This window comes from Lelliottia sp., assembly GCF_045627565.1.
Lineage (GTDB): Bacteria > Pseudomonadota > Gammaproteobacteria > Enterobacterales > Enterobacteriaceae > Enterobacter.
In genome coordinates this window covers 1-57,671 of the sequence record NZ_JAZQNX010000020.1, presented here as the reverse complement: position 1 = coordinate 57,671, position 57,671 = coordinate 1, and the positions used below count along the sequence as shown (strand labels likewise).

Below are 57,671 nucleotides of genomic sequence, written 5' to 3'. Positions count from 1 at the left end.
CGAAGCTCTTCTTCACCCACCGAGAACGCCACCACCGGCACGTCGGTCGCTTTTACGCCCTGGTTTGCCAGTTCTTTGTAGAAGGGAACGTTGGAGTCGCCGTTGATGGTCGAAACCACCGCCGTTTTTCCTCCCGCTGAGAATTTCTTGATATTGGCGACGATGGTCTGGTAATCGCTGTGACCAAACGGGGTGTAAACCTCTTCGATGTCTTTATCCTGCACGCCTTTCGAATGCAGGAACGCGCGCAGAATTTTGTTGGTGGTACGCGGATAAACGTAGTCAGTGCCCAAGAGGAAGAAGCGTTTAGCACTGCCGCCGTCTTCACCCATCAGATATTCCACCGCCGGGATGGCCTGCTGATTTGGCGCGGCGCCAGTGTAGAAGACGTTTGGTGACATCTCTTCGCCCTCATACTGCACCGGGTAGAACAGCAGCCCGTTCACCTCTTCAAAGACTGGCAACACCGATTTTCGGGAAACCGACGTCCAGCAGCCAAAGACCGCCGCCACTTTGTCCTGGCTGAGTAACTGACGGGCTTTTTCAGCAAACAGCGGCCAGTTTGATGCGGGGTCAACCACCACCGGCTCCAGCTTTTTACCCAACACGCCGCCTTTGGCGTTGATTTCATCGATCGTCATTAGCGCGACGTCTTTAAGGGGCGTTTCAGAGATCGCCATCGTGCCCGAGAGCGAATGCATGATCCCAATTTTGATGGTGTCAGCAGCTTGCACACCAAAACTCATTCCCATAGCCGCCACGGAAGCCGACAGCGCAAAAGCTTTTAACAAGGTACGACGATGCATATTTTCACTCCTGAAAAGAAAGCTGTGCGAATACGTCCGTTACGGCGTGGACGCAGAAAAAGCAAAACGTCTTTGACAGGTTTAGGCAGAGCAAAAAGAGTGCCAGAACAGAAAACAATCGCTTTTTTAGCGTGTTATCGGGTCACAGTGAGAAGCTGACAGGAATGTAAGGCGGGAATAACAGGAGCGGAACGACTCAGAATGGCACAGCGTTGCATTATAAAAGTGCAACGCTGTGCGGGAAGGATTACCAGACGTCGGCGGCGATTTGCGTCACCAGACGGACTTTATCCCACTGTTGGGTTTCGCTCAGGCTGTTGCCCTCTTCCGTGGAGGCAAAGCCGCACTGAGGACTCAGGCAAATCTGGTCTTTTGCCACATATTGCGCGGCCTCTTCCAGACGCGCTTTGACGCCCTGCGGATTTTCCAGCTCGCCATTTTTGGTGGTGATCAGCCCCAAAACGACCTGTTGTTTCCCCGGACGGACAAACCGTAATGGCGCAAAATCACCGCTGCGATCGTTGTCGTATTCAAGGAAAAAGGCATCGACATTCACCGTCCCGAAGAGAATTTCTGCCACGGGCTCGTATCCGCCTTCAGAAATCCAGGTCGAGCGGAAATTGCCGCGACAGACATGCAAACCAATGGTCAGATCATCTGGTTTGCCTTCCAGGGCTTTGTTTAATACGCGGGCATAGGTCAGCGCCAGTTGGTCTGCATCATCACCGCGCTCGCGAATCTGGCGACGCTGATCGTCGGAACACAGATACGCCCAGACGGTGTCATCCAGCTGCAAATAGCGGCAACCGGCCTCGTAGAACGCATGAATCGCGTCGCGCCAGGTGGTTGCCAGGTCATCAAAATAGACGTCCAGATCCGGATAAACGGTCGCATCGATATCTTTACGACCACCGCGGAAATGCAGCACGCTCGGGCTGGGAATGGTCATTTTCGGCTGGGCGTTACCGCTGATACTTTTTAGATAGCGGAAATCCTCAAGCATTGGATGGTCGCCAAAGCCTAATTTACCGGTCACGCGCACGCCGTGCGCTTTGGTCTGTACGCCGTTAAATTGAATACCCTGACTGGAATCGTAGCGCTCAACGCCCTGCAAACCATCGAAGAAGTCGAAATGCCACCACGCACGGCGAAATTCGCCGTCAGTCACCACATGCAGGCCGCAGGCGCACTGTTGCTCAACCACGTGACGAATCGCGTCATTCTCGATATTACGCAGCGTTCCGGCGTCGATTTCGCCGCTGGCGAATTTGAGTCGCGCCTGCTTGATCGCATCAGGACGTAAAAAGCTACCTACTACATCGGCGCGGTACGGGGCGTGTTGTCGTTGCATGGTTTTCTCCTTAGCTGCCCGCAATTGATTGCAGACAGTGATAATTCATCAATTGAATATTTAGACTTCTGGATGGCTATATGTCCAAAAGATGTCATATCACTGCCGTGACGGCAAACGAGAAAAATTCATGTTAGATGAATTTTATTCATCTTGAGAGCGTTCGTCAGAGGCAAACGCAAAATGTTCATCTTCCCAGCCCGTGATACCGCCAATCATGATTTTGACCGGCAGACCGAGTCGGGACAGTTTTAGCGCAGCTCTGTCCGCTCCGTTGCAATGTGGCCCTGCGCAGTAGACCACGAACAGTGTGCCCTCTGGCCATTGCGCCATGGTTTCGGCATTGATGGCGGACCACGGCAGATGAATTGCCCCGGGCAAATGGCGACGCGCAAACTGCTCCGGCTGCCCCACCACGTGCAGTAACACAAAGTCCTGATCCTGCTGCGTTAAGGCGTGGTGTACATCGGCACAGTCGGTTTCGACGCTCAGGCGGCGCAGAAAATGGGCGACAGACTCCTGCGGGTCTGCGGCGGGAAATTCAGTGACGTAACTCATGGCGCTTTCTCCTGTTGGGCGTTTGTGTTAACAGTACTTTATCCAGAAATTCAGCCAGTGAATGCCAGCGGTCATGCCAGAAAACAACAAGAAGATGACAAAGTTACGACAGCCCCCGTCACCGCGCGTGGTGGTATTGGCCTATGACGGGCTCTGCACTTTCGAATTTGGGGTGGCGGTGGAAATCTTCGGCCTGCCGCGCCCTGAAATGGGCGATGACTGGTATCGTTTTGCGGTCGCGGCGGTAGATAAAGGCGAACTTCGGGCAACCGGCGGGATTCGGGTGCTCGCGGATGGCGATCTGTCGTTGCTCAACACTGCCGACCTGGTGGTGATCCCCGGCTGGCGTGGCGTTGACAAAATCGTTCCCGCTGAATTATGCAATGCTCTGCGTGACGCCCACGCGCGAGGCTGTCAGCTCTTGTCGATTTGCTCGGGCGTTTTTGTCCTTGCTGCATCAGGATTGCTGAACGGACGCAATGCCACCACGCACTGGCGGTATACCGAGACGCTAAAGACCCGGTTCCCTGACATTACCGTGGTGGAAGATGTGCTGTATCAGGATGAGGGCGACATTCTGACTTCTGCGGGCAGTGCCGCAGGGATTGACCTGTGTTTGCATGTAGTCCGTCGCGATTATGGAATGGAAACCGCCAATCATGTGGCACGCCGCCTGGTTATTCCTCCGCATCGCGATGGCGCACAAACACAGCGGATGCGTCGTCCGGTCGCCCAATTAAGGGAAAGTGAACGGCTCGGACAGCTTTTTGATTTCCTGCACCAGCACCTGACCGTCAGTCATAGCGTCAGTTCATTGGCCGCGCGCGTCGGGATGAGTCAGCGCACTTTTTTACGTCGTTTCGCCGATGCCACAGGGACGACGCCAGCACGCTGGATGCTCAACGAACGCCTGCTGCGGGCAAAGGATTATCTTGAAACGAGTCGGCTAAGTATCGACAGTATCGCGGCGCAGACAGGGTTCGGCCACGCCGCTACTCTGCGACACCATTTTCGGCAACATTTTGCCCTCTCGCCCGCGCAATACCGCAAGCAATTTCTCGTCGTCAGCGAATAGCGAAAAAGGAATTTCAGGCAAAAAAAACCGCCATTATCTGGCGGTAAATGCTTGCATGGATAGATTTGTATTTTGGTATCTACGTTCCCGGTATTCCATACCAGGTTGCGGATCGTAATAAACCTAACACCTATACCTTCAACAAAAGCTAAACAACAGCGTCTGAGAAAAGAAAGGGGTATTCGTTGCTCTTTCAGGGCCATAGGTCTCCCGCGCATATATTGGCAGGGATCGCAATCCTTATTTTGTAATTAATAAAATGAAATAACTTAATTTTAAACTGAACACTCTATTCATTGAAAAATATCACGCGCCGTGTATTACCCGCCCTAATATCGGATCGTAAGGCTATACTGACAAACCCTTTGCGATACATTTCACTTCTGAATAATAACTCAAAGTAACTATTGGCATAGTAGCCGCAAATGTAATGCGGTGATGAGAGAATGGTTAAAAAAATATTATCAATCATACTGCTAACCTGTGCGCTTTTTTCAGGTCAGTTGATGGCAGGACATAATGGGCATGAATTTTTGTGGGTAAAGAACGTTGATCATCAGCTCCGTCACGAGGCTGATAGCGATGAACTCAGGTGTGTCGCAGAGGAGTCAGCGGATGGCTTGCGCGAACATCACCACTGGCAGAAGTCGCGCAAACCCGATACCCATTTTCTGTGATTAAACGCCCTTGCGCTTCGGCAGGGTTTTCATCAGATCTTCGGGGCTAACAGAGGCCACAACGCTTCCCGGTTGTGGCATTTTGAAGATGTGATTTTTCATTTTGCCAATCACGTGCATTTCGCAGGGACGGCAGTCAAATTTCAGCGTTAACACTTCATCACCATTCACCAGTTGCATAGGTGTGGCCTTCCAGCTTTTGATATTACCCTTCGCCTGTTTCGGGCACAGGTTAAAGGCGAAGCGCAGACAGTGCTTGGTGATCATCACCGGCACATCGCCCTTCTCTTCGTGCGCCTCATACGCCGCATCAATCAGTTGCACGCCATAACGATGATAAAACTCGCGCGCTTTGTGGTTGTACACGTTTGCCAGGAATGACAAATGGGAATCCGGATAGACCGGCGCAGGGACAGACACCGCTTTGCGGCTCCCGCGCGGGTAATTGGCCAGGCGCGCCTCATCAAGCATTTCTGCGGTTTCGCGGCGGAACTGGTTAAGCTGGCTGTTCGGCACGAACAGTGCGTCCGGCAGCGTTACCGTAATGTCGCGGGCGTAATAGATCGTTTGTCCCAGCTTCGCCACGCCGTCTTTCAGGCTGTTCATCGCCTTTTCTGTGTTATTCGCCACCTCAAACTGACCGTCCAGGGTATGGGTCACGCTCACCCCATCTTCACTGGTCATGGTCAGGATCAGCTGTTCTTCCCAACCACCCAGCTCAATATCCACCGCAATACGACGTTCACTGGATGTTTTTAACAGCGCCTGCTGCCAGTTATGGTCGAGGTTACGGTTAAGCGCAGCATTCGGGCGGGCTTTGTACAGATCTGCAGGCATTTCGTTCGGCCAGACGCGATACTGATTCTCACCCGTTTTCTCGACGGTATTGGCGCGGAAACCGACGATTTCGCGTTTGATCATCACGTTCAGCCCGTCACCGTTAGCCAGCGTTTCGGTCACTTTTACGTCCAGATAATCTTTGGAGACTTTTAAAACTTCGCCCACCGGCAGGCCGATAAATTTCGGCGAATCAAACGCACCGATATCGTCTTTACGCGCATTCACAAAGTAATCCGTGCTGCCGCGGTGGAACGTTTTATCCGTGGACGGAATGAAAAAATGCTCGGTGCGGCCAGCAGAGGAGCGCGCCAGGTCGCCGCGATCTTCAATAATGGCGTCAAGCATCTGGCGATAATGCGCGGTGATATTCTTCACGTAGCTCATGTCTTTGTAGCGCCCTTCAATTTTGAAGGAGCGCACGCCAGCGTCGATGAGCGCCGCCAGGTTTGCCGTCTGATCGTTGTCTTTCATCGAAAGGAGATGTTTTTCGAACGCCACGACACGGCCCTGATCGTCTTTCAGCGTGTAAGGCAAACGACACGCTTGCGAGCAATCGCCACGGTTGGCGCTGCGCCCGGTCTGTGCATGGGAAATATTGCATTGGCCGGAATACGCCACACACAGCGCGCCGTGAATGAAGAATTCAATGTTGGCGTCAGTGGCCTGGTGAATGTCGCGGATTTGATTCAGATTCAGCTCGCGCGCCAGAACGATCTGGGTAAAGCCTACGTCAGACAGAAACTTCGCTTTTTCAACAGTACGAATATCGCACTGGGTACTGGCGTGCAGTTCAATCGGCGGAATATCCAGTTCGAGCACGCCCATGTCCTGAACGATCAGCGCGTCGACACCGGTCTGATACAGATCGGTAATCAGGCGTTGGGCGGGTTCAAGCTCATCATCATGAAGAATGGTGTTCAGGGTCACGAACACTTTTGCACCAAAACGATGGGCAAACGGCACCAGCTCCGCAATATCCTGCAGGCTATTACTGGCGTTATGGCGAGCGCCAAAGCCAGGGCCGCCGATATAAACCGCGTCCGCACCGTGAAGAATCGCTTCACGGGCGATGGAGGCGTCGCGAGCCGGACTTAAAAGTTCAAGATGATGGGATTGCAGGCGCATACTTCGTCGTTATCCGTTATGGTCAAAATGGCGGCTATTGTAGTCAGAAGTATGCGACAGCGAAACAGTTTTGCGTAGGGTTAGCGGGGATAGTGGATCAAAGAGTGAAAATGCACCGTCTGGCTACTGCTGTTGCGGTACGCGTGGGGTTTATCACCCGCAAAACGCACGCCAGAATCCGCTAAAATTGTGCGCCAGTGACCCTCGATACACATCTCCAGCTCGCCGCTTATCACCACCACATGTTCAACAACGCCTGCTTCATGCGGCGTTGACTCACTGAGGGCACCCGGCGCAAGCGTGATCGAAAAATGGTCAAACTTAAGCGTGTCGTCCCACGGGAATAACGGCTTTACCACCATCGCCTGCTGCTGCGGATCAAACACCGGCTGCGGCTGCTCTTCTGGGGTGATAAACGCGGAAAAAGGCACGTTCAGGCCCGTGGCGATTTTCCACAGCGTCGACACCGTCGGGCTGGACTCATTACGTTCGATTTGCCCGAGCATCGCTTTGGATACGCCCGTCTCATCGGCGAGTTTTGATAAGCTCCAGCCCCGCGCCTGACGCTCTGTCTTTAAGGTTGTCGCAAGATGTTGAGTGATAGTCATAATGCCTCCCGTTGCGAGCAAGTGTACCACTTGTACGCTATAGCGCACAGTGCTACATTACCACGGACGTTATAACGCACAACGGAGTCACAATGCGTAATCCCTCCTCACTTTTCCCAGCCATGTTAGCCGGATTTGTCGCCGTGCTGGTGGGCTATGCCAGTTCCGCAGCCATCGTCTGGCAAGCTGCTGCAACGGCAGGCGCGAGCTCACACCAAATCGCAGGCTGGATGACCGCACTGGGTTTGGGGATGGGCGTCAGCACGCTTGCGCTTTCACTTTGGTATCGCGCCCCGGTTTTAACAGCGTGGTCTACGCCCGGCGCAGCGCTCCTCGCCACCAGCCTGCAGGGCGTGACGCTGAGTGAAACCATCGGCGTGTTTATTTTCGCTAATGCGCTGATTTTGCTCTGCGGACTGACAGGCTTGTTCGCCCGTCTGATGAAGATTATTCCCCACACTCTCGCGGCGGCGATGCTCGCGGGTGTATTGCTGCGATTCGGATTGCAGGCGTTCACTAATCTGCAAGACCACTTTCTGCTGTGCGGCAGCATGCTGCTGGCATGGCTCATCGCGAAAGCCATCATACCGCGCTATGCGATCGTCGCCACGCTGGTGGTGGGCGGATTTGTAGCCTGGCTGGGAGGTGACATTGTCACAGATAAACTCATGTTTTCGGTAGTGATGCCGGAGTTTATTGCGCCCACCTTCACGTTCACCACCCTGATGAGTGTTGGGCTGCCCTTCTTTCTGGTGACGATGGCCTCTCAAAATGCGCCCGGATTCGCCACGATGAAAGCCTCCGGCTATCCGGTTGCGGTTTCCCCATTGATCATTTTTACGGGCGGATTGGCCCTGCTGTTCTCGCCGTTCGGGGTGTATTCGATCTGCATCGCCGCCATTACGGCAGCAATTTGCCAAAGCCCTGACGCTCATCCGGAGGCCAATAAGCGCTGGTTAGCCGCCGCCGCGGCCGGAGTATTTTATCTGCTCGCAGGCATTTTTGGTGGCTCGATCACCGCGCTGATGGCCGCACTACCGCTGATCTGGATCCAAACCCTGGCCGGGCTGGCGCTGATGGGCACGATGGGGGGAAGTTTGTTTCAGGCACTCCAGCACGAAACCGAGCGCGATGCTGCGCTGGTGACGTTTCTGGTGACGGCCAGCGGCGTGACGCTGTTAGGGATTGGTTCGGCGTTCTGGGGGTTAATCGCGGGCGGCATCTGTTATGCCGTGTTTTCACATTTTCGCCGCGCGTAGCTGCGAAGGCGTGCGCCCCGTCGTCGCTTTAAACCGGTTGCTGAAATGACTCGCCGAACTGAAGCCGCAGGCAATGGCGATATCCGTTAACGGCTGATGGGTGAACTGGACCAGCGCTTTTGCTTTTTCCATTCGCTGATGCATAACGTATTGATGCGGCGCCATCTTCATCGACTGGCGGAACATGCGCGCGAAATGGTATTCACTTAATGACGCCACCGCCGCCAGTTCCGCTAACGTCAACGGCTGTGAGAGATGACTATCAATATACTCAACCACCGTTTTTAGCACGAAGGGCGACAGCCCACCCGTCACTATCGGCAACTTCCACTGCACGCTGGAATAGTGCTGGATCAGATGGGTCAGGAGTAACGTGCTGGCGGTGCTTAACGTCAGCTGATTGGCAGCCTGCTGCCAGTCGCAGCCCAGCAAAAACTGACGGTACAGCATCGCGATTTTAGGGTCGCTGGCGAAGGTCTTTTCATCCAGCGCAATCGACGCCGGGCTTTTGTCCCAAATCTGCTCGCCAATGCCCCGTAAATGTTCATCCGTACAATAAAGATGCACAAACGATAAATCATCGCGGATATCCCAGCTTGATTCACTCTGCTCCGGCATCAGGCAAAAACGGTCCGGCCCACCGCCGTTTTTCCAGCCGCTGGCGGTTTTATGGTAGCTCTCGTAGCCATCCGCGACATACAGGCTCAAGGTGTGATGGTTGCTTTTGACCGTGACGGTGTCGTGCTTGTTAAACCACGCCGCCAGCTGAATGCCAGAGTTAAGCGCGACCGTTTCCCGCAGCACGGCATTTTGTTGGCGAAGCGTTTCGAAAGTGTCGTAGGCGCGGGACATAACCGTCATAAGCTGGCAATTGAACAGATCGTTAGTCTATGAAGTGTTGCCCGTTGATGCCAGCGGTGACGCAATAAAAAAGCGCAAGATTTTGCAAGTCAGCCGCAAGATGCTGACAGCGCGCTAGCCCAGCTCAGGTGACAATCTGCCTTTGCCGTTTGATAAGAGATAAAAATGAACGCATTGTTATATGGCCTGGTCGTGCTTATCTGGGGAACCACCTGGATTGCCATTTTCCTGCAACAAGGGCCGGTGGCCGCACCGGTTTCCATTTTCTGGCGCTTTGCCGTGGCCAGCGCCACCATCATGATAGTTCTGCTGGCGCTGGGTCGCCTGCGCAAAATGGTGTTGCGCGATCACCTGTTCTGTATGGTTCAGGGATGCTGCGTGTTCTGCTTCAACTTTTGGTGTTTTTACACAGCGGCGGCGTATATCAACACCGGACTGGAATCCGTTATTTTCTCCATGGCCGTGCTGTATAACGCGATCAACAGCTTTATTTTCTTCGGGCAGCGCCCACCTGCACGCTTCGGGTTCGCCGCTGTTCTGGGCATGCTCGGCATCATCACCCTGTTCTGGGACGATCTGCTGGCGAGCGGCTGGAGCCAGGAACTGTTGCTCGGTATCGGCCTTTCCGCGTTGGGAACGTACGGGTTTTCATTGGGAAACATGATCAGCCTGCGCCATCAGCGCAACGGTCTGGAAACGATGACCACCAACGCATGGGCCATGACCTACGGGACGCTTGTTATGGGAGCCATTGCGCTGATTCGTGGCGATAACTTCGCACCTGAATGGACGGTGAGCTATATGGGGGCCCTGCTGTATCTGGCCATTTTTGGTTCGGTTATCGCGTTCGGGGCTTATTTTACGCTGGTCGGGCGGATTGGTGCCGGGAAAGCAGCGTACAGCACGTTGTTATTCCCGCTGGTCGCCTTGTCCATCTCGACAGTTTACGAAGGTTACGTCTGGCATATGAACGGTATTGCCGGAATCGTGCTGATCCTGACCGGAAATATGGTGATGTTTACGAAACCGGAAACCTGGTTCAAACGGTTACGGATGGCGTGAAGCGTAAAGACATCCGGCCTGCAGAACAGGCCGGATGAGGATTTATTTTTTATTTTTGACGTCAAACATGGTGGCATCCGTCGCCATGTCATCCACAACTTTCTTCAGCGTTGCCACAGTCATTGGTGAGTTTTCGTTATTCAACTCACTGCCTTCGCCTTTACGAACCACTTTGATGACCGGTTTACCGGTGGCAGCGTCAATCAGCTCACCTTCAAAATAGAGGTGAGTGTCCATGGTACGGTGGCCTGACGCCATTTGCGTCCCGGCAATGACCAGCGCAACTGGCACCACTTCATAGAATTGCAGACCTTCTTTCTTCGAGCTCACACCGGTTATTGCGCCACGGAAAATCAGGCTGCGAGGGCCAGGCGTTGCAACAATAGGCTTATGCTGCCCAATCGCCGCTTTCATTTTGGTATTGGTATAAGCCAGCAGGTCATCAAGTAATTTCTGACCAATTTGAGTCGTTGGCTTAGGGACCGGATAATAGGTAATTGGGTTATAAACAATACTGTCGTATTTTGACGCATCATAAGAAGGATCAACCCAACGTAACGTCGGTTTACCTGTTGCTGATGTTGTTTCTTTTAAGCCGGAATAATCTTTTAAAAAGCCCGAATATTGGTCGGGCTGTGCCACTTTCGACGCACAGCCCGCTAATGCCAGCAAGCCAGAAAGCACTGCAACTTTAAAAAAAGCTTGAGTACGCATGATGGTAAATCCCTGTTATATGCAGATATGCATTTGAAGTTATAGCAAAAGACTGGGGAGCGTGTAGTGTTAAATAATGCCGCAGAGAGCACAAATTGAGAAAAGACTGCCCGGCGGGGGGCCGGGCAGTGATTTATGGTGACTTAATATCCACTTGCCAGAACAGATGTTTGCCAAACGGGTCAATTTCATAACCCGTGACTTCTTTTCTCACCGGCTCAAAAATTGTTGAGTGCGCAATCATTACCGCAGGCATTTGGTCATGCATCATTTGTTGTGCCTCTTTGTAAAGCGCCGCACGTTTATTCTGATCGGTTATCGATTTTGCTTCAGCGATGATTTTATCAAAGGGTTGATAGCACCATTTCGCCGAATTTGAACCACCATTGGCAGAAGTACAGGTAAATAGCGGGCCAAAGAAGTTATCCGGATCGCCCGTTGCCGTCGTCCAGCCCATCAGCGCCGCCTGATGTTCACCGCCCTTCACGCGCTTGAGATATTCACCCCACTCATAGGTGATGATTTTAGTCTGCACGCCAATCTTCGCCCAATCGGCCTGGATCATTTCAGCCATCCGTTTTGCGTTCGGGTTATACGGACGCTGCACCGGCATAGCCCATAAATCCACGGTCACACCGCTGGCAAATCCGGCTTCTTTCAGCAACGCTTTGGCTTTTTCAGGATCGTATTCGTAGTCTTTCAGCTCGCTGTCTGCGCTCCATACGCCCGGTGGCAGCAGGTTTTTCGCCGCCGTTCCCGTACCGTGGAAGACAGCGTCAATGATCGCGGGTTTGTTAATCGCCATCGCCAGCGCCTGGCGTACTTTCACATTATCCAGCGGCGGTTTTTGCGTGTTGAAGGCCAGGAAACCCGTGTTTAACCCGGCTTTACTCATCAGGTTAATGTCTTTGTTGGCCTTCATGCGCGGCAGTTCGGCAGGATTCGGGAACGGCATCACCTGACACTCATTCTTCTCCACTTTGGCGTAACGCACAGACGCGTCCGGGGTGATGCTAAACACCAGACGATCCAGCTTTGATTTGCCCTGCCAGTATTCCGGGAACGCGGTAAAGAGAATGCGCGAATCTTTCTGATACTGCGCCAGTTTGAACGGCCCGGTTCCGATAGGATCCATATCCACTTTTTCCGGCGTACCGGCTTTGAGCATCGCATCGGCGTATTCAGAGGACAGAATCGAGGCAAAATACCACGCCAGGTCAGCAACGAACGGCGCTTCAGGGTGAGCGAGCGTGAAGCGCACCGTGTGGTCATCGACCTTGTCGATGGCGGTGATCAGGCTGCCAAACTCCAGACTCTCAAAATTGGAATAGCTGCCGTTCGAGACGTTGTGATACGGATGATTGACGTCTTTCTGGCGCATAAACGAGAAAATCACATCGTCGGCGTTAAAATCACGCGTCGGTTTGTAGAATTTATTACTCTGGAATTTCACGCCTTTACGCAGATGGAAAGTATAAACCTTTCCGTCTTCACTCACGTCCCAGCGTTCTGCCAGGCTCGGCACCAGCTCGGTTGTGCCGGGTTTAAAATCCACCAGGCGGTTATAAACAGGTACGGCGCTGGCATCCACGCTAGTGCCAGAGGTATACAACTGAGGATTGAAGTTTTCCGGTGATCCTTCGGAGCAATACACCAGCGTTTTGGCCGCGACGGTGGAACTGACCGTCAGTGCGGCTAAGGCCAGAGCTAAAGTTGTCAATTTGCTATTCATTGTGTTTTCCTGTCTTTTAATTCGACGGCTAATTAATTCTTTTGCCAATTCATAAATACCATTAAAGTAACAATGCAAACACCTGATAATACAAATTAAGAAGGAATCACTGTGGCTTCACAACTCTCCAGTCAATTAACCCAACGCTTTTTCCGTTATTTATCCATCACCAGCCAAAGCGATCCTAAAGGAAAAACACTGCCCTCTACGCCAGGTCAGCATGAGATGGCGAGAGAACTGGCTAATGAGCTGAAATCACTGGGTTTAAGCGACATTGTGATCGATAAATTTGCGACGGTCACTGCCGTCAAAAAAGGCAATGTACCGGGTGCGCCGCGCATCGGTTTTATTACCCACATTGATACGGTAGACGTCGGATTATCACCGGATATTCATCCGCAAATATTAACATTTGCAGGAGAAGACCTCTGCCTGAATAATGAAAAACAGATCTGGTTACGCATGAATGAACATCCCGAAATTCAGGCATATGCTAATGAGGAGATTATTTTCAGCGACGGAACCAGTGTATTAGGCGCCGATAATAAAGCAGCCGTCACAGTGGTGATGACGGTGCTGGAAAACCTGACGGCGGAGCACCAGCACGGCGATATCGTGGTGGCGTTTGTGCCTGACGAAGAGATTGGTCTGTGCGGGGCGAAGGCGCTTGATCTGAAACGCTTTGACGTCGATTTTGCCTGGACGATTGATTGCTGCGAGCTGGGTGAAATCGTGTATGAGAACTTCAACGCGGCGGCGGCGGAAATCCGCTTTACCGGCGTGACGGCGCATCCCATGTCCGCAAAAGGCGTGCTGGTCAATCCGCTGCTGATGGCGATGGATTACATCAGCCACTTCGATCGCCAGCAAACGCCGGAATGCACCGAAGGACGTGAAGGTTATATTTGGTTTAACGGAATCCAGGCCGGGCAAAATGAAGCCGTATTGAAAGCCAATATCCGTGATTTCGATCGCGACAGCTTCGCGGCACGTAAACAGCAGATTACCGACGTTGTCGACAAGATTGCTGTTCAGCATCCGACCGCAAAAGTGGAATATAAGATTGAAGATACCTACAGCAACATCAGCAATGCGATTGGCGAAGATCGCCGTGCGATCGATCTGATGTTTGAGGCAATGGAATCACTCGGTATCACCCCAAAACCGACGCCGATGCGTGGTGGAACCGACGGCGCGGCGCTGTCAGCAAAAGGACTGCTGACCCCGAACTTCTTCACCGGCGCGCACAACTTCCACTCGAAGTTTGAGTTTTTACCGCTGTCGTCGTTCGAGGCCTCATATAAAACGGCCCTGCAGATTTGTCTGCTGGCTGCGCGTTAAGCCGGTTTACGCGCCAGTAGCGTGGCGAAACGCAGTTTGATGCGATTGCCGTTGGCGTCGGTGCGATGTAATTCACCGACGTCTTCATTATATTTCAGTGTTTCCCAGCCTTCGTAATAGTGGCTCAATTCACCGCTTTTGAACGCGAACGGGAAGCCGACGTTGCACGGATAATCGTCGGTATCCATCGCCGCGACAATCAGGTTATAACCGCCCGGTTTAGTGCAACGTTGCATATTGGCAATCAGTCCCGGAATGGTTTTCGCTTCCAGGAACATCATCACCACGGTCGAGAGAATAAAATCGTACTCACCGTCAAAACTCAGGCTGTTCAGATCCTTGATCGACGCCTGCAGGTTGGTAATCCCCTCTTCCGCTTTGATGCGCTCGAGATTCTCGATGCTCATCGGGTTTTTGTCCCAAGCGGTCACGTCATAGCCGTTCGCCGCCAGATACAGGCTGTTGCGGCCATTACCGCAGCCCAGATCCAGCGTTTTGCCCGGTTTCACGATCCCTGCGCTGTACACCACATCGGAGTGAGTTCGGGTCATGCCATATTTTTCGGTAAAGTAATTATCATCGACGAGCGTCATTCTTTTTCCTCAGTTTGCATAAGCGTTGCTTTATCTGAACGAACCAATAGCTTTCCCTGCATCAGCAAAATAAAGGTGCGCACGAGCAACAGCGCGATGATGCAGTTAGTGAAAATAAACAGCGGCACTGCAAGGGCAGCAAAAAAACCTGACGAACTGCTGTGCCCCAGATGCAACCCGGTCGTCGCCAGCGCAGAGACACCAAATGAGAAGCTCCAGAAAGAAGCGTTAAACGGCTGCGAGAGATACCACGGCATCAGACGCAGCATAAACAGCAGCTGCAGCAGACCGTAGCCAAAGAGCATTTTGGCAAAAGTGTCGGCTTCGCCACCGTTCACACTCAGCCACGCGCTACAGGCCACCAGCGCAGGCGCAAGTTGGATGCCCAGCGACGTGCGCAAGGGCGACGGTAATTCTCCGCTACTGCGCAATCGCTGCAAAATAACCGGCTCAAGACTTAGCCAGGAAAAAACGCCTGCGCCTAAAAAGACCAGTCCGGCATCGTGGTAACCCAGCGCGCCGCAAGCCATCGCGCTAATAAAATTGTTGGCGACGGTCGGGAGATACAGTCCCGGCGTGGTCGCCTCTTCGGGGTGTTTCCCGCGCCACAACCCGGCGCTTTGCCAGGCGGAATAGCCAAGCTGAATCACCACGCCTGTCCCGAATAACACCAGCGAGACGGGCCGACACCACGGGACGAACCCAATCGCCACCAGCATTGTGGTGGCCGGAAACAGGCTGACAAAACTGCTCATCACCGGATGACGCATTTCCGCCAGCACGCTGTGCGGAAAACGCACCGCGCGGGTGATAAACGCCACGGTCAGGAAAGACCAGATCAGCACCGCCAGCGTAACCAACATTTCACCCGGCCAGCGTGATACAGACCAGATAGTGCTGGCATAGCGCCACGCGAAGCCCATACCAATCGTTCCCAAAACCATCCCAAAATAGCCGGACGGTAAGTTAAGAGTTTGTTGGGATTTGTTTCTTTTATGCATTAATTTTAAACTATAAATTATATTTGAAATGCTAGTTTAAGGGGTTTGTGATTCCGTTGCCAGCACTTCGCAAGTCGTAAAGTTTGCTACGTTTAGTAAGACGCCCAACAGAGATAACACGATGAAAAAATACCGACTCAGCGACGAAACCCGACTTTATCATTCGCACGGCGGAGAAACGAAATCGACCGTCACGCTGCGGCAAATTATTGCCACACGCGATTTTCACGATGTGACCGCCGGAGACCAGGGCGGGTGGCTGGATGACGAAAGTGCCCTTTCTCATGACGGGACCTGCTGGATCTACGATCAAAACAGCGTCGTCTACGCGGGGGCAAAAATTGAGGGCAACGCCAGAATCACTCAGGCCTGTGTGATAAGCCATTCCGCACGAATCGGCGATAACTGCTGGATAGACGCCGCAAACATCAGCCACGGCGCACGGCTCAGCGATAGCGTGACAGTGCAATGTTCCGAGGTGCGCGGCGAATGCCATTTGTACGGTAACGCCCGCGTTCTTCATAACAGCACGATCGTGGCTGCGATTGGCCTCACGCCGGATCGAGAGCAGATCCTGAAGATCTTCGATAACGCCACCATCAGCCAGTCGCGGGTGGTGCATCAGGCGCAGATTTACGGGGATGCGATAGTGAATTTTGCCTTTATTGAACATCGTGCTGAAGTGTTCGATAACGCGCTGATTGAAGGCAACGATCTCAATAATGTGTGGGTCTGTGATTGCGCCAAAGTCTATGGCAACGCGAAGCTGATTGCGGGCACAGAAGAGGATGCCATTCCTACCCTTCGATACAGCTCGCAGGTGGCTGAAAACGCCGTCGTGGAAGGTAACTGCGTAATAAAGCATCACGTCTTAATCGGCGGTCATGCGTGGTTGCGCGGCGGCCCGATACTGATCGATGACCGCGTCGTGATTCAGGGACGCGCGCGCATCAGTGGCGATGTGCTGATCGAGCATCGAATTAATATCAGCGGCGATGCCGTGATTGAGGCGTTAAGCGGGGAGAATATTCATCTGCGCGGCGAAAAAGTGATTAACGGAAACCAGCGAATCACCCGCACACCGCTATTAGGCGCTCTGTGAGCGAATAATTTTCGCGTAAGTGTTCACATCATCGAACTCACCGTTCAAATACTCGGCTTCCTTCAGACACCCTTCCAGCGCAAACCCGTTGCGTATTGCAACGCTGTTACTCTGCGCGTTCGCGACACGGCATTTAATGACGAATCGCCGGATTTCGCCCCGTTCTACGTAATAACGTATAAACGCCTGTAAAGACTGCGAAAGAATGCCCTGGCCCTGACTGGCTTTATCCAGCCAATAGCCGATGTAGCCCGTCTTGTTGGTCGGCTCGATAGCATTGAACGAGAGCACGCCTTTCAACGCTTCATCCTGAATAATCAAGAACATTTTCGCGTAACCGCGCTGGTGCAGCATCTGATTACTCTGCACGTTTCTGCGCGTATCGTCTTCGCTACCGACGTGCTGCGCCCAATCAAATGCCGTCTGTAGCCAGGCTTTATTTTTGATAACCAGATTATGCAGTTCGGTCGTGTAGCGCTCATCCACCGCCCGCAGTTCGATGCGGTCTGTCACGGTGATGATTTCAGATGGAATGTCGGTCATTGCCCTCACCTCATTCCTCTCCCAAAAGGGAGAGGAAAAGAGAAACGTTAGCGCATTACGCGGTCATCAACATAGACACGTTTGTCAGGCGCAGGCGGGAAATACTGATACAGCCAGGTTTCACTGATCGCATCGCCCTGACAGCGCAGGAACATACGCATGTCGACCGGATCGGTTGAATCGTTTGTTGGGTACCAGTCGAACAAAATGCGATAGCCGTCGAACGGTTCAACATACAGGATTTCGACCTGGCGCGCTTCACCGTTAGAGAGCGTAATCACCGGTTCGATACCTTTCGGCGCGGCGGCTTTCAAGTCACCGCCGACGAAATCAATGGCGAAGCGACGCGCCCAGGTTTTCGGGTAGTTTTCGCCCGGCGCCCACCCCTCCGGGAAGCCGCCCATCCCCGTCCGCGTGGCGAACACATTTGCCAGCGGAGAACGAACCGGCGGCTGCGCGCTCCAGTACAGGCGATATTTGAAGTCCAGCTCATCGCCCGCTTTCACTGGTTTTTCTGGCTGCCAGAAGCACACAACGTTATCCAGAGTTTCACCCGTGGTCGGGATCTCCATCAGACCTACGCTGCCTTTGCCCCACTGGTTGCGCGGTTCAACCCACAGACTCGGGCGCTTGTTGTACCAGCCCATGATGTCCTGATAGTGGGAGAAATCGCGGTCGAGCTGGAGAAGACCAAAGCCTTTCGGGTTTTTGTCCTGGTAAGCGTTGAACTGTAATTTCTGCGGATTATTCAGCGGACGGCAAATCCATTCCCCATTCCCGCGCCACATCGCCAGACGATCGGAGTCGTGGATTTGCGGGTGAATGGTATCGCACATGCGACGTTCGTTATTGCCGCAGGCAAACATACTGGTCATCGGAGAGATGCCGAGCTGTTTGATATCTTTACGTGCATAAAGGTGGTTATCCACCTCCATGATCACCTGGCTCTTCTCGCAATGAATCACGAATTTATACGCGCCAGTGATACTTGGGCTGTCGAGCAGCGTGTAGACGGTAAAAGTGGTATCGCCCGGCTTAACGGTTTCAAACCAGAACGAGGTGAAATCAGGGAACTCTTCCGGCGTATCCGTAAAGGTATCAATCGCCAGGCCGCGCGCGGAAAGACCGTATTGATACGTGTCATCTACCGCGCGGAAATAGCTCGCGCCAAGGAACGAGACGATATCGCGACGCGCCAGTTCGGGCGCTTTGAACGCGCGGAACCCGGCAAACCCTAAGTCGCTTTGCCCTTCGAGTTGTTTCGTATCCACACCCGCATCGTTGTAGTTAAACAATTCAGGACGGAAATGAATTTCACGCGCCAGGGACGAGGCGGAATCCAGCGAGAACATTCTTACCCGGCGGCGGAAACCCATTCCCATATGGAAGAATTGTACGTCCAACTGGCGGTCTTCAATATTGTTCCACAGCGACTGTTTCGCATCGTATTGAATGGCGTTATATGCCTGCGGCGTCATGGTCGCCAGCGTATTTGGCAGTGGACGCGGCGCACCACCCCACGGAGTTTGCGCCAGATCGTGCGCCATGGATTGCAGAACGGAGAAATCAAAGCGACGACTCTGACCGTCGGCAATATCGGAATCTGCGGCAAAGGCCGCGCGGGAAAAGAGCGTTGAGAGTCCGGTTGTACCGCTCAGTGCGGCCATTGCCAGCGAGCCCTGTAAAAAACGTCTGCGATTCATGCCTGAGAAAACGTCCTTATGGTCGTGAGAATGAGTTTCGCGCGTGGCGAAACGACGGCAAGAAAGAACGCACAGCCTAAACAAAAACGGTTAAAAATCCAATTGTTGAGCGGTGATTATCTGAACAAAGCGAGAAATATATTCTGTCGAGGGGAATGAACCGAAATCAGCGTAAAGTTAAGTATAAATTTGGGCGTGGGCGAAATAAAAAAGCCCCTGATGGACATCGTCATCAGGGGCTAATCAGGCGCAATCATATTATTTTACGCTGACATCGATACCTGGGAAATATTTCTGCGCCAGTTTATCGATCGTTCCGTCAGCGCGGACTTTTTCAATGGCCGCATCGAGCTGTTTCTTGGTGGCCTCATCACCTTTGCGCAGCCCAAAGCCGATCCCGCTGCCGAGGATCGTGTCGTCAGACACCGGTTTGCCGATAAATCCAAACCCTTTACCCTGCGGTTTGCTCAGGAAACCTGCCTGCCCGGCCGCTGACATCACAAGCGAAGCATCAATACGGCCATTCAGCAGATCGCCCCAGGCCATATTCTGATCTTTATAAGACACCACGGTGACACCGTGCTTTTCCCAATGCTCTTTTGCATAGGTTTCCTGAATAGAACCCTGCAATACGCCGATGCTTTTGCCTTTCAAGCCTTCAGGCGTGGCTTCTACACCGGTACCCGATTTGCCTACCAGCTGAGACGGGATGCGGTAAATCGGCTGGGTGAAGTCGATGCTCTGCCGACGCTGATCGGTGATGTTCATCGCGGAGTTAATGGCGTCGAATTTTTTAGCCATTAATCCTGGAATCAATGCATCAAAAGAGGTTTCGACCCAGCTGCATTTCAGTTCAGCGGCTTTGCAAATCGCCTTGCCGAGATCAATGTCGAACCCTTCCAGTTCGCCAGAAGCATTGCGGCTTTCAAACGGCGGATATTCTGCTTCGAGGCCGTAGCGAAGTTCAGTTGCTGCCAGCGTCGAAAACGAACACAGCAATCCCATGCCGACAACTAACGCGTTAAATTTCATCTCAAAACTCCTTAGCGTGGTTTAACCCGACACAGGGCCTGCGCACCTGCCCGTAATGTCGCCTCATCTTTCGCAAAAGAGAGGCGTATCAATTTGTTATCTGTACCATCAGCGTAAAACGCCGACAGTGGAATCGTGGCCACGCCACATTCGGTAATCAAACGTTTGACCATCTCACTGTCGCTCTCATCGCTGAAATGGCTGTAATCAGCCAGCAGGAAGAACGAACCTGCGCTTGGCAGCAATTTAAACGGCGAGTCGGCCAGTAAATTTTGCAACAGATCGCGCTTGCGCTGATAAAACGCGGAGAGCGAAAGCCAGGTTTGCGGATCGGTCATGTGTTCAGCAAAGGCGTATTGCATAGGAGTATCGGCAGAAAACATCAAAAATTGATGCACTTTGCAAATCTCATCCATCAATTCCGCCGGTGCAACACAATACCCCACGCGCCAGCCGGTGACATGATAGGTTTTTCCGAATGATGAAATGATCACGCTTCGTTCCGCCAGCTGCGGGTGCGTTGCCATTCCATGATGCGGCTTTTCGTCAAACACGACGTGTTCGTACACTTCGTCAGACAAAATAATAATTTCGGTGTTTTGGGTGATCGCCGCCAGCTGATGTAGATCCTCAGCAGAGAAGACCTGTCCGCTGGGGTTGTGCGGCGTATTAATAATGATCATTCGGGTGCGGCTGGTGACTGCCGCACGAACTTCGTCCCAGTCTACGGCAAACTCCGGGACCGTCAGCTTGATAGCGACCGGTGTAGCGCCCTGTAACCGCACGATAGGCGCGTAGCTGTCAAAAGACGGTTCAAAATAGATAACTTCATCACCCGGATGTACCAGTCCACTGATCGCGGAGTAAAGCCCTTCGCTGGCGCTGGCGGTGATCAACACTTCAGTGCTTGCGTCATAGCGCGTGCCGTAAAGCGTCACGATCTTGTCCACGATACGTTCTTTAAGAGGAGGCAAACCGGTCATCGCCGCATATTGGTTATGACCTGCTTCCATCGCACGCGTTACGCCAGCGATCAGGTTAGGGTCACAGGAAAAGTTGGGCGCGCCTTGAGAAAGATTGATGGCATTGTGTTGGGCTGATAGCTGGCCAATCACAGTAAAAATCGTCGTGCCCACATCAGGCAGTTTAGAACGGGTATGCACAGGGGTACGTAACGTCATCATCAATCCTTTCTCGTGGATATTGCATAACTATTCAACAAGAAGGTAATGAAGACGACAACCGAATTGTTGTCATAGTTGCCATGATCAAAACGCATAGCTCGCGTCTCGCGCGTCTACCGGGAGGCTCGTCAAGAGGATTTAGACAGGATGAAGGAGTTTATGGCGGACAAGCGGGATCATAAAAATGGGATCACATAATCTTCTTACAAACCCGATGTTCCGTCACAAAATGAAAAATTGCCCACCATAACTTGTACTATTTAATTGCCCTCGCCAAACAATTACCCATAAATTAATATTTATCATGAATGTTTATTACGTAAACAATTCATTAAACTAATTTAGATTTCATTCGGTAAATCGCGCAGCAAATATTAACACTTTTGTAAATCATAGTATTTGCTGAAGTAATTAAAAGAATATTAGGATTCATTCGATTCATAATTTTGGCGAAAGTTCACTTCACGTCATAATAAAAACCTTTTTAAGGATCGAAAAAATGAAAAGAAAAGTTCTGGCAATTGTCATCCCCGCTCTCATGGCTGCAGGCGCCGCTCACGCCGCGGAGATTTATAATAAAGACGGCAACAAACTCGATCTGTACGGTAAAGTCGACGGGCTGCACTATTTCTCTGACAACACGTCGGCAGATGGCGACCAGTCCTATGTCCGTCTGGGTTTCAAAGGTGAAACGCAGATCAGCGACCAGCTGACGGGCTTCGGCCAGTGGGAGTACAACGTTCAGGCCAACAATACCGAGGGTTCTGAAAACCAGTCATGGACTCGTCTTGGCTTCGCCGGTCTGAAGTTTGGCGACTACGGCTCATTTGATTATGGCCGTAACTATGGCGTGCTGTATGACGTGGAAGGCTGGACCGATATGCTGCCTGAGTTCGGCGGCGATACGTATTCCCAGTCCGACATCTACATGACCAGCCGCGCAAACGGCGTTGCCACCTATCGCAATACCAACTTCTACGGTCTGGTGGATGGTCTGAGCTTTGCCCTGCAATATCAGGGTAATAACGAAGACTCAGGCAACGGTAACGAAGGCACCAATAATGGCCGCGATGTCCGTCATGAGAATGGCGACGGTTTTGGTATTTCCACCACCTATGATTTCGGGATGGGGATCAGCGCTGGCGCAGCCTATGCGTCCTCCGATCGTACCAACGCGCAACAAAATGACAGCAGCGCCTATATGGCGGATGGCGAAAAAGCCGATGCCTGGACTGCGGGTCTGAAATACGACGCCAATAATATCTATTTGGCTACAATGTATTCCGAAACCCGTAACATGACTTCTTACGGTACTTTTGACAAAGACCACACTGGCGGCGTTGCAAATAAAACGCAGAACGTCGAAGTCACCGCGCAATATCAATTCGATTTCGGTCTTCGTCCGGCGATTTCCTACCTGCAATCCAAAGGCAAGGATTTGACGTACAACGGCGCAAATACCGATCAGGATCTGGTTAAATATGTTGATGTAGGTGCAACCTATTATTTCAACAAAAACATGTCCACTTATGTTGATTATAAAATCAACCTGCTGGATAGCGACGACCAATTCTATAAAGACGCCGGTATTGCAACGGATGACATTGTGGCGTTAGGTCTGGTTTATCAGTTCTAAATAGCTCACGATAAAAGCCTGCCTCCCGGCGGGCTTTTTCATTGATTGACACACCCAGCAAGCTATTGTGTGATGGACGACATGATAAAAACGCATACCTGGAGTGTTTATGTCGATGTCGCGCCGTACCTTTCCGCACAATGCTGTAGACGCATTTCTGATCACCGCGCGTCACCTGAATCTCACTCACGCCGCAAAAGAGCTGTGTCTGACCCAGGGCGCCGTCAGCCGTAAAATCGCGACGCTGGAATCCTGGTTTGGCTTTGCGCTGTTTGAGCGGCATGCCCGCGGGCTGCGACTTTCCCCCCAGGGCAGCGCCCTGCTTCCTGACTTACAGTCGGCCTTTGAACACTTACTCACCGTGGCGGAACAAGCGCGCGCGCAACAAACCGTCGTGCGCTTGAAAGTGCCGACATGTGCCATGCGCTGGCTGATCCCCCGACTGATTCAGGTCGAACGTGAGCAGCCTGAACTGCAAATCGCCCTCACCACCACGACCGACCATACGGTGAATTTTAAAACGGAATCCTATGATGCCGCGATCGTGTTTGGTACGCATTTAAGCGCTGGCGATCTGCTTTTTGAGGAGGCTCTGACGCCGGTGATGAGTCCGCAGCGAATGGGTTCGGCTTTGGATACGCTGACGTTCCTCCATCCGACCCGTGACAAAACAGACTGGTCACTGTGGCTCTCCAGACAAGAAAACGTCGCGCTGGTGATGCACAAAAACCAACACTTCGACACAATGGATTTGGCGATCACCGCCGCGATGCAAGGCCTTGGCATGGCCATTGCTGATGAAACGCTGGTACAAGAAGATATTCGCGCCGGACGGCTGGCGCGCCCGTTTAACACCAGCGTCAAAACCGGCGCAAGCTATCGACTATTGTTACGCGATTCTCATGGCAAGACCGCCGGGCTGGAAGCCTTTCGCGACTGCTTACTCAATCCAGACTGACATGGTGCTTCATAACGCGTTTAAACAGGCTCATCCGGGCGCGCATGAAGCGGTATTCCAGCTTAAAACCTGCATGTTTATTCACACCGAGGCGCAAAAGCACATCGCGTCCTTTTCGGGAAGCGGGCCAGCGGACCGGGCCACGAAGCGCATCACAGGTGCGGCTTGCGTGACGCGCGAAGCTGACCCAGTAATCGGCCACCTGCGCAGCAAAGGCACGATCGCGCTCATTCACATACTGCCGCGACGGCTCAATCTGATGTAACGTGTCAAACACATACGGAATTTCATTGCCGTGCCATGCACCGTTTGAGTAGGTTGTGTGTTCCGCCTCGGCGACATAATCAAACCAGTAGCGCCAGCACGGCTCGCCCACGCGTTGTTGCGCCTGCATCACGACAAAACCCATCGTGGTAAACGCCATATCGCGACACACCTGTCGGCCCAACTCTTCATCCCCTTTTACGCCGGGGTAAAGCAATTTGATCACCCCCAGGCCAAACCGGCGCTCACGTCGTAACTTTTGGATTTGTCCGGCAAGGTCGATTCCGAACACAGCCATCACGCTCGCTTCATCACTGTTTGAGCCAATCATCACCGGAACGGGATGCTGGCGCGCAGCAAAAAAGAGGTCCAGCATTGGTTCAGGCAACACGCAGTCGCCCACAATCGGTGTTGGTGCCACATTCAGCGGGGCCTCAAGCGACCAGAACGCGTGCGCAGGTATAGCGCGCAGCTGTGCCGCCGTCGCGTTCTGCAGGCCAAAATGCGCTGCCACCGCTTCACCTTTTCGCAGCGCATCCTCGCGCGGGGTATCCGGCAAGGTATAACCGCTCTGCACGATCGCTTTGTGAAACAGCCCTTTTGCCAGCGGCGAAGTGAGCAAGGACAGCACGCTGCGGGCCCCGGCGGATTCGCCAAAAAGCGTAATATTGCTCGGATCGCCACCAAACGCAGCAATATTGTCGCGCACCCATTGAAGGGCGGCGATGTGATCGAGCAGCGCAAAGTTATGCACAATGCGATCTTCGTCGTCGCAAAGCGCGCGATGGGCAAAGAAACCCAGATGCCCCAGCCGATAGTTCAGCGTCACAACCACCACACCCCGACGCGCCAGTGCCTTGCCGTTATAAGGTGGCAATCCGCCTGCGCCAATCGTAAAACCACCGCCGTGCAGCCAGACCATCACCGGCAGTGGCGCTTCGCGTTTGCCCGGAGACCAGACGTTCAGGTACAGGCAATCTTCTGAGAATTGACCGGGGTCCCCGCCGCCTAGCTCCCGGCAGTACTCGCTGCTTTGCCAGCTTGACGCAGAAAATGTGCTGGCCTGACGAACGCCCTGCCAGGCCACAGGAGGCTGCGGTGAGCGCCAGCGTAACTCACCGACAGGCGGAGCAGCATAGGGAATACCGCACCAGACATGAACATCTTCATCGGTAAAACCGACTAAACGGCCCTGACACGTATCAACCACCGGGAAAGATGAATGTTCCATACCAACCTTTATTTTCCATCACAGCCCAGCAGAGTAACGTTTTCAGAGCAAACCACAACGGCGTTTACTGCGCTCTTCCGCCTGCTGATACAGCGTAAACTCATCGTTGACTGCGCAACCCAGGGCGATTTCGAATGCCGCCTGGCTGGAATTCCCATGACTCCGCGCCTGGGTTTCATTGCCAAGATTCGACTGGAAAATCCCTGCCGCGCTGACCGGGAGGAAATCTTCATAAACAATCGGCTGCGCCACGACCCACCCGCGCTCAATCAGTGGTTGCGGGTCATCACCGGGGCGGAATGCCTGGCGGTGCGATTCACCCGCAGGCGTGAGACGGTAGCGGAAATAGGCTAATTCCTGGCGGCGCAGGAACATTTCGCTGTCCGGGAATGCCTGGAACACTTCGCGCAAATGGAGCTGATGCGTCAGATTGTCCCTGCCCGTTCCCGCTTCGCCCAGTAAACGATCGTAAAGCGCGCGGCCTTTTGGCGTTAACGCCACGCCACGCTGTTCGATCTCGCCAAAACGGGCGGTATGCGTTCCGCGATGTTCTCCGGCAAAGAGCACCGGCTCTTCCAGCGCTTTGAAACTGGTCTGCCGCAATAAGACTGGAACGTCGCGACGCGGCGGGCCTTCAATCACGATTTTCGGCTCAATACCGTATTTCGGCATCAACTCCTGCACCCGATCAATATCTAAAGTGCGCGGCGTCAGATGGTTAATATGGCATCCGGGGAAACACACCACATCGGCGATAAGCCGATGCTCATTGTGCAGCGCCAGATACGTTTCCTGGTCGACAAGCGCATGGCTGTGCCAGCGGAACGTTTCCAGTGCTTCCTGAACAAACTCCCGCGCCTGAGCTTCCGTAAAACGGCCTTCTGACTCATGCAGATCAATCAGTTCCAGACAGCGCGGGGTAAAGATGGTTCGCCGGGCCAGAATATCCGCAGCACGTTCACGCAGCGCCACGTTTTCTATAAGCTCCAGCCGGAGCAATGAGGTGAATACCCGGAAGGGATTTCGCGACAGCGCGTCGTCATCAATGGGACGAAACGCCGTTGAATGCACCGGCACACCTGCCTGTGAGAGATCGTAATAGCTGACGGGATGCATCCCCATAATGGCAAACATCCGGCGTAACGTGGAGAGTTCCTTTGCGCTGCCAACGCGGATCGCGCCGTGACGCTCGACATTCAGACGCGCCAGTTCATCAGCATTCGCGAGTTGTTCATGTAAGTGCGGATTATTTTCAAGTACCGCCAGATTCACATCTGCAACCAGTTCCAGCAATGTGCCGTACTGTGGAACTTCCTGCTGGTACATCGCTGACATAGCCTGCGAAAAGTGTTCCCGAATATCATCAGCCGTGATGGTGTTCGCCATGATGTCATGCTCCCAGTGAATAATACCTGGAGTGTAGAGAAGGCCGTCCGCCTTCGGGGGGAAGAATTTCCAATCTGTGATCCTGATGGCCCGCTGGTCATTCCCTGCGCGTAGACGGCTTTCCTCCACCTTTGCGTCTAACCCTACTCCTTATTACCCTCAGTAAGAAAATCTTGTTGTAACTCAATTACATCAAATGTTAATAATATTTTGCTATCAGGTTATCAAAATTAAACTTCTTCCCTTGTCTCTTGCCTCGCTCTATTCATAACATCGCCTATGGAAAAAAATGGTTTGTTTAGTCAGCGCATACGTTTGCGCCATTTGCACACTTTTGTGGCCGTCGCTCAACAGGGAACGCTGGGGCGTGCGGCTGAAACTCTTAATCTTAGCCAGCCAGCGCTCTCAAAAACACTGAATGAACTGGAACAACTCACCGGAACACGTTTATTCAATCGCGGCCGTCTTGGCGCACAGCTGACACTGGTAGGTGAGCAGTTTTTAACGCATGCCGTCAAAGTACTCGACGCCTTGAACACTGCGGGTCAGGCACTGAATCGCAAAGACAGTCAGGATACCGACGTGGTCCGCGTGGGGGCGTTGCCCACGGCGGCGCTCGGCATTTTGCCTGCCGCCATCGGTCAGTTTCATAAGCAGCAAAAAAACACCACGCTGCAAGTAGCCACCATGAACAACACCATGCTGCTGTCGGGGCTTAAATCCGGCGAACTGGATCTAGGGATTGGCCGCATGTCTGACCCGGAATTGATGGTTGGTCTTAATTATGAACTTTTGTTCCTGGAATCACTGAAGCTGGTGGTGCGCCCAGGACACCCTTTGCTGCGTGACACCGTCACGTTAAGCCGCGTCATGGAATGGCCGGTTGTGGTCTCCCCGAAAGGCACCGCTCCGCGCCACAACGCGGAAGTCATGCTCCAGATGCAGGGCTGCACATTACCGTCGGGCTGTATCGAAACGCTTTCGGCGTCGCTTTCTCGCCAGTTAACGGTGGACTATGACTACGTCTGGTTTGTCCCTTCAGGCGCGGTGAAAGAGGATTTACGTCAGGGCTGTTTGACCGCGCTCCCGGTGGCATCGCCAGGTACGGGTGAGCCTATCGGCATCCTCACGCGCGTCGATATCCCGCTTTCTTCGGGCGCGCAGTCGCTTCTCAGCGCCATCCGCAAATCCATGCCTATCTGATTCACTCCCTCATGCCTGTCCGGCCCGTCGCTCTGACGGGCTTTTTGTGTCTGTTATTCAAATAATGCGAAATCATTCATTAACAATTGCGCAAAACAATTTAACAGTTTTATCATAGCCGCGAATTCACCAAATGGTTCATTCGAACTCAATCTACGTGCGTTCGAAAGCCGTACAAGCGGTATATTTTCAGTAAATCATTATTAAATCCGAACTTGATTATCCATATGGTACATGCACAGAGTGGCGTTACCTGGGAAATTATGAGGTCTTTAAGGAGACAGAAATGGCATTTGGCAGCGCGCCGCGCGGGATAGCAAAATTCCTGCAGTGGCTCCTGGTGGGGCTGATGACAATCATCGGTCTGGCGGTTGGCGGCTTGGGCTTTAAGCTCGCTACCGTAGGGGGAACCTGGTACTTCCTCATCGTTGGCGTAGTGATGTTGATCTCCGCCTTCTTGATTTTCACCCGTCGCATCAGCGGGATTATTCTTTACGCTGTCGCCTTTATCGCGTCGATTTTTTGGGCGGTGAATGACGCTGGCTGGGATTTCTGGCCGCTGTTCTCGCGCCTGTTCACCCTCGCCGTCCTCGCCTTTCTGTCTGCCCTTGTCTGGCCATTCTTGCGGGCGGCGAACCGTAACGTAGCGGTGAATAAAAAACCGGCATTCACGGTGGCGGCCATTCTCGCGCTGGCGATGCTGGTGAGCGTTGGCTGGATGTTTAAACCGCAAACGCTCGTAGCCGCTAATGAGCCTGTTCCGGTTAAACCGGTTGCGCCTGGCGAGCAGCAAAAAGACTGGGCGCATTGGGGCAACACCACCCACGGCGACCGCTTTGCCGCGCTGGATCAGATCAACAAGCAAAACATCAATACGTTGAAAGTGGCCTGGACCGCGCATACGGGTGACATTCCGCAGAGCAACGGGTCCGGTGCTGAAGATCAAAACACGCCTTTGCAGATAGGCGACACGCTGTTTGTCTGCACGCCGTACAGCAAAGTGCTGGCGCTGGATGTTGATTCCGGCAAAGAAAAATGGCGTTACGATTCCAAAGCCACTGCGCCAAACTGGCAGCGCTGTCGCGGTCTGGGTTATTTTGAAGACACCCAATCCGTGACAACGTCACTTAACGAGACTCATTCAGCGGCCTGCCCGCGTCGCCTGTTCCTGCCGACAACCGATGCACGCCTGATTGCGATCAACGCCGATAACGGCAAAGTCTGCGAAGACTTTGGCGATCACGGCATCGTCGATCTCAGCGTCGGTATGGGCGAAATCAAACCAGGCTATTACCAGCAGACGTCAACTCCGCTGGTGGCCGGAAATGTCGTCGTCGTCGGGGGCCGCGTCGCCGATAACTTTTCAACCGGCGAACCGCCGGGCGTGGTGCGTGCCTATGACGTTCGCACCGGCAAACTGGCGTGGGCCTGGGATCCGGGCAATCCGGCTATCACCGGCCTGCCGCCGGAAGGTCAGACCTATACGCGCGGCACGCCAAACGTCTGGTCGGCGATGTCTTACGACGCGAAGCTGAACCTGATTTATCTCCCGACCGGCAACGCGACGCCTGATTTCTACGCGGGTGAACGTACCGACCTGGACGATAAATACAGCTCATCCGTGGTGGCCGTTGATGCGACGACCGGTCAGGTGCGCTGGCATTATCAAACCACTCACCACGACCTGTGGGACTTTGACCTGCCGTCGCAGCCGCTGCTGTACGATTTACCGGATGGTAAAGGCGGCACGACGCCCGTTCTGGTGCAAACCAGCAAACAGGGCATGATTTTTATGCTCAATCGCGAAACCGGCGAGCCGGTAGCGAAAGTCGAAGAACGTCCTGTTCCTGCGGGCAATATTCAGGGCGAACGCTATTCTCCGACTCAGCCGTATTCCGTCGGTATGCCGATGATTGGCAACCAGACGCTGACCGAATCCGACATGTGGGGCGCGACGCCTGTCGATTTGCTACTGTGCCGTATTCAGTTTAAAGAGATGCGTCATCAGGGCGTCTTTACCCCGCCAGGCCTTGACCGTTCTCTGCAGTTCCCGGGCTCGCTCGGCGGCATGAACTGGGGCAGCGTGTCGGTGGATCCGAATAACGGCCTGGTGTTCGTCAACGATATGCGTCTGGGACTGGCAAACTATATGGTGCCGCGTGCAAACGTCGCCAAAAACGCCAGCGGCATTGAGATGGGAATTGTGCCGATGGACGGCACGCCGTTTGGTGCCATGCGCGAGCGTTTCCTCTCACCACTGGGTATTCCCTGCCAGAAGCCGCCGTTCGGCACCATGTCCGCCGTGGATCTGAAAAGCGGCAAATTGGTATGGCAGGTTCCGGTTGGGACCGTGGAAGATACCGGCCCGCTGGGCATTCGTATGCACATGCCTATCCCAATCGGGATGCCAACGCTGGGCGCATCGCTGTCCACGCAGTCGGGTCTGCTGTTCTTTGCGGGCACCCAGGATTTCTACCTGCGTGCGTTTGATACGGCGACCGGGAAAGAGATCTGGAAAGACCGTCTGCCTGTGGGCAGCCAGTCAGGGCCGATGACCTACGTCTCGCCGAAAACAGGCAAACAGTACATCATCATTAACGCGGGCGGCGCACGCCAGTCGCCGGACAGGGGTGATTACATCATTGCCTACGCGTTACCTGATAAACCGTAATCGGGTAGCACGTAACGGCCAGTCGCAAAAGTGACTGGCCGTTTTTTTAAGGTGCGACAGTCGCTAACGTCACGGGTTTATTCATGGTAAATGACACCACAAAATCCTGACTCACGCCCGGCGACCAGCAGCTGCGGGAGACGGCCTTCCACGTTTCGGCAAAGAATGCTTTGTCCCCTTTGGCACTGTAACCCGTTGCCCGTCCGTTCGGCTTCACATCAAATTTCACCGCGACTTTCCCTTCAAATTCCTGCGCCGCCGCCTGCGCGGGATAGATCGGCTGCACCTGATATACCTCGCCATCGCAGTCAGGCTGTTGGGAATCCGTGGCGTTGTCTTTGGTCGAGGCGGAGCCGCCTATCGGAAAGGATAAACCCGCGCCCACACCTACGCCGTTGCTTCCTCCGCCGATGCCGAAACCGCCCACGCCCACTGAGCAACCGGTCATCAGGCTGGAAAGCGCGATCAGGAGGGCCATACGTTTTGCTGGAGTCATTTCGGTACCACCATAAAAAAGGGTTCATGCCAGAACATGAACCCTTTTTACACAGGTTGGTGAGACAGTCAATCCAGGGAGATTAGAAGGTTTCCCAGTTATCGCCACCGTCAGCCACGGCCGGACGTAACGGAGTGGACTGCGCGAGAGCCGACGGTTTTGCGCTGCGAGATGGCGCGACGCCGTTCAGACGGAATGCTCCGACTGCTTCGGTCAGACGCGCTCCCTGTTCTTCCAGCGATGCCGCCGCTGCTGACGCTTCTTCCACCAGCGAGGCGTTCTGTTGCGTCACTTTGTCCATTTCAGAAATCGCCTGACTGACCTGCACAATGCCACGACTCTGTTCGTCGGACGCTGCCGCGATTTCGAGCATAATATCGGTGACGCGCTTAACGGCTTCGACGATATCATTCATGGTGTTACCCGCAGCGACCACTTCGCCAGAACCCTGATCGATAAGAGTCACCGACTCATTAATCAGCCCTTCAATTTCTTTCGCGGCGTTCGCACTGCGGCTCGCCAGCGTACGCACTTCACTCGCCACAACCGCAAATCCACGCCCCTGCTCGCCAGCACGCGCGGCCTCAACGGCAGCGTTTAGCGCCAGAATATTGGTCTGGAAAGCGATGCTGTTAATGACCGCAGTGATTTCCGAAATTTTCTTCGAGCTGGTAGAGATATTGCTCATGGTTTTCACCACGCCGGACACCATCTGGCCGCCACGGCTGGCTTTACCGGAGGCGTCTTCTGCCAGTTTGCTCGCGTGATGGGCGTTATCGGCGTTCTGTTTTACCGTCGCCGTCAGCTCTTCCATGCTGGCGGCGGTTTGTTCAATCGCGGCCGCCTGCTGTTCGGTACGGGACGAGAGATCGGTGTTACCGGCCGAGATCTCGCTGGTCCCGCGATAAATCTCTTCTGCACCTTGACGCACGGTGCCGACGGTATTGACGAGCGAGTGCTGCATGGTTTGCAGATCGTGGGTCAAACGCCCAATTTCACTGCGCCCGGTCAGATCATCCGCCATGGTCAAATCCCCTTTCGCAATCAGTTCGATGCGGCGGGCAGCACGTTGCAGCGGATTAATCACGGTACGGCGGAGCACCACAAACGTCATCGCCGTCAGGAGCAAGGCAAACGCAAACGCGCCAACCATAAACATCAGACCCAACTGCGTGCGCTTGTGCGCTTCAGAGGTGAGCAAGTTCGCGCGATCGGTACGGATCTTAATCGCTTTCAGCAACACTTCGTTATACGCGTCGTCCAGTGGACGAGCGGACTCATTTTCGTGATTAATAATGGCTTCGAACATACCGTTTTTGGCATATTTCAGCATCGGCTGAAGCCCGGCGATGTAGGCGTCAAAGCGCGTTTTCAGATCGTTATCCAGTGCTTCGTCTGCGGGAGTACGAACCGAACGATTCATGTACATGGCGAAGCTCGTCTGCGACTGCTTGATACGCGTCTCAGCTTCGGCGATGTTTTGTTTCATTGCATCCATTTCAGCAATACGGCTTGCCGCGCCCGCATGAATCATGTTGATTCGGGCAGTGCGTAAATGGTTTGAGCTGTTAGATAAACCCGTGCGGACCTGAATCTCTTGCGTGACATCTTGCTGATCGTTATCGGCTTGCAGCAGGAAATACCCCGCCAATACCGAACTCAACGCAAACAATAAAATGATGCCACCGAGAATTGAGGAAAACAGCGGAACCAGCCGGATGTGATGCAGGAAGCTCAGCGTTTGCGGGCTTCGCATCTTTTTTGTGTTGTCCATGACCGTCGACTCTCTTATATGGATGAAGTGCGTATAATTACGCCTGTGAATAAATCATCGGCAAATCAGAGAATTTGATTATGGTTAAAAGCGCCAGGTGGGTCACACTTTAGAGAAGATTATTAAAGAAATGCCAGCGGCGGAAACCGCTGGCAAAATAATTAGTTGCTGCCGAAATGGATGACGGTGCGAATGGATTTCCCTTCATGCATCAGATCGAAGGCTTCGTTGATTTGATCAAGTGGTAAACGGTGCGTGATAAACGGGTCGAGATCAATTTTTCCGACCATGGCATCTTCAACCATACCCGGCAACTGAGTACGCCCTTTTACGCCGCCAAATGCGGAGCCACGCCATACGCGACCCGTTACCAGCTGGAATGGACGGGTTTTGATTTCCTGGCCTGCACCGGCCACGCCAATGATGATGCTTTCGCCCCATCCCTTGTGGCAGCACTCGAGTGCTGATCGCATGACATTCACGTTACCAATACATTCGAAGCTGAAATCGACACCCCCATCGGTCAGTTCAACAATCACATCCTGAACCGGCTTGTCGTAGTCTTTCGGGTTGATGAAATCAGTCGCGCCCATTTCACCGGCTAATTTGAATTTCTCCGGATTAGTATCCACCGCCAGAATGCGTCCGGCTTTCGCCTGTACCGCGCCCTGGATCACCGCCAGACCAATTCCCCCGAGACCAAACACGGCCACGGTATCGCCTTCTTTAACTTTCGCGGTGTTGTGAACCGCGCCAATACCGGTGGTGACGCCGCAGCCCAGCAGGCAGACTTTGTCCAGTGGTGCTTGTGGGTTAACTTTTGCCAGCGAGATTTCTGCGCACACGGTGTATTCGCTGAAGGTGCTGGTACCCATGTAGTGATAAATCGGCTCGCCGTTGTAAGAGAAACGCGTGGTGCCATCTGGCATCAAACCTTTACCCTGGGTGGCGCGAACGGCCTGGCACAGGTTAGTTTTGCCGGATTTACAGAACTTACACTCGCCACACTCCGCGGTGTACAGCGGAATCACGTGATCGCCAGGCTGCAGGCTGGTGACGCCCTCGCCCACTTCGACAACCACACCGCCGCCTTCATGGCCTAAGACGGCCGGGAAAACACCTTCTGGATCGTCGCCAGACAGCGTGAATGCATCGGTATGGCACACGCCGGTGTGGGTGATTTTAACCAGCACTTCGCCTTTTTTTGGCGGAGCGACGTCTATTTCGACGATCTTGAGCGGCTGGCCTGGGCCAAATGCGACGGCTGCACGTGATTTCATAGTGTCTTCCTTTCTGGGATGTCAGAGTTTTATTTTAGATAAGAGCGTAGCAAATGGCCGACTTCTGCCATGCGAACCGCACGCTGATCGACCGTTGTCTCACCGGTGACCAGCTCATCTTTGAGGTGAATTTCGACCATCTCGCCCATCAAACCGTTCGCTGCACCGCGTACGGCCGCAATTTGTTGCAGGATAGCAAGGCAAGGTTCGCCAGACTCCAGCGCACGTTCCAGGGCATCAACCTGCCCCCGGATGCGACGCACGCGAGTCAGAACACGTTTTTTGTCTTCGGGTGAATGCGGCATACGCCCTCCAGATACTGTAGGGGGGTATAGTAAAACAAATCAGCTCTGATTGAAATCATTAATACTGAAACCACGAACGACCAGAAAAACGCCCGATGCTAATGAATTTTCATGCTGTTTTGATGAGGGTTTGAATATGGATGAATGGGGACACTGTTGACTAAAATCCGGAGTCTGCCGACATCGGTCAGACCCCGTAAACACACCGCAAAATCACTTATATTCGCCATTTCCCTGGCAGACCGCGCCTTTAAATGCGTTTACTTCGCGTTGGTCATGGCGATATCCATCTTTGAGATAGTACAGACTCATCAACATCATGCTGTTCAATCCCGACTGATTATCTACTTAACGACGAAGCGGCTGCCCTGCCGTTTCTTTCGCACGTAGTACCGTCAGGAATGTAATCAGCGCCGCACCCATCACGTAGTATGCCGGAGAGAACGGATTACCCGTCGACGTGATGAGATACGCCGAGAACCATGGCGTGATGCCGCCAAAGAATGCCACAGCGACATTGTACGCAATCGCCATTCCGCCATAGCGAATGCTGGTCGGGAACAGCTCTGCCATCGCCGCGCTGCATGCGCCATCAAAGGCGGCAATAAACGCTCCCAGAAGCAACATCGCCAGTATCGCAGACAGCATATCGCCGCGCGCCATCACCATCATGGCGGGATAAGTGAACAAGATAAAACCCGCGCAGCCCGCCAGCATCAACGGTTTACGCCCAAATTTATCCGACAGATACCCCATAAACGGCACCATCACCGCAATCGAGAACAGCCCAACGGTGGTGATAGCGTACGAGTCGAGTTTTGAATAATGCAGTTCGGTGGATAAATAGCTCGGCATAAAAGTCTGCAACGTCCAGTGCCCGACGGCCTTGATCACCACAAAACCGACGCAAAATAGCAGCGCGCCCCAGGCGGTCGTAACGGCGGTTCGGAGTGGTGAGGCTTCGGTTTTGCCACTTTTCACCATCTCAAGAAATTCAGGCGTGTCTTCGAGGTGTTTTCGCAGATACAGCCCGACCAGCCCCAGCGGTCCGGCAATCAGGAACGGAATGCGCCAGCCCCAGTCGCTCATCGTCGCTTCACCCAGCGTAGCGGTCAGCAGAAACACCAGGCCGGAACCCGCGACAAAAGCCATAAATCCGAAGTTATCGATCCAGCAGGTGAAATACCCGCGTCGAGCAGTTGGCGCATATTCAGCCAGGAACGTCGTCGCACCAGAGCTTTCACCACCCGCCGCAAAACCCTGAATCAGACGGGTGATCACCAGCAGGACCGTAGCGGCGATGCCAATTTGTGAAAACGTCGGCAGCAGCCCCATGACGAACGTCGCGCCTGAGGTCAGCAGGATCACCGTCGCCAGCACCTTCTGACGACCGATTCGGTCACCCAGCGATCCGAAATACAACCCGCCGAGCGGACGCATAATGAAACCGGCACCAAAGACGGCAAAGGAAGACAGTAACGCAACCGCCGGGCTTTCGGCCTGGAAGAACTGTACACCGATAATCGCCGCCAGCGTTCCGTAGAGACCAAAATCAAACCACTCGACAAAGTGGCCGATTCCGGTCGCCAGCAAAACTTTACGTAATTTTCGCACGACTGGGATCTCGCGGTCAGAAGTCACATTATCGAGTGATTGCTGCGCTGAATTGTTCATACACTCCCCTTTGTATTATGTCTGTTAACCGTGAGTCGTGCGGCTTGCGCGATCATGTCGGGAAAGGTGAAACGAGGCTGGTAGCCCAGTTCGCGCTTAATTTTTTGGTTACTGGTTTTGAATCGCACGGCTTTGCCTGGCATCGTGACATCAATCAGCGGCAATCCGATTGCCTGCGCCATCACCGGCAGCATATCTTCAAATGCGACTGGCTCATCAGTGCCAAGATTATAAATACCGTTCGCCGCACGCGGATGCGACATCGCCAGAATGACACCTTCCGCCGTATCGCGCACATCAGCAATATGCATCTGGTATGGCAGATTATCGTCTTCGCCGTACTGGACAATCATGGCCGGGCCCCTCTGCCGATCGCGCACTGTTTGCAGTTTGTCGGCCACGACATCATTGCCAAACGAACGCATCTGGCGAATTTTACCGTCCAGGAAAAAGCGCGGTCCCGAAAAGAAGCTGTCAGGATCAAGCAGTTCATCAATGGATTGCGTGTGTGGAAAACGCAAAATCACCGTTTCCAGCCCCTGCTGCTGATAAAACAGTACGAGATCTTCCGCCAGCTTTTTGGTGAGGCCATAGAACGAAACCGGGTTGCGCGGATGGTCTTCCGTCACGGGCTGAAATTGCGCGCGCACTTCTGGATACACTTCGCCACTGCTGGCGAAAACAAAGCGCTTTACGCCTGCCCCCCGGGCGGCATCCAACAGCCATTGGGTAGCGGTAACATTGGCGTGGAACATCGCAGCATTGTCCTTTGGATGCCACGACATCATCGCGCCAATGTGCAGCAGAACATCTGCGCCCTTCACCGCATCGTTCATCATCTCTGCTTGCTCAAACGGGCATTGCACATGGTGATAATGCGCATGCTCTATTCTTGCGGGCGCAAGGTCAATTCCGGTTACCAGATGTCCCTCTACCAGCAACTGGACCGCAATCGTGTGACCAATTCGCCCGGCGGAACCTGTGAGTACAATTTTCATCGCCACCCCTTTAGTGTTTCTATTATAGATATACTCTTTATATCCATTGAGTGAATAACACACAGGAAACGATAGAAAAATGTGATACTGCGCGGTTTTACGCTGCCAAAAGGTATCGACGATCACAAAAAAACCCGCTGACAGGCAGCGGGTTCGAGGAGAGGAAGAAGCGATCAGGATCGTTTTTTCGGCATCATGCGCAGCAGCGTGTTGTCTTTCCAGTAATAGTGGTGCAGCAGGGCCGCAAAAGCATGCAAACCAATCACGAAATAGCCCAGATTTGCCAGCGTCTCGTGCCAGGATTTCATCGTATCCACCAGATCGAAATTGGCTTCCGCCGCGTGAGGCATCACCATTCCGAAAGCAAACCAGTCGTTGCCTCGGTTGTACATCATCACCAGGCCGATAATCGGTAGCGCAATAAACAGCAGGTAAACAATCAAATGCCCCAGATGCGACATGCCGGTGATCATGGCTTTAGGTTTTGGTTGAATCGGCGGCGCAGGGAACTTCAGGCGCACCAGCAGGCGAGCGACCATCAGCACCAGAATAGAGATCCCGCAAGAGACGTGAATCATGTTAATCAGCGGGCGCGCGCTGCGCGGGAAAAAGCCGCGAAATTCCATGGCGCAGTACGCCACGACAACCAAAAGAAACACCAGCCAGTGAATGCCAATTTGCAGGCCAGTATATTTAATACGCATATAAATTCCTGAAACGGTACAAAGAAAGAGTCAACATAGCGGCCTTTCCTTAAAAATTCATTAAGTTTTCTTTATGTGTTTTCAAAAACTTCGCCTGCGCATGAAGCATCTTCAATTGCCTCACGCGCTGACATGGACTAAGCCTGGATGAGTTCAAACTGTCGCATCGTTCAGTTCATACAGGAGTCAACCATGAGTAAAATTGGCATTAACGGATTCGGTCGCATCGGACGCTTGGTTTTACGTCGTTTGCTTGAAACTCAGGACAGCAATACCGTCGTCGCCATTAACGACCTCACGTCACCCAAAGTGCTGGCCTACCTGCTCAAACACGATTCTAACTATGGCCCTTTTCCCTGGAGCGTGGATTTCACCGAAGACTCGCTGATTGTCGATGGTCAGTCGATCGCGGTGTACGCCGAGAAAGAGGCCAAACACATTCCGTGGACATCGGCAGGCGTTGACGTCGTCGTCGAATGTACCGGTTTCTACACCTCGGAGGAAAAATCAAAAGCACATCTGGACGCCGGCGCGAAGAAAGTGCTGATTTCAGCGCCAGCGGGTGACATGAAAACGATCGTCTTTAACGTGAATGACGACACGATTAACGCCAGCGACACCATCATTTCTGTCGCGTCCTGCACCACTAACTGCCTGGCGCCCATGGCAAAAGCGCTGCAGGACAGTTTTGGCATTAAGGTCGGCACCATGACCACCATTCACGCCTATACCGGTACGCAGGCGCTGGTGGATGGCCCTCGGGGCAAAGATCTTCGCGCCTCGCGAGCGGCGGCTGAAAATATCATTCCGCATACCACGGGCGCGGCAAAAGCCATTGGGCTGGTCATTCCGGCACTCGTCGGCAAGCTAAAAGGCCATGCTCAGCGCGTACCCGTGAAAACCGGTTCCGTCACCGAGCTGGTGACGATTCTTGAGAAAAAAGTGAGCGTGGATGAGATTCATAACGCGTTTAAAAAGGCGACGGAGAATAACGAATCCTTTGGCTATACCGACGAAGAGATTGTGTCGTCAGATGTGATTGGCACACATTTTGGTTCGATATTCGATGCCACCCAGACCGAAGTCACGGAGGCGGGTGACGTGCAGCTGGTGAAAACCGTTGCCTGGTACGACAACGAATACGGGTTTGTTACGCAGCTGGTTCGCACGCTCGATAAGTTCGCCGCACTGTAATTCGCACAGCGGGCAGCCTGGCTGTCCGCTGGTTGTGAATCCCTTCCGGTTTTCAATTAGTTAACTGTGCTATAACCTTCGGTTTCCAGTTAAGGGAGTGTTTCGATGGAAACTCTGAGCCGTGCCGCGTTAGAAAAAATGATGGCTCACGCCGTCGCCCACTCAGCAACGTTTACCGTCTGGCCTCATGGTGAAGCGCCTGGCGCCGCCAGTAGCGACGCGGTTTTCACACCCGAACCGCGCTACACCGGCACGTCTGATTATGACCGTTCCGTCACCGGTATTCGCGCCCCTGAAATCACCGTCTATGCCCCCGATAAGCCCAACGGCGTCGGCATTCTGGTCACTCCCGGCGGGTCCTATCGTCGTGTCGTGCTTGATAAAGAAGGCAGCGCGCTGGCCCCCTTCTTCAATGCTCGCGGTTACACCTTGTTTGTAATGACCTATCGCATGCCTGGCGACGGGCACCAGGAAGGCGCTGACGCCCCACTGGCCGACGTCCAGCGCGCGGTGCGCATTGTCCGTGCAAATGCGCAGGAGTGGAAACTCGATCCTGAGCGTATCGGCGTACTGGGATTTTCCACAGGTGGTCACGTGGCCGCCAGCCTTGGCACACGGTTTAACGAGCGGGTTTATCAGCCCATCGATGCCGCCGATGAACTGAGCGCGCGCCCGGCGTTTATGGCGCTGGTCTATCCGGTCATCACCATGCACGCCGATATCGATCATCCGGGCTCGCGTCATGAGCTGATTGGCGACAACCCAACACCCGTGCAAATCCACCGCTATTCGCTGGAGGACAGAGCGGAAAAAGACACCCCGCCGACATTCCTGCTCCATGCTATCGACGATCCAGCGGTTAAAGTCGAAAACAGTCTGGAGATGTTCACCACCCTGCGGCGTCTGGATGTGCCCGTTGAAATGCACCTGTTTGAACGCGGAAAGCACGGATTCGGCATCCGCGATGCACAAGGTCTGCCAGCCGCCATATGGCCAGAACTGATGATGAACTGGATCGCCACCAAAGTATGATTTTCTTGCCGGAAGCCCGGGTCGCCAGGGCGGCGTTGACTTAGCCGCCCAGGCACGTTCACCGTTTCAGTGGTACAGAGCAGCAGCCCCCAGAAACTGAGGCTCAACTCACGACTGCAAATACACCACCTGCGTTTGCAAATACTCATTCAAACCGTGTTTACCGTCCGCGCCACCGATCCCTGATTTACGCCACCCCGCATGGAACCCCTGCATCGCTTCGAAGTTCTCACGGTTGATGTATGTCTCACCGAATTTCAGCCCTTTGATCGCTTTCATCGCCACGTTCAGATTCTGCGTATAAATCGATGATGTCAGACCATATTCGCTGTCGTTAGCCATGGTCAGCGCGTCGTCAAGCGTATCAAATGCCACCACCGGCAGCACGGGACCGAAGGTTTCTTCGTGCATAATGGTCATCTCCTGACGCACATCCAGCAGCAGCGTCGGCGGATAGTAATAGCCTTTGCCTTCAACAGCCTGACCGCCCAACACGACTTTTGCCCCTTCCTGCACCGCAAGCGCCACTTTCTGCTCGACACGTTCAAGCGCCGCCGCGTTGATCAGCGGCCCCATCGCGATATCATTACGTTCCGCCGGATTGCCAAACTGCACCGCTTTCATCGCCTCACCGAGACGATTCACAAACCGATCGTAAATGCCTTTTTGCACATACACGCGTTCCGCGCAGTTACACACCTGTCCGGTATTGATGACGCGAGAATCAACAATCGCTTTGACCGCCAGATCCAGATCGGCATCGTCCATCACGATAGCCGGTGCTTTACCGCCCAGCTCAAGGCATACTTTGGTGATATTTTTCGACGCGGCGGCCATGATTTTTTCACCCGCTGTCACGCTGCCGGTCATGCTGACCATGGCGACTTTCGGGTTCCCCGCCAGCGCCTGGCCGACAGTTTCACCGCGCCCCAGCACCAGGTTAAACACGCCCTTTGGCAGGCCAATGTCATCCACAATTTTGGCAAAGGCGATGGCGTTATTGGGCGTAAATTCGCTCGGTTTGATAACGATGGTATTGCCGGTCAGCAGCGCGGGTGCGAGCTTACGGGCAATCAGGAAGAACGGGAAGTTCCACGGCAGAATGCCGGTCGTCACGCCCAGCGCGCGTTTAAACACCAGAATATTTTCGCCGGGGCGATCGCTTTGCAGGATTTCGCCCTCGTAACGACGCGCCCATTCCGCCATGTAATCGATGTAGTCCGCGGTGAAATTCACTTCCACCTCGGCCAGTTGTTGAATTTTGCCGCCCTCGGCAACGATCAGCGCGCTGATTTCGCTGGCCCGTTCGCGGATCCCAGTTGAAATTTTGCGTAACCAGTTTGCGCGTTCAATGGCCGGGAGCGCTTCCCAGGCGGGCTGAGCACGATCGGCCGCGTCGATCGCCTTGCGGGCGTCGTCGGCGCGACCATCGGGAATACGGGAAATGACCTCTTCGGTCGCCGGATTGATCACGTCAATCCAGGCTTCACCTTGCCAGGCAACAAACTGTCCATCGATATACATAGGATGTTGTACGGGTACTGTCATGACCTGCTCCTGTAATTGCACTGTTTTTAACAAGTAAATTTATTGTTAAAAACTACAAGTAAGAGCCGACATTCCTATTCTATCGCGCTGTTTTTGTGAGATATCTCATAAAAGAAACGGGTCAGCAGACTAAAAAAGTTACAACCCGACAACATAAAGTGCCCGTTTGCGTGAAAGGGTGCGCAAACGGGCAACTTTCACAGCAGCGAGCGGCTCACCAGCGCATCGGTCAGGGTGATATCGTGGCGTAAAATCTGCCATGCGGACTGCACGTCGGCAGGAATCTCCACATGGGCGATAAAATCGCGGCCCATCGGTCCATAGCCGTCAACGTCGTCCCGCAGGCGCGGCAACTCACCGAGCACCAGCGATAAATACCGCTCTATCGGCCACAGTCCGTCGCCTCCCTCGCAAAACACCAGGCCGTCTTCGCTATTTTGCAGACGCGGGATGACCCCCGGATGGCTCACCCACTGCGGCGAAAAAGAGTCATCGCGAGAGACACGCGCAAACGTCGCCATAGTGCGCCGCTGCATGGTGGGATCTTGCACCACCAGCACCCGTTCAGGCAGGGGCGGATGTTGCTGTAGAATGTCGCGGCTAAAGCGCGCGTTTTCGCCACAGTTGGTCGACTGGTCTTCGACCTGCAGACGTTCATCCGGAATGTTCCAGAACTGACGGGCGATATCCGCCAGAATCGCGGCTTCTGCACGTCCGGTGGTCGGTACGGTGTTGTAGCGCGGGTGACGCGCCGTTGCAGCATAGAGAAAGGTTGTCGAGTGGCCGATGCCTCCGCTGATCAACAGCGGAACGCCCTGCTCTGACGCCACACGGCAAGCGGCATCAATGCTCGGGATCACCGCATTCCCCGCCAGAATAACGCTATCAACGGATTCTCCCGGCTGATAATCATCCTGCGCGAGCCATTCACCAACCGTATTAATCGCCGCCAGCGTCGGCTCGGGCAAGCACGGAAAAAGTGTCATCGTCATCTCTACCTCCTTGCATTTCTTTCCGTCAGGGTAACGCGTGCATGATGTCAGAACAGAGGATCTCTCCGAAAGCCACCTGCGCCATCCCTTCTAAATGCTGTAAACATATTTGATTTAAAGACATTATTCATATTCACTTGAATTATGATTTGCGTCAGACGTAGAATCATTAGCCCACTAATTATTAGAACTTTGTAAAGGTAATCCGGTTATGCGCCTGCCCCAACGCGATCCTTATGCTCCTCGCGAGTGGCAGCCTCACGAAAAACCCGCCCTGCTGGGTTCGCCCTCTACGCCGCTGCATAGTACACCTAAACGTTTCGCCTACGGCATCGTGGGTTTGCTGGTCTGCCTGACGGGCGCGCTGGGTAACGCCATGGTGGCCGCTAATCTGCAAAATTTACAGGGCACCTTTGCCGTCTGGTCGACGGAAATCGCCTGGCTTCCTGCCGTTTACGTCATGACCAACGTGTCAATCAACCTGCTGCTGGTCAAATTCCGCCAGCAGTACGGGCTGCGGGCGTTTACCGAAGGTTTTCTGGTGCTGTATGTGTTGGTGACGTTTTTCCACCTGTTCGTCAACGATCTCAGTTCAGCGCTGATGGTTCGCGCCGCACACGGCATGGTGGCGGCCGCGCTGAGCTCGCTGGGCATTTACTATCAGATTCAGGCGTGGCCCGCGAAGCATCGCCTTAAAGCGTTGACCATTGGCATTACGGGTTCGTCGCTCGCGATCCCGATTGCGCGCCTGTTTTCGACTGAACTGTTGCAGCTCGACGAATGGCGCGGGCTGTACTTATTTGAACTGGGTCTGGCGCTGGTGTCGCTTGCCTGCGTGATTGCGCTAAAACTGCCGCCAGGCGATCGGCGTAAAGTGTTTGAGAAAAAAGATTTCATCACTTTCTTTTTGCTGGCACCAGGAATGGCGCTGCTGTGCGCCGTGCTGTCGCTCGGACGGTTGGAATGGTGGTTTGAAGCGCCGTGGATCGGCTGGTCGCTGGCGTTGTCGCTGGTGTTAATTGTGTCAGCCATCGTCTTTGAACATAACCGCAACAACCCCCTGCTCAATACTCGCTGGCTCTCCAGCGGCAGTATTTTGCGTCTGGGGCTGATCATGCTGCTGATCCGCATCGTGCTGGCGGAGCAAAATACTGGCGTCATCGGCTGGCTGCAATATGTCGGCTTGCAGAACGAACAAATGACGCATCTGGCGTGGTCAATTTTTGCCGGTATTGCCTGCGGAATTGTCGCCAGTTGCCTGACCATCAAGCCGACAAAACTCGCCTGGCCGATCGTCACGTCGTTGGCGCTGATGATTGTCGCCTCGCTGCTGGATAGCCAGTCCAACAACCTCACCCGCCCGGATCAACTGATGCTGAGTCAGTTTTTGCTCGGCTTTGGGAGTGCGTTTTTCCTTGCCCCGGCGATGCTGGCAGGCATCGGTGGCGTCATTGCCGATCCGCGCAATCTGGTCAGTTTTTCGGTGCTTTTTGGCATGAGCCAGAACATTGGCGGGCTGTTGGGTTCCGCTATTCTTGGCACCTTTCAGACCTGGCGCGAAAAATACCACTCCAGCATGTTGGCCGATCAGCTCTCTACGCTGAATCCGCTGGTGAACGAGCGGCTGCAGATTTACACCCAACTGTACAAAAGCCTGATTGGCGACAGTGCGCTGCTGAACACGCAGGCCGTGACGCAGCTGCAAACCGTCACCACGCTTGAGGCAAACATTCTTGCTTACAACGATACTTACCTGCTGACGGCGGGTATCGCCACCGCCACGCTGGTATGGATTTTGTGGCGTTTGCTGCGCCTGCGACTCACTGCGCGACTGGCGCTGAAAAAGTCGACCGGCACCCAATAAGGAAAGAACCATTATCATGTTTACCGCGTTACCACAGGAGAAGTTATGAGTCAGCAGGATGCCGCTAACGTACAGGCCAATACCCGCAATAATTTGCGTGTGGTGTCCATTTTTACCGCGGCGGCGATCGGCATCGTCGGTGTTTTGGTGATTCTGTATGCGTGGCAACTGCCGCCATTCACCCGTCACACGCAATTTACGGATAACGCCTACGTGCGCGGTCAGACCACGTTTATCAGCCCGCAGGTCAACGGGTATATCACGGAAGTTAACGTGCAGGACTTTGTGCAGGTCAAGAAAGGCGATCTGCTGCTGCAAATCGACGACCGGATCTATCGCCAGCGCGTTCATCAGGCCGAGGCGCAGTTGGCGATGAAAATTGCCGCGCTCAATAATAATCTCCAGCAGCGTAAAAGCGCAGAAGCGGTGATTGTGCGTAACGATGCGGCGCTGAAAAATGCCCGCGCGCAAAACCTGAAAACGCAGGCCGATCTCAAGCGGGTGAAAGATTTAACAGCGGACGGATCCCTGTCCATTCGCGAACGTGATGCCGCTCTGGCAAGTGCCGCGCAAGGCAGTGCGGATATCGATCAGGCGAAAGCCACGCTCGAGATGTCACGTCAGGATTTGCAAACCGTGATTGTGAATCGCGGCGCGCTGGAGGCCGACGTCGAAAGCGCCAAAGCGGCGCTGGAACTGGCACAAATCGATTTGCAAAATACCCGCATCATCGCCCCGCGCGACGGCCAGCTTGGACAAATTGCGGTGCGTCTGGGCGCATATGTGACCGCAGGAACGCATCTCACTACGCTGGTGCCGCCGCAGCACTGGGTGATCGCCAATATCAAAGAGACACAACTGGCTGACCTGCGCGTGGGACAGCCGGTGACATTCACCGTCGATGCGTTAAACGGCAAAGCCTATCAAGGCCGTGTGGAGAGTATTTCGCCAGCCACCGGCGTGGAGTTCAGCGCCATTACACCGGACAACGCCACGGGTAACTTTGTCAAAATCGCCCAGCGTATTCCGGTGCGTATTGAAGTGCTCGGCAAACCCGAAGCGGCTGCGCTGTTGCGCCCTGGAATGTCGGTGCAGGTCAGTATCGATACGCGGGAGAAGAAGCAATGACTTTTCGCCCCGTTGCAGGTTTGGTAGTGGCGGCGCTGCTGGCTGGGTGTCAGTCTGCGGATATCGCCCCCGCGAAACCGACGCTGCAGATCCCAGCGCAGTGGCGCGAAACCAGCGGGCCTGCCAGCCCGGCGGAACAGCTTTGGTGGCGCAATTTTCACGATAATCATCTGAATCGTTACGTTAGCCAGGCGTTGCAGAATAATAGCGATGTGCTGATCGCCCGCGAGCGCGTGAACGAATACCAGTCGCGGGTTTATGCCGCTGACGGGAGCCTTTTCCCGTCGCTCGACGCGGGGTTCAGCGGGACGCGCGCCCGTTCACAGTCGGCCACAACGGGATTACCGGTTTACGGCTCGCTGTATAAAGGCAGTCTGACCGCCAGTTATGACGTGGATATCTGGGGCGTGAATCGCAGCACCTCGCGGGCAGCGCAGGCGTCGCTTGATGCGCAGAAAGCGGCTGCCGCTGCCGCCGATTTAACCATCGCCGCGTCGGTGGCCTCGGGGTACATCACGCTGTTATCACTGGATGAACAGTTGCGGGTCACGCAATCGACGCTGAAATCCCGCGAAGAAGCGTGGAAGCTGGCAAAACGCCAGTTCGAAACGGGCTACAGTTCGCGCCTGGAGTTGATGCAGTCTGACTCCGAACTGCGCTCCACGCGCGCGCAGATCCCGCAGGTGCAGCATCAAATTGCGCAGCAGGAAAATGCGCTCAGCATTCTGTTAGGGAATAACCCCGGAGCCATCGCCCGCAGCGAACGCTTTGAGACGCTCACGCCGCTGCAAATTCCGTCGCAACTGCCCTCTTCATTATTGAATCGCCGCCCGGATATCGTGCAAGCCGAACGCCAGCTTATCGCGACGGATGCCTCGCTTGCGGCCTCTCGCGCCAGTCTGTTGCCATCGATCAACCTGACGGCGAGCGGATCGATACAAGATCGCACACTGTCTGGCCTGCTGGATAATCCATTGCAGCTCTGGAGCGTCGGCGGAAGTATTCTTGCGCCGCTCCTCAACCGGCAAGCGCTGAATGCACAGGTGGATATTTCGCAGTCGCAACGCAATCAGGCGCTTTACAGTTATGAAAAAACCGTCCGCAATGCGTTTAAGGAAGTGAACGACAGCCTCGATGCCATTACGCGCTATCAGGAACAGCTGACAGAACTGCTGGCGCAGCAGGCTGTTTCACAGGAAACCCTGCGGATCGCGCAAAACCGTTATAACAACGGCTACTCGTCTTATCTGGATGTCCTGGATGCGCAGCGTACGCTGTACACGGTTCAAACCAACGTCGTGCAGGTAAAAAATAATCTGCTGCTGGCGCAGATTGATTTATATAAGGCGTTAGGAGGTGGGTGGCGCAGTGACTGAAAAGCCGCGCCCACTCTGCGAAGCGAAGGAATGCGTTGGTTGTAGCCCAGGCGTTGCAGCGACGCCCTTGTCCGGCTGTAAATCGGCGAAGCGTTTCCGACAGGCCGGGCAAGGCGCAGGACGCGCCGAGAGGGCGTGACCTGTATGGATGCAGGATCGCGCCCGGCACGAAAGCCTGAAGGAATAAGCTGAGCGTACCGCGAAGCGGCGATTTTCTTGCCGGAAGCCCGGGTCGCCAGGGTGGTGGCGAATGGGCTACCCTGGCACGTTCACAGGTTCAGGCATTTCAGAGAAGCAGCGAACATAACGTGAGCGTAAGAACAACCCGTGCCGCATGTTGCGCCGACATCCACAGAAAATGATCAGCCGCTAATTTGATCCATTGCCTGCAAAATACGCTTATCCGAAATCGGATACGGCGTACCGAGCTGTTGTGCGAAGAGGCTGACGCGCAGCTCTTCGATCATCCAGCGGATCGCCTGCACGTCTTCATCGTCGCGGCGCGCAGGCGGCAGCTTGTTCAGCCACTGCTGCCAGGCCTGCTGCACGCTTTCGACCTTCAGCATTTGTACGCGATCGCGATGGGGATCCACGGCCAGCTTCTCGAGGCGTTTTTCAATTGCGTTCAGATAACGCAGCGTATCGCCGAGGCGTTTAAACCCGTTGCCGGTCACAAAGCCGCGATATACCAGGCCGCTCATCTGCGCTTTCACATCTGACAATCCCAGCGCCATCGTCATATCGACGCGCCCTTTCAGGCGTTTGTTGATATTGAATACCGCCGTCAGGATCTGCTCGACCTGTTTCGCAATGGTCACCACGGTGTCATTCAACTCCGCTCGCACTTTTTCGTGCAGCGTCGCAAAGCCCTCTTCCGTCCAGACCGGACCGCCCGCCTCGTCGATCAGCTTATCCACACCGCACGAGATGCAGTCGTCAATCAAGTCCAGCACTTTGCCGTAAGGGTTAAAGTACAGCCCGAGTTTGGCTTTGTTTGGCAGTTTTTCGTGCAGGTATTTGATCGGCGACGGAATATTCAGCAGCAGTAAACGACGCAAACCGCGCCACATCGCCTGCTGTTGTTCCAGCGGATTATCAAAGAGCTTGATCGCCACGCTGTCGCGTTCGTCCACCAGCGCAGGCCACGCTTTCACTTTATAGTTGCCGCGTTTTTGCTCGTAATGATCCGGCAGATTGCCAAAGCTCCAGATGTGCAGGCCGCTCTGTTCGATACCGTCGTCCGCCACCGCAGACAGTGTCTCCTGGACTTTGCCTTTCAGCGCGTCTTTCAGTTCCGTCAGCGAACGGCCTTCGTTCAGCTTTTTGTTCTTGTCATCCACCACCCGGAAGGTGATTTTCAGATGGTCTGGGACCTGATCCCAGTGCCAGGATTCGCGATCGATCGTCACCCCGGTCATGCGGCGCAACTCGCGCTCGAGCGCATCCAGCAGCGGCATTTCCAGCGGCGTGACGCGGCCTAAAAACGCCTCGGCGTAGTTTGGCGCGGGAACAAAATTACGGCGCACCGGTTTTGGCAGGGATTTGATCAGCGCAATCACCAGCTCACGACGCAGGCCGGGAATTTGCCACTCAAATCCACTCTCTTCAACCTGATTCAGCAACGGCAGCGGAATATGCACCGTTACGCCATCCGCATCTGCGCCCGGCTCAAACTGATACGTCAGACGCAGCTTGAGATTGCCCTGATGCCAGAAGTTCGGATAGTCCAGCTTGCTGACGTTTTCCGCGCCCTCTTTAATCAGCATGCTCTTTTCAAAATTGAGCAAGTCTGGCGTCTCTTTACTGGCGTTTTTCCACCAGCTGTCGAAGTGACGGCCCGACACCACATCATGGCTGATGCGCTGATCGTAGAATTCGAATAACGCTTCGTCGTCTACCAGGATGTCGCGACGACGCGATTTATGCTCCAGCTCTTCGACTTCGGCGCGCAGCTTCAGGTTGTCGCGGAAAAACGCGTGACGCGTTTGCCAGTCGCCTTCGACCAGCGCATGGCGAATAAACAGCTCGCGAGACAGCGCGGGGTCAATCTGGCTGTAATTTACCTTGCGTGCGGCAACGACCGGCAGGCCGTAAACGGTGACCTTTTCGGTCGCCATCACCGCGCCCTGCGCTCGCTCCCAGTGCGGTTCACTGTACGAGCGTTTCAGCAGGTGCTGCGCCACGGGCTCAACCCATTCTGGATCGATCCGCGCGGCTATGCGCCCCCACAGACGGCTGGTTTCAACCAGCTCCGCGACGATGGTCCATTTCGGCGGTTTCTTGAATAAACCGGAACCGGGGAAGATCGCGAAACGGGCGTTGCGTGCGCCGGTAAATTCCTGTTTATCGACATCTTTCATGCCGATATGCGACAACAGCCCCGTCAGCAAGGCGACGTGAATTTCACGGTATTCAGCCGGTTCGCTGTTGACCGGAATCCCCAGCTCTTTAACCACCTGACGCAGCTGGGTGTAGATATCCTGCCACTCGCGCACGCGCAGATAGTTCAGATATTCGGTCCGGCACAGACGACGAAACGCATTAGACGTCAGCGCTTTTTGCTGCTCGCCGAGATAATTCCACAGATTCACAAACGCGAGGAAATCCGACTCTTTGTCGTGGAAACGACGGTGCATCTCATCGGAAGCCTGCTTTTTATCCATCGGACGCTCGCGCGGATCCTGAATAGAGAGCGCGGAGGTGATAATCATCGCCTCGCGCACGCAGCCGTGTTTTTGCGCCTCCAGCACCATACGCGCCAGACGCGGATCGACCGGCAACTGGCTTAACTGACGGCCCTGCGGGGTCAGCTTGTAGGCGGTGGCCTGCTCGTCAGTGGTGATCGCGCCCAGCTCTTCCAGCAGGCGCACCCCGTCCTGAATATTGCGTTTATCCGGCGCTTCAACAAACGGGAACGCGGCGATATCGCCCAGCCCCAGCGCGGTCATCTGCAAAATAACCGACGCCAGGTTGGTACGCAGAATTTCCGGATCGGTAAATTCCGGACGCGACAGGAAATCGTCTTCGGAATACAACCGAATACAGATACCTTCGGAGACGCGTCCGCAGCGGCCTTTACGCTGGTTAGCCGAGGCTTGCGAAACCGGCTCAATCGGCAGGCGCTGCACTTTGGTGCGGAAACTGTAGCGACTGATACGCGCCGTACCCGGATCAATCACATATTTGATGCCCGGCACGGTGAGCGAGGTTTCCGCCACGTTGGTCGCGAGGACGATGCGACGACCATGATGCGACTGGAACACGCGGTTTTGCTCGCTGTTCGACAGACGTGCGTAGAGTGGCAAAATCTCGGTATGGCGCAGATCACGCTTGCTGAGCGCATCAGCGGTATCGCGAATTTCGCGTTCGCCGCTCATGAAAATGAGAATATCACCCGGGCTTTCGCGCCCCAGTTCATCCACCGCATCGAAAATAGCCTGCAGCTGATCGCGTTCGGTGTCGTCTGCGTCTTCAACAATCGGGCGATAGCGCACTTCAACCGGATAAGTCCGGCCTGAAACTTCGATAATCGGCGCATTGTTGAAGTGGCGCGAGAAGCGTTGCGGATCGATTGTCGCCGACGTAATGATGATTTTCAGATCCGGCCGACGCGGTAACAGTTCGCGCAAATAGCCCAGTAAAAAATCGATGTTCAGACTGCGCTCGTGCGCTTCATCGATAATGATCGTGTCGTATTGCATCAGCAGGCGATCCTGCTGGATTTCGGCCAGCAGAATACCGTCGGTCATTAGCTTGACCAGGGTGTTATCGCTAACGTGATCGCTGAAGCGCACTTTATAACCGATGCAGCCGCCCGGCTCGGTTTGCAACTCTTCGGCGATACGATTCGCCACGGTTCGCGCGGCCAGACGACGCGGCTGGGTGTGGCCAATCAAGCCCTTCACACCGCGCCCTAACTCCATGCAGATTTTCGGCAACTGCGTGGTTTTACCTGAACCGGTTTCCCCTGCCACGATCACCACCTGGTGGTCGCGAACGGCTTCAAGAATTTCCTGTTTTTTCTGACTGACGGGCAAATTTTCCGGATAGGTGATATCCGGACGCGCCGCTTCGCGCAGCACGACTTTCCCTGCAGCCTGTTCAATCTCTTTCGCCATCTCCTGATAAATGGCCTGTTGTGCATCAGGATTTTTAACCTTCTTCACCCCATGCAGGCGACGCGCAAAGCGCTGTTTGTCGCGCAACATCAGCGTTTCCAGCTGTTGCATAAGCATCGGGAAGGTGATTTTTTGTTGTTCTGTCATAGCGTTAAGGGGCAGTACTCTGCCGGGTCAAATCTCTTTTTAATGATTGCTATAGAGTACCACATCAGGGCATCTACCGCCTTATTCAAAAAAACTGAACACTGGGTTCGATATATTGCGCTATCCCTGCGACAGGATTGTGAATAAAGTGTCTGCAAGCAACGGGGCAATCCCCCCAATCAAATACAATTAAGGAATCACCCATGAGCAAAGTATTAGTTCTCAAATCCAGTATTCTGGCAGGGTACTCTCAGTCTGGTCAGCTGTCTGATTATTTCGTTGAGCAGTGGCGTCAGCAGCACAGCGCTGACGAAATCACCGTCCGCGATCTGGCTGCTCAGCCAATTCCTGTTCTGGATGGCGAACTGGTGGGTGCGCTGCGTCCAAGCGATGCGCCATTGACGCCACGTCAGCAAGAAGCGCTGTCTCTGTCTGACGAACTGATCGCTGAGCTGCAGGCTCACGACGTTATCGTGATCAATGCGCCGATGTACAACTTCAACATCCCAACGCAGCTGAAAAACTACTTCGACCTGGTGGCGCGTGCTGGTGTGACATTCCGCTACACAGAGAACGGTCCGGAAGGTCTGGTGAAAGGTAAACGCGCTATCGTGCTGTCCAGCCGTGGCGGTATTCACAAAGATACCCCAACTGACCTGGTTTCACCGTACCTGAGCCTGTTCCTGGGCTTCATCGGCATCACCGACGTGAACTTTGTGTTTGCTGAAGGGATTGCTTACGGTCCAGAAGTGGCGACCAAAGCACAGACCGATGCGAAAGCCGCCATCGACAGCCTGGTGGCTGCATAAGATTTTACCCTCTCACCGCCCGGTGGGAGGGTTTTTCATTTTCCTCATACACACGCTCAACGCTTCACGCTTTCCCTGCCTTCACTTCAATTGAATCGTATTCGACACGACCGTCCCGTCTACGCTGGCAAAATCACGCTTACACATTGACCCTCGTTATAATGCTGCCAGACTCATATGAGTTTCCAATGACCCTGCGTCAACCAATCAGTGACACTGTAACGCAGCAATCTGAATATGTATCCGTTTATGACGGTCCTGACCCTTTTCAGCAGCGATAAAATGAATGGAAAAAAGACATCATCCACGACCTGAGTTAACGTCCTGGCCGACTCGCGAGGCCATGGTGGCGCGCGGGCTGGCGATGAACATGCCCTGGCTGGCCTTCGTGAACGTCAGCTTTGCGCTGGTGATTTGGCTGCGCAACAGTCTGTTCGACAACATCGACGCCTTTTACCAGGTGTCGTCGCACGCCAGTTTGCTGATCAACAGCGCGATGCTCGGCATCATTGGCCTTTCGGCGATGCTGGTTTTGATGGCCTTACGCCATTATCGGGGGATCGGCGCAGCGCTGCTGATGCTGAGCGCAATCTGGTCCGTGTGCTGTTTCTGGTTCATCGTTTACTGGAAGCTGCCGCACGCCTGGCCGCTGTACGTTATTCTGATCCTCACCGCGATGACCGCCCTGTATTATCATTTGAGTGGCCTGCTCAGCTACGTGCTACCGCTGTGGCTGGCGCTTCCCGTGGCAAGCATCATGCTTAATCACGGGGTGAATATTCGCTTCGCCACCCTCTGGCTGGTGTTTACGCTGATTATTATCTTCGGGCGAATTCTTTTATTGCGTTGGTTTGACGAGGCCTGGGAGCGTAATCAGCAGAATCAGATGCTGATCGCGCGCCTGGACGCGCTCGCGCATCAGGATGCGTTGACCGAAACGGCCAATCGCCGCGCGATGGAAGGCGTCCTGGAAAACGCGGTCAGCCAGCAGAAATCCTTTTCGCTGATTATGCTCGACGTCGATTATTTCAAACTCTACAACGATACCTACGGGCACCAGGCAGGAGACGAATGTCTGGCTCGCGTGGCGCAGGCGCTGAAACAGTCGGTACGCACACCTGATGATGTGGTATCGCGCTATGGCGGTGAGGAATTTGTGGTGATCCTGTTCGATTGTTCCACAGAGATGGCGGAACAGGTGGCGGCGCGAATTCAGGATACGTTGCGCGCCTTCTCGATTGCGCATAGCGCTTCAAAAGTGGGTGAGTGCGTGACGGTGAGCATGGGTATTGCCGGAATGACGCCAGGTTTGAGCGTGAGCCAGTTAATTGCTCAGGCAGATGCCGCACTGTATCGCGCCAAAGAGGCTGGACGTGACCGCTGGGCCATTTGAACGCGTCGTCTGATGCCCTCACCCCAACTGGCCTGCGCACAGCGGGAATGGATAAAGCAAAAGCGGATGAACTGCCTTAACAAGGTGGTAGCCCCATAAGCCGAGAAAACCACTCTGGATATAACGAAAATCAACAAGGCTGCCAGTGCAACTCAGAAAGCAATGGGGATCGACAGGCCAAATGGCAAAGCGTTCAGGATCATTAAGTAGCCAGATTAACAGAGACTTTAATCAACGCCACGATTTTTATATGAATTATTAAAATTATTCCTGACTGCAGAAAGATGCGGAGTGAGCGCACAGTTATTTGTGCAACCCACTCAATCTTCTGTGGTAATTTACTTCTGGCTTTTTCGAACAATGTTGAAAAGGATTTTATTTTGTCAATTTGAACACCCTTGAATGCGCTGAGAATCGTATTATGGGCATCGAGGGAAAGAAAAAATAAACCGATATTATTTGCGAGTAATATTTTCATTCAGGCCAGGCAATCAATCGTCCTGAAAAAAATCTCTTCCGTCAGTGCATTATTACGTTGCAGAGGTTCAGATACCCGGCGAATAAGCCAGCCTCCGTCCGGAGCAAGACTCAATAACGAGACATCGACCTGCCAGGCACCGCCTTCCCTCGACTGTCGCTCCAGCGCCACCCGCTAAGGATAAATCCCCTGTGTCATGCGCAGCGCATCCAGCATCACACCCTGCAGGGCGAGCACCGCGGCGGCAACTTCACCCGGACGAATCGGCATCGGGTATACCGGGTCGGCACCGGTAATACTGACCTGAGCATCCGGGGTATGTGTTAAATTCAGCTCATGGCGGAGCCGGTTAAAAAGAGATAATGTCATTTACACGGAATTCTGAATAAATTTCAGGGAAGAATCAGCTAATAAGGTGTCGAAGCACAACGGCCCCGAGCGCTTTAATAACATCGAATGTTAGCTCGATGCCTTTATTTCTGGCGGTCGTCTTAATCGACTCCCATACAGGTGAAGAGCGCATAGTATCGAGTCAATCATGACCTTTCATGGTTAATACCGGGTGGCTGATATCCCAGGATATTCGCCCATCCACATCACGAACAATACTGACACCTTTGATATAGCCATTATCTGACAGTCATTTCAGGTTCCCAAAAAAGTGGGATTCAAATTGTCAATATGCCTGCCCGCGCTGGTTTATTTCCTCATGAGTAAAATGGAATACATCAACCAGGGGATTTGGCTTCACAGGATGTCCTTCTAGTAAATCGAGATCCTCTTCGATGGAGATCAATTGCTGGCGCAGTAAATGCCACTCTCGTTTCATCAGATAACCTCTTTCCATCCCCCTCAAAGAGAAAGTCTTGTGTCCAGGTACTGCTGCTGTTTTAAATGCCGGACCAGGATTTTCCCTTCCGGCATAAAGTCGGTGCCGTAACGCACCAGCCCGATACCTTTCAGTTCGGCATCAATGGCATAACGCAGCTCGCCCGGGACGTTCTGCTCCAGCAGCACCACATCGATTTTCTTAAGCCGCGGTTCGTACTTCAGCAGGACAGACGATAAGGTTCCCATCAGCTCATGGGCCGTTCCGGGCATACCTTGCAGGATTTTGGTCATATCCGGCAGCCCATAGTCCGGCAGGTGCGCCAGCGTACCGGCACGGCAGTTAAGGATGCGCTGCATGTTGTCGAGTACGGACAGAATAACCTGGTTCTGCTCGCTGACCTGATGCAGGTCGAGGCCGCCGCTAAAGTTGCCGTAAAGCGTTTCATACAGTGAGGGGCGGGGTGAATCACTCATCTTTCAGCGCCTTCAGAGTCAATCTGTTGTTACCAGCCTCAATCACCCGGGCGTTGTCCGGATCAAGATCATCACGGCTCAACACCACCCGCCAGGTATTGTTCACCTGATCCGGCGACATAAACATGCCAGCCACTGCCACATACTGTGTATTTTCATCCATGGGCATATCAACCATCACCGCCCCACCCGGCTGCAGGCGGATATCTTTCTCCGCCAGCAGGTCTGCCTTGATGGCCTGGCTATCGGCTTTAAACAGTGACGGATAGTCCGTGGTGTCGAACGTTTTGCGGTCCTTAAGCTGATAGATGCGCACCACCGTGGACAGCGGCACGCCGCCAGCGTTGCTGTTAACGGCCTCACGGGCACGAATATCCAGATGCAGGGTCTTTATCTGCTTATAAAAAATCGATTTGGTCACGGCGACGGTGCCGTCCGTGACGCTCTGGGTCAGCCCACAGCCTGCAAGCATCAGTGTGATGCCCGCGGCCAGTGCCACCAGGGGGAATTTACCAGCGGTACTCGCCATGTTCATCGGTCTCCCTGCGGTGAAAATTTTCCTGTATCTTCACCGCCTGAAGCGCAGGCGTGAATGCCACCACCGAAAGTGACGGAATGGTACGCAGGTAGTGTGGCCAGAGCATACTGACCAGCCCTTCGGTCAGTTCCGGCAGGTCGTCGTCAATCTTCTCGCGCAGCCGCCCCATCGAAAAAGCAAAGCCTTCTAACAGGCGCTCGACATAGGGATCGGGTGTGCCGGCCTTATCCAGGTCGAGCATCGCAGCGCGATCGGGATGGGTCTGGGCAAATTCTTTGGCGGCTTCACGGAGGTAGCGCATTTCCGCATCGTAATAACGCAGGGCTAAATCTTCCATGTGTATTTCCGTAGCAATCAGCTTCAGTGAGGTCCCATCATCAAACGCAGAAACGTAAGAGATATCGGGAAGAAAACAATATCAGCAGTGAGTGCCAATGGGGTTACAACAATATTTGTCGCCAGATTTACGGGATGAAAATCGGTTCCAGACTCCAGCGAATAAAACTGAACACTGTACGTCCTCCCTAAATATTCAGTCTTATCGAAAGTATAATTAAGGCTCGATTTAGGGATAATCACTCCAGAGAGTGACATCCTCCTGATATATCGAACACCATTACTCTGGAATCCTGCATGCCGAATAGTGTTTAACTCTTCTGCTGAAAGCGCACCGGGAGATTTATTGACTTCGACAGACAATGCATCACTGAACTGAAGTACGCTATCGCTGCCTGATGGCTTGCTTATGCGAAGCTTAAGGGTATTCTCCTCCCGACCTGATATCAGCGGAATTTGAGTTGCAAGATTATTCAGTGACAGTAGCTCATTAGCCCCCTGCGTCAGAATGTATATATTTTTTTCACCAATAAAAGCGACACCTTCAGGAGGAACGTTCACAGCCGTTTTTTTATTTCCCTGAACAGCAGAAACAGCAAGGTTTTTATACTGGAAGACACCCGTCACCTCATCCTGAATCTGAATTTTCATCTCAGTCTTTGGCTCAGCGACTTTATTTACACCCCATAACAGCGCTGTACAGCCTGAAAGCAGGAGCATCACCCCAACACAAGCAAGTATTCTAAAATGTTTCATTTTTTATTACTCTTAATTATTAACTCATTTCCAAGATATGGATCATTGCCATCCGCAAACGGCGTACCGTCACTGAACGCCAGCGTCTCCTGGCTGGATTTCGTCAGAGCTTCTGCAAATCCAGCCACAGGTGACTGGCATCGCGGGAAAAGGTGCTGTCTGCCGTTTCCCGCATTTCAGCCCAGTTCTGTTACCTGCTCTGTCTGACAGGCACTGAGTAAGGCATTGAGCGTGCTCATCAGTAGACCTCCTCTGCATCACTGGCCGCGCTGGCGGCCGGGTCTGACGGTGCGACACCTGTGGTACTGAAGATGGTCTCCGGCAGGCGGAAATTACGCAGCTTCAGCAGTGCCAGCGGCCCCTCTCCCGCTTCGGTACGCAGGGTGTAATTGAGCGTGCGACCGTCCTGTGCCTTCCAGCTCAGACTGTAGCTGCTGCCCACGCCCGGATAAGCCTTGACCGCAGCCTTATCGAGCAGGCGTATCCAGCCCCAGGCCCCCGGAATATCAGCGTATTGCCGGGTGCCAGCCTGGGTGCTGACCCAGCTCAGGTTCGCCCCCGGGGCTTCCGTATCTGCAGGCCAGGTGAACCGCTTCCACGCCGGCAGCTGGTTCACATAGGTCAGCTTCTGGCTGTCAATAATCATGTCAGTCTGCATAACCCCATCGGCGGTGCCCGGACGCAGTTCGAAATTCATCCCGGCGTTGCCTTCGGTGAAAGCGACGTCCGAGATATGACTCAGGGTGTTGATGGCATTGAGGAATGCCGGGTTCCCGGACGAGGGTCTCGCCTGCAGATACAGCCGTTTCATTCAGTACAGACATGAGCATTTTCCTTAATTTTTTCCGTCAGTCTTTCGGGGCCAGGGCGGCAATTTCACTGCGCAGTTCACTGCTGAGGGCCGGGTCGC

49 protein-coding genes and 2 pseudogenes (1 of these 51 running past the window's edge) are annotated in these 57,671 nt (G+C 53.8%); 17 read left to right on the top strand and 34 right to left on the bottom strand.

Annotation, left to right across the window (positions count from 1 at the left end):
- The 3 genes from urtA to ACKI5T_RS11660 form a co-directional block, all read right to left on the bottom strand.
- On the bottom strand, positions 1-806 hold the 5' portion of the coding sequence (gene urtA / locus ACKI5T_RS11670) for an urea ABC transporter substrate-binding protein (RefSeq protein ID WP_407437546.1). It extends 466 nt beyond the left edge of the window; the window shows 806 of its 1,272 coding nt (coding positions 1-806); the start codon lies at positions 804-806; its stop codon lies beyond the left edge, outside the window.
- A gap of 247 nt (positions 807-1,053) precedes the next feature.
- Entirely contained in the window at positions 1,054-2,157 is a 1,104-nt protein-coding gene (locus tag ACKI5T_RS11665; RefSeq protein ID WP_407437544.1) for a cobalamin-independent methionine synthase II family protein, read from the bottom strand.
- A gap of 144 nt (positions 2,158-2,301) precedes the next feature.
- Positions 2,302-2,715, bottom strand: a complete 414-nt coding sequence (locus tag ACKI5T_RS11660) for a rhodanese-like domain-containing protein (RefSeq protein WP_407437542.1) — start codon at positions 2,713-2,715, stop codon at positions 2,302-2,304.
- A 73-nt stretch (positions 2,716-2,788) separates the two neighbouring features.
- Here ACKI5T_RS11660 and ftrA point away from each other — a divergent pair, with 73 nt between their 5' ends.
- Both ftrA and ACKI5T_RS11650 read left to right on the top strand, forming a co-directional pair.
- A complete protein-coding gene (gene ftrA, locus ACKI5T_RS11655) occupies positions 2,789-3,790 on the top strand; it encodes a transcriptional regulator FtrA (protein ID WP_407437599.1) in 1,002 nt (333 codons plus the stop codon).
- A gap of 446 nt (positions 3,791-4,236) precedes the next feature.
- Positions 4,237-4,467, top strand: a complete 231-nt coding sequence (locus tag ACKI5T_RS11650; protein ID WP_133630335.1) for a DUF2554 family protein — start codon at positions 4,237-4,239, stop codon at positions 4,465-4,467.
- On the opposite strand, the gene ACKI5T_RS11645 is transcribed toward ACKI5T_RS11650, so the two are convergent.
- On the bottom strand, positions 4,468-6,432 hold the full coding sequence (locus tag ACKI5T_RS11645) for a peptidase U32 family protein (RefSeq protein ID WP_407437540.1): 1,965 nt from the start codon (positions 6,430-6,432) through the stop codon (positions 4,468-4,470).
- A gap of 80 nt (positions 6,433-6,512) precedes the next feature.
- Positions 6,513-7,040 carry a helix-turn-helix domain-containing protein gene (locus tag ACKI5T_RS11640; RefSeq protein ID WP_133630337.1) on the bottom strand — a complete coding sequence of 176 codons (528 nt, stop codon included), beginning with the start codon at positions 7,038-7,040 and terminating at the stop codon, positions 6,513-6,515.
- A 92-nt stretch (positions 7,041-7,132) separates the two neighbouring features.
- On the opposite strand from ACKI5T_RS11640, the gene ACKI5T_RS11635 reads away from it, so the two are divergent.
- A complete protein-coding gene (locus ACKI5T_RS11635; RefSeq protein ID WP_407437538.1) occupies positions 7,133-8,299 on the top strand; it encodes a benzoate/H(+) symporter BenE family transporter in 1,167 nt (388 codons plus the stop codon).
- Here ACKI5T_RS11635 and ACKI5T_RS11630 read toward each other — a convergent pair.
- On the bottom strand, positions 8,279-9,151 hold the full coding sequence (locus ACKI5T_RS11630) for a helix-turn-helix domain-containing protein (RefSeq protein ID WP_407437597.1): 873 nt from the start codon (positions 9,149-9,151) through the stop codon (positions 8,279-8,281). The two genes, ACKI5T_RS11635 and ACKI5T_RS11630, sit on opposite strands and share 21 nt — an antisense overlap.
- Before the next feature lie 174 nt (positions 9,152-9,325).
- On the opposite strand from ACKI5T_RS11630, the gene ACKI5T_RS11625 reads away from it, so the two are divergent.
- Entirely contained in the window at positions 9,326-10,222 is an 897-nt protein-coding gene (locus ACKI5T_RS11625; RefSeq protein WP_407437537.1) for a DMT family transporter, read from the top strand.
- Between the two features lie 42 nt (positions 10,223-10,264).
- Here ACKI5T_RS11625 and ACKI5T_RS11620 read toward each other — a convergent pair whose 3' ends face one another.
- Both ACKI5T_RS11620 and ACKI5T_RS11615 read right to left on the bottom strand, forming a co-directional pair.
- Positions 10,265-10,936, bottom strand: a complete 672-nt coding sequence (locus tag ACKI5T_RS11620) for a DUF3313 domain-containing protein (protein WP_407437535.1) — start codon at positions 10,934-10,936, stop codon at positions 10,265-10,267.
- A 133-nt stretch (positions 10,937-11,069) separates the two neighbouring features.
- A complete protein-coding gene (locus ACKI5T_RS11615) occupies positions 11,070-12,668 on the bottom strand; it encodes an ABC transporter substrate-binding protein (protein ID WP_407437533.1) in 1,599 nt (532 codons plus the stop codon).
- Between the two features lie 111 nt (positions 12,669-12,779).
- On the opposite strand from ACKI5T_RS11615, the gene pepT reads away from it, so the two are divergent.
- A complete protein-coding gene (pepT, locus tag ACKI5T_RS11610; RefSeq protein WP_407437531.1) occupies positions 12,780-14,009 on the top strand; it encodes a peptidase T in 1,230 nt (409 codons plus the stop codon).
- Here the strand turns inward: pepT and tehB are convergent.
- Both tehB and tehA read right to left on the bottom strand, forming a co-directional pair.
- Positions 14,006-14,602 (bottom strand): tellurite resistance methyltransferase TehB, encoded by a 597-nt coding sequence (tehB, locus tag ACKI5T_RS11605; RefSeq protein ID WP_012017366.1) that lies wholly within the window; start codon positions 14,600-14,602, stop codon positions 14,006-14,008. The two genes, pepT and tehB, sit on opposite strands and share 4 nt — an antisense overlap.
- Positions 14,599-15,603, bottom strand: coding sequence for a dicarboxylate transporter/tellurite-resistance protein TehA (tehA, locus tag ACKI5T_RS11600; protein ID WP_407437529.1), 1,005 nt, complete (start codon positions 15,601-15,603; stop codon positions 14,599-14,601). The genes tehB and tehA overlap by 4 nt, the downstream gene beginning before the upstream one ends.
- Before the next feature lie 121 nt (positions 15,604-15,724).
- Here tehA and ydcK point away from each other — a divergent pair, with 121 nt between their 5' ends.
- Positions 15,725-16,705: a YdcK family protein gene (gene ydcK / locus ACKI5T_RS11595; RefSeq protein ID WP_407437528.1), complete on the top strand. Its 981-nt coding sequence runs from the start codon at positions 15,725-15,727 to the stop codon at positions 16,703-16,705.
- Here the strand turns inward: ydcK and rimL are convergent.
- The 4 genes from rimL to ACKI5T_RS11575 all read right to left on the bottom strand — a co-directional run bounded on the left by rimL (position 16,691) and on the right by ACKI5T_RS11575 (position 21,164).
- On the bottom strand, positions 16,691-17,248 hold the full coding sequence (rimL, locus tag ACKI5T_RS11590; RefSeq protein ID WP_407437527.1) for a 50S ribosomal protein L7/L12-serine acetyltransferase: 558 nt from the start codon (positions 17,246-17,248) through the stop codon (positions 16,691-16,693). The two genes, ydcK and rimL, sit on opposite strands and share 15 nt — an antisense overlap.
- 47 nt (positions 17,249-17,295) lie before the next feature.
- Positions 17,296-18,951 (bottom strand): glucan biosynthesis protein, encoded by a 1,656-nt coding sequence (locus ACKI5T_RS11585; RefSeq protein WP_407437526.1) that lies wholly within the window; start codon positions 18,949-18,951, stop codon positions 17,296-17,298.
- Between the two features lie 258 nt (positions 18,952-19,209).
- Positions 19,210-19,983 (bottom strand): ABC transporter substrate-binding protein, encoded by a 774-nt coding sequence (locus ACKI5T_RS11580; protein WP_407437524.1) that lies wholly within the window; start codon positions 19,981-19,983, stop codon positions 19,210-19,212.
- An 11-nt stretch (positions 19,984-19,994) separates the two neighbouring features.
- The gene (locus ACKI5T_RS11575; RefSeq protein ID WP_407437595.1) at positions 19,995-21,164 is read right to left on the bottom strand and encodes a pyridoxal phosphate-dependent aminotransferase; all 1,170 of its coding nucleotides are present in this window, start codon (positions 21,162-21,164) and stop codon (positions 19,995-19,997) included.
- A gap of 502 nt (positions 21,165-21,666) precedes the next feature.
- Between ACKI5T_RS11575 and ompC the strand changes: the two genes are divergently transcribed.
- Positions 21,667-22,803 carry a porin OmpC gene (ompC, locus tag ACKI5T_RS11570; protein WP_407437523.1) on the top strand — a complete coding sequence of 379 codons (1,137 nt, stop codon included), beginning with the start codon at positions 21,667-21,669 and terminating at the stop codon, positions 22,801-22,803.
- Between the two features lie 115 nt (positions 22,804-22,918).
- The gene (locus tag ACKI5T_RS11565; RefSeq protein ID WP_407437593.1) at positions 22,919-23,761 is read left to right on the top strand and encodes a LysR substrate-binding domain-containing protein; all 843 of its coding nucleotides are present in this window, start codon (positions 22,919-22,921) and stop codon (positions 23,759-23,761) included.
- On the opposite strand, the gene ACKI5T_RS11560 is transcribed toward ACKI5T_RS11565, so the two are convergent.
- Together ACKI5T_RS11560 and ACKI5T_RS11555 are read right to left on the bottom strand one after the other, a co-directional pair.
- Positions 23,748-25,256, bottom strand: a complete 1,509-nt coding sequence (locus tag ACKI5T_RS11560; protein ID WP_407437521.1) for a carboxylesterase/lipase family protein — start codon at positions 25,254-25,256, stop codon at positions 23,748-23,750. The two genes, ACKI5T_RS11565 and ACKI5T_RS11560, sit on opposite strands and share 14 nt — an antisense overlap.
- A 42-nt stretch (positions 25,257-25,298) precedes the next feature.
- Positions 25,299-26,642, bottom strand: a complete 1,344-nt coding sequence (locus tag ACKI5T_RS11555) for a VOC family protein (RefSeq protein WP_407437519.1) — start codon at positions 26,640-26,642, stop codon at positions 25,299-25,301.
- Positions 26,643-26,921: 279 nt separating this feature from the next.
- On the opposite strand from ACKI5T_RS11555, the gene ACKI5T_RS11550 reads away from it, so the two are divergent.
- A complete protein-coding gene (locus ACKI5T_RS11550; RefSeq protein ID WP_407437518.1) occupies positions 26,922-27,845 on the top strand; it encodes a LysR substrate-binding domain-containing protein in 924 nt (307 codons plus the stop codon).
- Between the two features lie 286 nt (positions 27,846-28,131).
- A complete protein-coding gene (locus tag ACKI5T_RS11545) occupies positions 28,132-30,516 on the top strand; it encodes a glucose/quinate/shikimate family membrane-bound PQQ-dependent dehydrogenase (RefSeq protein WP_407437516.1) in 2,385 nt (794 codons plus the stop codon).
- 46 nt (positions 30,517-30,562) lie between these two features.
- Here the strand turns inward: ACKI5T_RS11545 and ACKI5T_RS11540 are convergent, their stop codons facing one another.
- The 7 genes from ACKI5T_RS11540 to cybB form a co-directional block, all read right to left on the bottom strand.
- A complete protein-coding gene (locus tag ACKI5T_RS11540; protein ID WP_407437515.1) occupies positions 30,563-31,012 on the bottom strand; it encodes an energy transducer TonB in 450 nt (149 codons plus the stop codon).
- Positions 31,013-31,094: 82 nt separating this feature from the next.
- Entirely contained in the window at positions 31,095-32,786 is a 1,692-nt protein-coding gene (locus ACKI5T_RS11535; protein ID WP_407437514.1) for a methyl-accepting chemotaxis protein, read from the bottom strand.
- 161 nt (positions 32,787-32,947) lie between these two features.
- A complete protein-coding gene (locus ACKI5T_RS11530; protein WP_012017351.1) occupies positions 32,948-34,066 on the bottom strand; it encodes an S-(hydroxymethyl)glutathione dehydrogenase/class III alcohol dehydrogenase in 1,119 nt (372 codons plus the stop codon).
- A gap of 29 nt (positions 34,067-34,095) precedes the next feature.
- Complete coding sequence (locus ACKI5T_RS11525) at positions 34,096-34,371, bottom strand: metal/formaldehyde-sensitive transcriptional repressor (protein WP_012017350.1); 276 nt, start codon at positions 34,369-34,371, stop codon at positions 34,096-34,098.
- 348 nt (positions 34,372-34,719) lie between these two features.
- On the bottom strand, positions 34,720-36,045 hold the full coding sequence (locus tag ACKI5T_RS11520; protein WP_235135557.1) for an MFS transporter: 1,326 nt from the start codon (positions 36,043-36,045) through the stop codon (positions 34,720-34,722).
- Positions 36,042-37,043 carry an NAD-dependent epimerase/dehydratase family protein gene (locus tag ACKI5T_RS11515; protein WP_407437511.1) on the bottom strand — a complete coding sequence of 334 codons (1,002 nt, stop codon included), beginning with the start codon at positions 37,041-37,043 and terminating at the stop codon, positions 36,042-36,044. The genes ACKI5T_RS11520 and ACKI5T_RS11515 overlap by 4 nt, the downstream gene beginning before the upstream one ends.
- A 173-nt stretch (positions 37,044-37,216) precedes the next feature.
- A complete protein-coding gene (gene cybB / locus ACKI5T_RS11510) occupies positions 37,217-37,747 on the bottom strand; it encodes a cytochrome b561 (protein WP_407437509.1) in 531 nt (176 codons plus the stop codon).
- Between the two features lie 192 nt (positions 37,748-37,939).
- Here cybB and gap point away from each other — a divergent pair, with 192 nt between their 5' ends.
- Positions 37,940-38,941, top strand: a complete 1,002-nt coding sequence (gene gap, locus ACKI5T_RS11505; protein WP_407437507.1) for a type I glyceraldehyde-3-phosphate dehydrogenase — start codon at positions 37,940-37,942, stop codon at positions 38,939-38,941.
- A gap of 105 nt (positions 38,942-39,046) precedes the next feature.
- The gene (locus ACKI5T_RS11500; RefSeq protein ID WP_407437506.1) at positions 39,047-39,973 is read left to right on the top strand and encodes an alpha/beta hydrolase; all 927 of its coding nucleotides are present in this window, start codon (positions 39,047-39,049) and stop codon (positions 39,971-39,973) included.
- A 108-nt stretch (positions 39,974-40,081) separates the two neighbouring features.
- Here the strand turns inward: ACKI5T_RS11500 and aldA are convergent, their stop codons facing one another.
- Together aldA and ACKI5T_RS11490 are read right to left on the bottom strand one after the other, a co-directional pair.
- Entirely contained in the window at positions 40,082-41,521 is a 1,440-nt protein-coding gene (gene aldA / locus ACKI5T_RS11495) for an aldehyde dehydrogenase (protein WP_407437505.1), read from the bottom strand.
- A 197-nt stretch (positions 41,522-41,718) separates the two neighbouring features.
- Positions 41,719-42,513, bottom strand: coding sequence for a YdcF family protein (locus ACKI5T_RS11490; protein WP_407437504.1), 795 nt, complete (start codon positions 42,511-42,513; stop codon positions 41,719-41,721).
- 211 nt (positions 42,514-42,724) lie between these two features.
- Here ACKI5T_RS11490 and ACKI5T_RS11485 point away from each other — a divergent pair, with 211 nt between their 5' ends.
- From ACKI5T_RS11485 to ACKI5T_RS11475, 3 genes are read left to right on the top strand one after another with little or no spacing between them, the layout of a single operon-like run.
- Positions 42,725-44,377: an MFS transporter gene (locus ACKI5T_RS11485; RefSeq protein ID WP_407437502.1), complete on the top strand. Its 1,653-nt coding sequence runs from the start codon at positions 42,725-42,727 to the stop codon at positions 44,375-44,377.
- Between the two features lie 45 nt (positions 44,378-44,422).
- Positions 44,423-45,505 carry an HlyD family secretion protein gene (locus tag ACKI5T_RS11480; RefSeq protein WP_407437500.1) on the top strand — a complete coding sequence of 361 codons (1,083 nt, stop codon included), beginning with the start codon at positions 44,423-44,425 and terminating at the stop codon, positions 45,503-45,505.
- Positions 45,502-46,881, top strand: a complete 1,380-nt coding sequence (locus ACKI5T_RS11475) for an efflux transporter outer membrane subunit (protein ID WP_407437499.1) — start codon at positions 45,502-45,504, stop codon at positions 46,879-46,881. The genes ACKI5T_RS11480 and ACKI5T_RS11475 overlap by 4 nt, the downstream gene beginning before the upstream one ends.
- Positions 46,882-47,243: 362 nt before the next feature.
- On the opposite strand, the gene hrpA is transcribed toward ACKI5T_RS11475, so the two are convergent.
- Positions 47,244-51,146, bottom strand: a complete 3,903-nt coding sequence (hrpA, locus tag ACKI5T_RS11470) for an ATP-dependent RNA helicase HrpA (protein WP_407437497.1) — start codon at positions 51,144-51,146, stop codon at positions 47,244-47,246.
- Between the two features lie 203 nt (positions 51,147-51,349).
- Here hrpA and azoR point away from each other — a divergent pair, with 203 nt between their 5' ends.
- Together azoR and ACKI5T_RS11460 are read left to right on the top strand one after the other, a co-directional pair.
- Positions 51,350-51,955 carry an FMN-dependent NADH-azoreductase gene (azoR, locus tag ACKI5T_RS11465; protein WP_407437495.1) on the top strand — a complete coding sequence of 202 codons (606 nt, stop codon included), beginning with the start codon at positions 51,350-51,352 and terminating at the stop codon, positions 51,953-51,955.
- 286 nt (positions 51,956-52,241) lie between these two features.
- Positions 52,242-53,348 carry a membrane-associated sensor domain-containing protein gene (locus ACKI5T_RS11460; protein WP_407437493.1) on the top strand — a complete coding sequence of 369 codons (1,107 nt, stop codon included), beginning with the start codon at positions 52,242-52,244 and terminating at the stop codon, positions 53,346-53,348.
- 652 nt (positions 53,349-54,000) lie between these two features.
- Here ACKI5T_RS11460 and ACKI5T_RS11455 read toward each other — a convergent pair.
- The 8 genes and pseudogenes from ACKI5T_RS11455 to ACKI5T_RS11420 form a co-directional block, all read right to left on the bottom strand.
- Entirely contained in the window at positions 54,001-54,195 is a 195-nt protein-coding gene (locus tag ACKI5T_RS11455) for a hypothetical protein (protein WP_407437491.1), read from the bottom strand.
- Between the two features lie 163 nt (positions 54,196-54,358).
- A complete protein-coding gene (locus ACKI5T_RS11450) occupies positions 54,359-54,466 on the bottom strand; it encodes a YjcQ family protein (protein ID WP_407437591.1) in 108 nt (35 codons plus the stop codon).
- A 36-nt stretch (positions 54,467-54,502) separates the two neighbouring features.
- Positions 54,503-54,655 (bottom strand): hypothetical protein, encoded by a 153-nt coding sequence (locus ACKI5T_RS11445; RefSeq protein WP_407437489.1) that lies wholly within the window; start codon positions 54,653-54,655, stop codon positions 54,503-54,505.
- A 23-nt stretch (positions 54,656-54,678) separates the two neighbouring features.
- Complete coding sequence (tssE, locus tag ACKI5T_RS11440) at positions 54,679-55,131, bottom strand: type VI secretion system baseplate subunit TssE (RefSeq protein ID WP_407437488.1); 453 nt, start codon at positions 55,129-55,131, stop codon at positions 54,679-54,681.
- Positions 55,124-55,660 carry a type VI secretion system lipoprotein TssJ gene (gene tssJ, locus ACKI5T_RS11435; RefSeq protein ID WP_407437486.1) on the bottom strand — a complete coding sequence of 179 codons (537 nt, stop codon included), beginning with the start codon at positions 55,658-55,660 and terminating at the stop codon, positions 55,124-55,126. The genes tssE and tssJ overlap by 8 nt, the downstream gene beginning before the upstream one ends.
- A gap of 28 nt (positions 55,661-55,688) precedes the next feature.
- Positions 55,689-56,006 (bottom strand): annotated as a pseudogene (locus tag ACKI5T_RS11430) (type VI secretion system baseplate subunit TssF); the annotation flags it as partial.
- A 23-nt stretch (positions 56,007-56,029) separates the two neighbouring features.
- Positions 56,030-56,761 (bottom strand): hypothetical protein, encoded by a 732-nt coding sequence (locus ACKI5T_RS11425; RefSeq protein ID WP_407437484.1) that lies wholly within the window; start codon positions 56,759-56,761, stop codon positions 56,030-56,032.
- Between the two features lie 238 nt (positions 56,762-56,999).
- Positions 57,000-57,533: pseudogene (locus ACKI5T_RS11420) on the bottom strand (type VI secretion IcmF C-terminal domain-containing protein); the annotation flags it as partial.
- Positions 57,534-57,671 lie beyond the last annotated feature (138 nt).

What these genes read in the sequence shown, in the direction of transcription:
- ACKI5T_RS11520 (WP_235135557.1), bottom strand. Translation starts at nt 36,045, where the DNA reads ATGAACAATTCAGCGCAGCAATCACTCGATAATGTGACTTCTGACCGC.
- azoR (WP_407437495.1), top strand. Translation starts at nt 51,350, where the DNA reads ATGAGCAAAGTATTAGTTCTCAAATCCAGTATTCTGGCAGGGTACTCT.
- ACKI5T_RS11650 (WP_133630335.1), top strand. Translation starts at nt 4,237, where the DNA reads ATGGTTAAAAAAATATTATCAATCATACTGCTAACCTGTGCGCTTTTT.
- rimL (WP_407437527.1), bottom strand. Translation starts at nt 17,248, where the DNA reads ATGACCGACATTCCATCTGAAATCATCACCGTGACAGACCGCATCGAA.
- hrpA (WP_407437497.1), bottom strand. Translation starts at nt 51,146, where the DNA reads ATGACAGAACAACAAAAAATCACCTTCCCGATGCTTATGCAACAGCTG.
- ACKI5T_RS11425 (WP_407437484.1), bottom strand. Translation starts at nt 56,761, where the DNA reads ATGAAACATTTTAGAATACTTGCTTGTGTTGGGGTGATGCTCCTGCTT.
- ACKI5T_RS11460 (WP_407437493.1), top strand. Translation starts at nt 52,242, where the DNA reads ATGGAAAAAAGACATCATCCACGACCTGAGTTAACGTCCTGGCCGACT.
- ACKI5T_RS11620 (WP_407437535.1), bottom strand. Translation starts at nt 10,936, where the DNA reads ATGCGTACTCAAGCTTTTTTTAAAGTTGCAGTGCTTTCTGGCTTGCTG.
- ACKI5T_RS11630 (WP_407437597.1), bottom strand. Translation starts at nt 9,151, where the DNA reads ATGTCCCGCGCCTACGACACTTTCGAAACGCTTCGCCAACAAAATGCC.
- ACKI5T_RS11540 (WP_407437515.1), bottom strand. Translation starts at nt 31,012, where the DNA reads ATGACTCCAGCAAAACGTATGGCCCTCCTGATCGCGCTTTCCAGCCTG.
- ACKI5T_RS11475 (WP_407437499.1), top strand. Translation starts at nt 45,502, where the DNA reads ATGACTTTTCGCCCCGTTGCAGGTTTGGTAGTGGCGGCGCTGCTGGCT.
- ACKI5T_RS11635 (WP_407437538.1), top strand. Translation starts at nt 7,133, where the DNA reads ATGCGTAATCCCTCCTCACTTTTCCCAGCCATGTTAGCCGGATTTGTC.
- ACKI5T_RS11500 (WP_407437506.1), top strand. Translation starts at nt 39,047, where the DNA reads ATGGAAACTCTGAGCCGTGCCGCGTTAGAAAAAATGATGGCTCACGCC.
- tssJ (WP_407437486.1), bottom strand. Translation starts at nt 55,660, where the DNA reads ATGGCGAGTACCGCTGGTAAATTCCCCCTGGTGGCACTGGCCGCGGGC.
- ACKI5T_RS11575 (WP_407437595.1), bottom strand. Translation starts at nt 21,164, where the DNA reads ATGACGTTACGTACCCCTGTGCATACCCGTTCTAAACTGCCTGATGTG.
- ACKI5T_RS11515 (WP_407437511.1), bottom strand. Translation starts at nt 37,043, where the DNA reads ATGAAAATTGTACTCACAGGTTCCGCCGGGCGAATTGGTCACACGATT.
- ompC (WP_407437523.1), top strand. Translation starts at nt 21,667, where the DNA reads ATGAAAAGAAAAGTTCTGGCAATTGTCATCCCCGCTCTCATGGCTGCA.
- tehA (WP_407437529.1), bottom strand. Translation starts at nt 15,603, where the DNA reads ATGCATAAAAGAAACAAATCCCAACAAACTCTTAACTTACCGTCCGGC.
- ACKI5T_RS11535 (WP_407437514.1), bottom strand. Translation starts at nt 32,786, where the DNA reads ATGGACAACACAAAAAAGATGCGAAGCCCGCAAACGCTGAGCTTCCTG.
- aldA (WP_407437505.1), bottom strand. Translation starts at nt 41,521, where the DNA reads ATGACAGTACCCGTACAACATCCTATGTATATCGATGGACAGTTTGTT.
- ACKI5T_RS11625 (WP_407437537.1), top strand. Translation starts at nt 9,326, where the DNA reads ATGAACGCATTGTTATATGGCCTGGTCGTGCTTATCTGGGGAACCACC.
- ACKI5T_RS11580 (WP_407437524.1), bottom strand. Translation starts at nt 19,983, where the DNA reads ATGAAATTTAACGCGTTAGTTGTCGGCATGGGATTGCTGTGTTCGTTT.
- ACKI5T_RS11445 (WP_407437489.1), bottom strand. Translation starts at nt 54,655, where the DNA reads ATGAAACGAGAGTGGCATTTACTGCGCCAGCAATTGATCTCCATCGAA.
- ACKI5T_RS11490 (WP_407437504.1), bottom strand. Translation starts at nt 42,513, where the DNA reads ATGACGATGACACTTTTTCCGTGCTTGCCCGAGCCGACGCTGGCGGCG.
- ftrA (WP_407437599.1), top strand. Translation starts at nt 2,789, where the DNA reads ATGCCAGAAAACAACAAGAAGATGACAAAGTTACGACAGCCCCCGTCA.
- ACKI5T_RS11525 (WP_012017350.1), bottom strand. Translation starts at nt 34,371, where the DNA reads ATGCCGCATTCACCCGAAGACAAAAAACGTGTTCTGACTCGCGTGCGT.
- ACKI5T_RS11545 (WP_407437516.1), top strand. Translation starts at nt 28,132, where the DNA reads ATGGCATTTGGCAGCGCGCCGCGCGGGATAGCAAAATTCCTGCAGTGG.
- cybB (WP_407437509.1), bottom strand. Translation starts at nt 37,747, where the DNA reads ATGCGTATTAAATATACTGGCCTGCAAATTGGCATTCACTGGCTGGTG.
- ACKI5T_RS11485 (WP_407437502.1), top strand. Translation starts at nt 42,725, where the DNA reads ATGCGCCTGCCCCAACGCGATCCTTATGCTCCTCGCGAGTGGCAGCCT.
- ydcK (WP_407437528.1), top strand. Translation starts at nt 15,725, where the DNA reads ATGAAAAAATACCGACTCAGCGACGAAACCCGACTTTATCATTCGCAC.
- ACKI5T_RS11565 (WP_407437593.1), top strand. Translation starts at nt 22,919, where the DNA reads ATGTCGCGCCGTACCTTTCCGCACAATGCTGTAGACGCATTTCTGATC.
- tehB (WP_012017366.1), bottom strand. Translation starts at nt 14,602, where the DNA reads ATGACGCTCGTCGATGATAATTACTTTACCGAAAAATATGGCATGACC.
- ACKI5T_RS11455 (WP_407437491.1), bottom strand. Translation starts at nt 54,195, where the DNA reads ATGACATTATCTCTTTTTAACCGGCTCCGCCATGAGCTGAATTTAACA.
- ACKI5T_RS11615 (WP_407437533.1), bottom strand. Translation starts at nt 12,668, where the DNA reads ATGAATAGCAAATTGACAACTTTAGCTCTGGCCTTAGCCGCACTGACG.
- ACKI5T_RS11480 (WP_407437500.1), top strand. Translation starts at nt 44,423, where the DNA reads ATGAGTCAGCAGGATGCCGCTAACGTACAGGCCAATACCCGCAATAAT.
- ACKI5T_RS11530 (WP_012017351.1), bottom strand. Translation starts at nt 34,066, where the DNA reads ATGAAATCACGTGCAGCCGTCGCATTTGGCCCAGGCCAGCCGCTCAAG.
- ACKI5T_RS11665 (WP_407437544.1), bottom strand. Translation starts at nt 2,157, where the DNA reads ATGCAACGACAACACGCCCCGTACCGCGCCGATGTAGTAGGTAGCTTT.
- ACKI5T_RS11585 (WP_407437526.1), bottom strand. Translation starts at nt 18,951, where the DNA reads ATGAATCGCAGACGTTTTTTACAGGGCTCGCTGGCAATGGCCGCACTG.
- ACKI5T_RS11560 (WP_407437521.1), bottom strand. Translation starts at nt 25,256, where the DNA reads ATGGAACATTCATCTTTCCCGGTGGTTGATACGTGTCAGGGCCGTTTA.
- ACKI5T_RS11645 (WP_407437540.1), bottom strand. Translation starts at nt 6,432, where the DNA reads ATGCGCCTGCAATCCCATCATCTTGAACTTTTAAGTCCGGCTCGCGAC.
- ACKI5T_RS11550 (WP_407437518.1), top strand. Translation starts at nt 26,922, where the DNA reads ATGGAAAAAAATGGTTTGTTTAGTCAGCGCATACGTTTGCGCCATTTG.
- gap (WP_407437507.1), top strand. Translation starts at nt 37,940, where the DNA reads ATGAGTAAAATTGGCATTAACGGATTCGGTCGCATCGGACGCTTGGTT.
- ACKI5T_RS11555 (WP_407437519.1), bottom strand. Translation starts at nt 26,642, where the DNA reads ATGGCGAACACCATCACGGCTGATGATATTCGGGAACACTTTTCGCAG.
- ACKI5T_RS11640 (WP_133630337.1), bottom strand. Translation starts at nt 7,040, where the DNA reads ATGACTATCACTCAACATCTTGCGACAACCTTAAAGACAGAGCGTCAG.
- ACKI5T_RS11660 (WP_407437542.1), bottom strand. Translation starts at nt 2,715, where the DNA reads ATGAGTTACGTCACTGAATTTCCCGCCGCAGACCCGCAGGAGTCTGTC.
- tssE (WP_407437488.1), bottom strand. Translation starts at nt 55,131, where the DNA reads ATGAGTGATTCACCCCGCCCCTCACTGTATGAAACGCTTTACGGCAAC.